At 62.8% G+C, this 57178-nt stretch carries 52 protein-coding genes and 3 tRNA genes (2 of these 55 running past the window's edge); 20 read left to right on the plus strand and 35 right to left on the minus strand.

What is annotated here, in order from left to right:
* Nucleotides 1–56: 56 nt before the first annotated feature.
* The 5 genes from K0F85_RS11580 to K0F85_RS11600 all read right to left on the minus strand — a co-directional run bounded on the left by K0F85_RS11580 (nt 57) and on the right by K0F85_RS11600 (nt 2984).
* Nucleotides 57–132: transfer RNA gene (locus K0F85_RS11580), tRNA-Ala, on the minus strand.
* Between the two features lie 133 nt (nt 133–265).
* Nucleotides 266–341: transfer RNA gene (locus K0F85_RS11585), tRNA-Glu, on the minus strand.
* A 50-nt stretch (nt 342–391) separates the two neighbouring features.
* Nucleotides 392–471, minus strand: a tRNA-Ala gene (locus K0F85_RS11590).
* A 124-nt stretch (nt 472–595) separates the two neighbouring features.
* Nucleotides 596–2002 carry a glutamate--tRNA ligase gene (gltX, locus tag K0F85_RS11595; RefSeq protein WP_219116187.1) on the minus strand — a complete coding sequence of 469 codons (1407 nt, stop codon included), beginning with the start codon at nt 2000–2002 and terminating at the stop codon, nt 596–598.
* 70 nt (nt 2003–2072) lie between these two features.
* A complete protein-coding gene (locus K0F85_RS11600; protein WP_219116188.1) occupies nt 2073–2984 on the minus strand; it encodes a LysR family transcriptional regulator in 912 nt (303 codons plus the stop codon).
* A 102-nt stretch (nt 2985–3086) separates the two neighbouring features.
* Between K0F85_RS11600 and lysA the strand changes: the two genes are divergently transcribed.
* Complete coding sequence (gene lysA, locus K0F85_RS11605) at nt 3087–4325, plus strand: diaminopimelate decarboxylase (protein WP_219116189.1); 1239 nt, start codon at nt 3087–3089, stop codon at nt 4323–4325.
* Between the two features lie 63 nt (nt 4326–4388).
* Nucleotides 4389–5951 carry a phospholipase D family protein gene (locus K0F85_RS11610; RefSeq protein ID WP_219116190.1) on the plus strand — a complete coding sequence of 521 codons (1563 nt, stop codon included), beginning with the start codon at nt 4389–4391 and terminating at the stop codon, nt 5949–5951.
* Nucleotides 5952–5958: 7 nt separating this feature from the next.
* Here K0F85_RS11610 and K0F85_RS11615 read toward each other — a convergent pair whose 3' ends face one another.
* From K0F85_RS11615 to apbC, 3 genes are all read right to left on the minus strand, one after another.
* Complete coding sequence (locus K0F85_RS11615; protein WP_219116191.1) at nt 5959–7653, minus strand: alkaline phosphatase family protein; 1695 nt, start codon at nt 7651–7653, stop codon at nt 5959–5961.
* A 139-nt stretch (nt 7654–7792) separates the two neighbouring features.
* On the minus strand, nt 7793–8200 hold the full coding sequence (locus K0F85_RS11620; RefSeq protein WP_219116192.1) for a DUF4399 domain-containing protein: 408 nt from the start codon (nt 8198–8200) through the stop codon (nt 7793–7795).
* 232 nt (nt 8201–8432) lie between these two features.
* Nucleotides 8433–9521: an iron-sulfur cluster carrier protein ApbC gene (gene apbC, locus K0F85_RS11625; protein ID WP_219116193.1), complete on the minus strand. Its 1089-nt coding sequence runs from the start codon at nt 9519–9521 to the stop codon at nt 8433–8435.
* A 160-nt stretch (nt 9522–9681) separates the two neighbouring features.
* On the opposite strand from apbC, the gene metG reads away from it, so the two are divergent.
* The 5 genes from metG to panC all read left to right on the plus strand — a co-directional run bounded on the left by metG (nt 9682) and on the right by panC (nt 14497).
* Nucleotides 9682–11838: a methionine--tRNA ligase gene (gene metG / locus K0F85_RS11630; RefSeq protein WP_219116194.1), complete on the plus strand. Its 2157-nt coding sequence runs from the start codon at nt 9682–9684 to the stop codon at nt 11836–11838.
* Between the two features lie 18 nt (nt 11839–11856).
* Nucleotides 11857–12336, plus strand: coding sequence for a GNAT family N-acetyltransferase (locus K0F85_RS11635; RefSeq protein WP_219116386.1), 480 nt, complete (start codon nt 11857–11859; stop codon nt 12334–12336).
* Nucleotides 12337–12444: 108 nt separating this feature from the next.
* Entirely contained in the window at nt 12445–12654 is a 210-nt protein-coding gene (locus K0F85_RS11640) for a DUF3460 family protein (RefSeq protein WP_034778041.1), read from the plus strand.
* 16 nt (nt 12655–12670) lie between these two features.
* Entirely contained in the window at nt 12671–13603 is a 933-nt protein-coding gene (locus tag K0F85_RS11645) for a ScpA family protein (RefSeq protein ID WP_219116195.1), read from the plus strand.
* A gap of 54 nt (nt 13604–13657) precedes the next feature.
* Nucleotides 13658–14497, plus strand: a complete 840-nt coding sequence (panC, locus tag K0F85_RS11650) for a pantoate--beta-alanine ligase (protein ID WP_219116196.1) — start codon at nt 13658–13660, stop codon at nt 14495–14497.
* A 39-nt stretch (nt 14498–14536) separates the two neighbouring features.
* Here panC and K0F85_RS11655 read toward each other — a convergent pair whose 3' ends face one another.
* The 15 genes from K0F85_RS11655 to flhD form a co-directional block, all read right to left on the minus strand.
* Complete coding sequence (locus K0F85_RS11655) at nt 14537–14983, minus strand: hypothetical protein (RefSeq protein WP_219116197.1); 447 nt, start codon at nt 14981–14983, stop codon at nt 14537–14539.
* Nucleotides 14984–15272: 289 nt separating this feature from the next.
* Nucleotides 15273–15671, minus strand: coding sequence for a chemotaxis response regulator CheY (gene cheY, locus K0F85_RS11660; protein ID WP_010396677.1), 399 nt, complete (start codon nt 15669–15671; stop codon nt 15273–15275).
* Between the two features lie 147 nt (nt 15672–15818).
* Nucleotides 15819–16889 carry a chemotaxis response regulator protein-glutamate methylesterase gene (locus K0F85_RS11665; protein ID WP_219116198.1) on the minus strand — a complete coding sequence of 357 codons (1071 nt, stop codon included), beginning with the start codon at nt 16887–16889 and terminating at the stop codon, nt 15819–15821.
* Between the two features lie 166 nt (nt 16890–17055).
* A complete protein-coding gene (gene cheD / locus K0F85_RS11670; protein WP_034758343.1) occupies nt 17056–17664 on the minus strand; it encodes a chemoreceptor glutamine deamidase CheD in 609 nt (202 codons plus the stop codon).
* A gap of 9 nt (nt 17665–17673) precedes the next feature.
* Entirely contained in the window at nt 17674–18546 is an 873-nt protein-coding gene (locus tag K0F85_RS11675) for a CheR family methyltransferase (protein WP_219116199.1), read from the minus strand.
* Between the two features lie 71 nt (nt 18547–18617).
* A complete protein-coding gene (locus K0F85_RS11680; RefSeq protein ID WP_219116200.1) occupies nt 18618–20330 on the minus strand; it encodes a methyl-accepting chemotaxis protein in 1713 nt (570 codons plus the stop codon).
* 190 nt (nt 20331–20520) lie between these two features.
* Nucleotides 20521–21027 (minus strand): chemotaxis protein CheW, encoded by a 507-nt coding sequence (locus K0F85_RS11685; RefSeq protein WP_034758356.1) that lies wholly within the window; start codon nt 21025–21027, stop codon nt 20521–20523.
* Nucleotides 21028–21058: 31 nt separating this feature from the next.
* The gene (gene cheA, locus K0F85_RS11690; protein WP_219116201.1) at nt 21059–23251 is read right to left on the minus strand and encodes a chemotaxis protein CheA; all 2193 of its coding nucleotides are present in this window, start codon (nt 23249–23251) and stop codon (nt 21059–21061) included.
* A gap of 43 nt (nt 23252–23294) precedes the next feature.
* Complete coding sequence (locus tag K0F85_RS11695) at nt 23295–23660, minus strand: response regulator (protein ID WP_219116202.1); 366 nt, start codon at nt 23658–23660, stop codon at nt 23295–23297.
* Nucleotides 23661–23743: 83 nt separating this feature from the next.
* Nucleotides 23744–24292 carry a chemotaxis protein gene (locus K0F85_RS11700; RefSeq protein WP_077401991.1) on the minus strand — a complete coding sequence of 183 codons (549 nt, stop codon included), beginning with the start codon at nt 24290–24292 and terminating at the stop codon, nt 23744–23746.
* A 46-nt stretch (nt 24293–24338) separates the two neighbouring features.
* Nucleotides 24339–25316 (minus strand): flagellar motor protein MotB, encoded by a 978-nt coding sequence (gene motB / locus K0F85_RS11705; RefSeq protein WP_219116203.1) that lies wholly within the window; start codon nt 25314–25316, stop codon nt 24339–24341.
* Between the two features lie 58 nt (nt 25317–25374).
* The gene (motA, locus tag K0F85_RS11710; protein ID WP_141172489.1) at nt 25375–26235 is read right to left on the minus strand and encodes a flagellar motor stator protein MotA; all 861 of its coding nucleotides are present in this window, start codon (nt 26233–26235) and stop codon (nt 25375–25377) included.
* A gap of 219 nt (nt 26236–26454) precedes the next feature.
* Nucleotides 26455–27216, minus strand: a complete 762-nt coding sequence (locus K0F85_RS11715) for a cyclopropane-fatty-acyl-phospholipid synthase family protein (protein ID WP_219116204.1) — start codon at nt 27214–27216, stop codon at nt 26455–26457.
* A 110-nt stretch (nt 27217–27326) separates the two neighbouring features.
* On the minus strand, nt 27327–27890 hold the full coding sequence (gene flhC / locus K0F85_RS11720; protein ID WP_219116205.1) for a flagellar transcriptional regulator FlhC: 564 nt from the start codon (nt 27888–27890) through the stop codon (nt 27327–27329).
* Nucleotides 27891–27929: 39 nt separating this feature from the next.
* Entirely contained in the window at nt 27930–28247 is a 318-nt protein-coding gene (gene flhD / locus K0F85_RS11725; RefSeq protein WP_034758381.1) for a flagellar transcriptional regulator FlhD, read from the minus strand.
* Nucleotides 28248–28851: 604 nt separating this feature from the next.
* On the opposite strand from flhD, the gene kynU reads away from it, so the two are divergent.
* From kynU to K0F85_RS11750, 5 genes are all read left to right on the plus strand, one after another.
* Nucleotides 28852–30102, plus strand: coding sequence for a kynureninase (gene kynU, locus K0F85_RS11730; RefSeq protein WP_219116206.1), 1251 nt, complete (start codon nt 28852–28854; stop codon nt 30100–30102).
* 8 nt (nt 30103–30110) lie between these two features.
* The gene (gene kynA / locus K0F85_RS11735; RefSeq protein WP_219116207.1) at nt 30111–30998 is read left to right on the plus strand and encodes a tryptophan 2,3-dioxygenase; all 888 of its coding nucleotides are present in this window, start codon (nt 30111–30113) and stop codon (nt 30996–30998) included.
* A 17-nt stretch (nt 30999–31015) separates the two neighbouring features.
* Complete coding sequence (locus K0F85_RS11740) at nt 31016–31561, plus strand: alpha/beta hydrolase (RefSeq protein WP_219116208.1); 546 nt, start codon at nt 31016–31018, stop codon at nt 31559–31561.
* A 96-nt stretch (nt 31562–31657) separates the two neighbouring features.
* Nucleotides 31658–33712: a toxin-antitoxin system YwqK family antitoxin gene (locus K0F85_RS11745; protein ID WP_219116209.1), complete on the plus strand. Its 2055-nt coding sequence runs from the start codon at nt 31658–31660 to the stop codon at nt 33710–33712.
* Nucleotides 33713–33714: 2 nt separating this feature from the next.
* A complete protein-coding gene (locus tag K0F85_RS11750; protein WP_219116210.1) occupies nt 33715–34740 on the plus strand; it encodes a hypothetical protein in 1026 nt (341 codons plus the stop codon).
* Between the two features lie 2 nt (nt 34741–34742).
* Here K0F85_RS11750 and K0F85_RS11755 read toward each other — a convergent pair whose 3' ends face one another.
* On the minus strand, nt 34743–35780 hold the full coding sequence (locus K0F85_RS11755) for a hypothetical protein (protein ID WP_219116211.1): 1038 nt from the start codon (nt 35778–35780) through the stop codon (nt 34743–34745).
* Nucleotides 35781–35914: 134 nt separating this feature from the next.
* Between K0F85_RS11755 and K0F85_RS11760 the strand changes: the two genes are divergently transcribed.
* Complete coding sequence (locus tag K0F85_RS11760; RefSeq protein WP_219116212.1) at nt 35915–36655, plus strand: alpha/beta fold hydrolase; 741 nt, start codon at nt 35915–35917, stop codon at nt 36653–36655.
* Here K0F85_RS11760 and K0F85_RS11765 read toward each other — a convergent pair.
* The 3 genes from K0F85_RS11765 to K0F85_RS11775 form a co-directional block, all read right to left on the minus strand.
* Nucleotides 36632–36997, minus strand: coding sequence for a hypothetical protein (locus K0F85_RS11765; protein WP_219116213.1), 366 nt, complete (start codon nt 36995–36997; stop codon nt 36632–36634). The two genes, K0F85_RS11760 and K0F85_RS11765, sit on opposite strands and share 24 nt — an antisense overlap.
* A gap of 73 nt (nt 36998–37070) precedes the next feature.
* Complete coding sequence (gene htpG / locus K0F85_RS11770) at nt 37071–38984, minus strand: molecular chaperone HtpG (RefSeq protein WP_219116214.1); 1914 nt, start codon at nt 38982–38984, stop codon at nt 37071–37073.
* A 90-nt stretch (nt 38985–39074) separates the two neighbouring features.
* The gene (locus K0F85_RS11775; protein ID WP_257572703.1) at nt 39075–40493 is read right to left on the minus strand and encodes a PLP-dependent aminotransferase family protein; all 1419 of its coding nucleotides are present in this window, start codon (nt 40491–40493) and stop codon (nt 39075–39077) included.
* A gap of 140 nt (nt 40494–40633) precedes the next feature.
* On the opposite strand from K0F85_RS11775, the gene K0F85_RS11780 reads away from it, so the two are divergent.
* The 3 genes from K0F85_RS11780 (at nt 40634) to K0F85_RS11790 (ending at nt 44563) form a co-directional block, all read left to right on the plus strand.
* On the plus strand, nt 40634–41545 hold the full coding sequence (locus tag K0F85_RS11780) for a DMT family transporter (RefSeq protein ID WP_219116215.1): 912 nt from the start codon (nt 40634–40636) through the stop codon (nt 41543–41545).
* Between the two features lie 176 nt (nt 41546–41721).
* Complete coding sequence (locus K0F85_RS11785) at nt 41722–42915, plus strand: PLP-dependent aminotransferase family protein (protein ID WP_219116216.1); 1194 nt, start codon at nt 41722–41724, stop codon at nt 42913–42915.
* 289 nt (nt 42916–43204) lie between these two features.
* A complete protein-coding gene (locus tag K0F85_RS11790; RefSeq protein WP_219116217.1) occupies nt 43205–44563 on the plus strand; it encodes a diguanylate cyclase in 1359 nt (452 codons plus the stop codon).
* A gap of 12 nt (nt 44564–44575) precedes the next feature.
* Here the strand turns inward: K0F85_RS11790 and K0F85_RS11795 are convergent, their stop codons facing one another.
* From K0F85_RS11795 to K0F85_RS11810, 4 genes are all read right to left on the minus strand, one after another.
* Complete coding sequence (locus tag K0F85_RS11795) at nt 44576–46156, minus strand: FGGY-family carbohydrate kinase (protein ID WP_219116218.1); 1581 nt, start codon at nt 46154–46156, stop codon at nt 44576–44578.
* A gap of 3 nt (nt 46157–46159) precedes the next feature.
* Nucleotides 46160–46399 (minus strand): hypothetical protein, encoded by a 240-nt coding sequence (locus K0F85_RS11800; protein WP_219116219.1) that lies wholly within the window; start codon nt 46397–46399, stop codon nt 46160–46162.
* A 122-nt stretch (nt 46400–46521) separates the two neighbouring features.
* A complete protein-coding gene (locus tag K0F85_RS11805; RefSeq protein WP_257572704.1) occupies nt 46522–48102 on the minus strand; it encodes a glycerol-3-phosphate dehydrogenase/oxidase in 1581 nt (526 codons plus the stop codon).
* Nucleotides 48099–49709: an FAD-binding oxidoreductase gene (locus K0F85_RS11810; RefSeq protein ID WP_219116220.1), complete on the minus strand. Its 1611-nt coding sequence runs from the start codon at nt 49707–49709 to the stop codon at nt 48099–48101. The genes K0F85_RS11805 and K0F85_RS11810 overlap by 4 nt, the downstream gene beginning before the upstream one ends.
* A 154-nt stretch (nt 49710–49863) precedes the next feature.
* On the opposite strand from K0F85_RS11810, the gene K0F85_RS11815 reads away from it, so the two are divergent.
* The 3 genes from K0F85_RS11815 (at nt 49864) to K0F85_RS11825 (ending at nt 52750) form a co-directional block, all read left to right on the plus strand.
* Nucleotides 49864–50940, plus strand: coding sequence for an AraC family transcriptional regulator (locus K0F85_RS11815; RefSeq protein ID WP_219116221.1), 1077 nt, complete (start codon nt 49864–49866; stop codon nt 50938–50940).
* A gap of 92 nt (nt 50941–51032) precedes the next feature.
* Nucleotides 51033–51815, plus strand: a complete 783-nt coding sequence (locus tag K0F85_RS11820) for a 3-hydroxybutyrate dehydrogenase (protein ID WP_219116222.1) — start codon at nt 51033–51035, stop codon at nt 51813–51815.
* Between the two features lie 62 nt (nt 51816–51877).
* A complete protein-coding gene (locus K0F85_RS11825; RefSeq protein ID WP_219116223.1) occupies nt 51878–52750 on the plus strand; it encodes a DUF2071 domain-containing protein in 873 nt (290 codons plus the stop codon).
* On the opposite strand, the gene K0F85_RS11830 is transcribed toward K0F85_RS11825, so the two are convergent.
* The 4 genes from K0F85_RS11830 to K0F85_RS11845 all read right to left on the minus strand — a co-directional run.
* The gene (locus K0F85_RS11830) at nt 52698–54302 is read right to left on the minus strand and encodes a PAS domain-containing methyl-accepting chemotaxis protein (protein WP_219116224.1); all 1605 of its coding nucleotides are present in this window, start codon (nt 54300–54302) and stop codon (nt 52698–52700) included. The two genes, K0F85_RS11825 and K0F85_RS11830, sit on opposite strands and share 53 nt — an antisense overlap.
* 145 nt (nt 54303–54447) lie before the next feature.
* Entirely contained in the window at nt 54448–55713 is a 1266-nt protein-coding gene (locus K0F85_RS11835; protein ID WP_219116225.1) for an HD-GYP domain-containing protein, read from the minus strand.
* Nucleotides 55714–56164: 451 nt separating this feature from the next.
* Nucleotides 56165–56755, minus strand: coding sequence for a hypothetical protein (locus tag K0F85_RS11840; RefSeq protein WP_219116226.1), 591 nt, complete (start codon nt 56753–56755; stop codon nt 56165–56167).
* A gap of 61 nt (nt 56756–56816) precedes the next feature.
* On the minus strand, nt 56817–57178 hold the 3' portion of the coding sequence (locus K0F85_RS11845; RefSeq protein ID WP_219116227.1) for a helix-turn-helix domain-containing protein. 4 nt of this gene lie beyond the right edge of the window; 362 of the gene's 366 nt are visible here — the last part of the coding sequence; its start codon lies off the right edge, out of view — the gene reads right to left on this strand; it ends in the stop codon at nt 56817–56819.
* On the plus strand, nt 57142–57178 hold the 5' portion of the coding sequence (locus K0F85_RS11850; RefSeq protein WP_219116228.1) for a glutathione S-transferase C-terminal domain-containing protein. Its footprint extends 527 nt past the window's final position; 37 of the gene's 564 nt are visible here — the first part of the coding sequence; its start codon is at nt 57142–57144; the stop codon falls past the right edge of the window. The two genes, K0F85_RS11845 and K0F85_RS11850, sit on opposite strands and share 41 nt — an antisense overlap.

Here is a 57178-nt window from a genome sequence, read left to right on the forward strand (position 1 = left end):
CAAACAACATCTGCACCACTTCAACGACTAACAAAACCTGATGACGATTTTGCTGCTGGTGGAGGTAAGCGGGATCGAACCGCTGACCTCTTGCATGCCATGCAAGCGCTCTCCCAGCTGAGCTATACCCCCCGGGCGCAGAAATAATAAAAGCCGCACTTGGCGACTTTGTTCCACTACTTGCTTTCCATCCAGATTCCGCTTTTTACGGGCCTGAACTTACAACAATCAGTACAAACAACTGCCACTACTATACCACAAAACCTGGCGTCCCCAAGGGGATTCGAACCCCTGTACTCACCGTGAAAGGGTGATGTCCTAGGCCTCTAGACGATGGGGACCTCGGTACGACATTTTACTTCTACAGTTTGCCAATTTACTTCTGCGCTGTTGGTGGAGGTAAGCGGGATCGAACCGCTGACCTCTTGCATGCCATGCAAGCNAGCGCTCTCCCAGCTGAGCTATACCCCCGTTGGTGCAGAAACAAGAGTATAGCAAAGAAGTTTCACTCTGCAAATACCCTTTTTCGTCTATGAGCAACTTTTCATAGGGGCGGTTTCTGCACTGCATTTACACGTTCAATTCCGCGCAGCGATTACAGCCACTTTGCCAGGCGCGCCAGCACGGTATCGCGGCCAAAAATCACCACCACCTGGTCGATGGCCGGCGTCTGCAACTGCCCCGTCAAAATCAAACGCAAAGGCATGGCCAGCAGCGGCATCTTGATGGTGTTGGCAGCCAGCACTTCCTTGATCATGGCGGCCACGGCTTCCTTGCTCCACTCCACCGTGGCGATACGCTCGGCAAACTGTGCCAGCACGGGCTTGATGGCATCCGTGATGTGCTGCGCCACCAGCTCCGCTTCCGGCTGCGGCGCGCGGAAGAACAGCATCGAAGCGCTGGCCAATTCATTGACCGTGTTGGCGCGTTCTTTCATCATGCCCAGCACTTGCGCCAGGTCCGGCGCGCCTTCGAAGACGGCGCCGGCGGCCAGCATTTGCGGGCGGGCCAGGTCGGCCAGGCGGGTGTTGTCGGCCTGCTTGATATAGTGGTTGTTCAGCCAGGCCAGTTTTTCATTGTTGAACTGGGCCGCCGATTTCGACAGGTGATTCAGATTGAACCACTCGCAGAACTGCTCGGTCGAGAACACTTCATCGTCGCCATGGCTCCAGCCCAGGCGCGCCAGGTAGTTCAGCATCGCTTCTGGCAAAAAGCCCTGCGCCGGGTAATCCATCACGCTGACGGCGCCGTGGCGCTTCGACAGCTTTTCGCCATCCGCACCCAAAATCATCGGCAGGTGGCCGTACAGCGGCAGCGGTGCGCCGATGGCGCGCAGGATATTGATCTGGCGCGGAGTGTTGTTGACATGGTCGTCGCCGCGGATCACGTGGGTAATCTGCATGTCCCAGTCATCGACGGCCACGCAGAAGTTATACGTCGGCGTGCCGTCCGGACGGGCGATCACCAGGTCGTCCAGCTCGCGGTTGGAAATCGTGATCGTGCCCTTGACGACGTCGTCCCACGTCACGTCGCCGTCGAGCGGGTTCTTGAAGCGCACGACGGGCTTGCGGTCGGCAGGAATGGCCGGCAGGGTCTTGCCCGGTTCCGGGCGCCAGGTGCCGTCGTAGCGTGGCTTTTCGCCGGCGGCGCGCATGCGCTCGCGCATCGCTTCGACTTCTTCCGGCGAGGAATAGCAATGGTAAGCCGTACCCTCTGCCAGCATCTGCGCCACCACTTCGCGGTAGCGGTCCATGCGCTGCATCTGGTAGAACGGGCCTTCGTCGTGGTCCAGGCCCAGCCACTTCATGCCTTCGATGATGGCTTGCACGGCTTCCGGCGTGGAACGCTCCACGTCCGTGTCTTCGATGCGCAGCACGAAGGTGCCGCCGAAGTGGCGGGCATACGCCCAGCTGTATAAAGCGGTGCGGGCGCCGCCCAGGTGCAGATAGCCGGTCGGGCTGGGGGCGAAACGGGTGCGGACGGGAGTAGCTATTGTGGTCATCGAGGTAATCAGGCTTGAATAAGTAAAACGCCATTTTACTCTGTTGACCGCCGCCGCTCCACAAGCGCCGTCATAGCTGCAGCAAGCGCCTTTTCACCTCGTCCGCCTGCGCATGCAGCGCCTGCTCGAACAGGGCGACCAGTTGCGACAAAGGCCGGTGCAAGGGCTTGACCAGATTCACCGTGAACGGCAAGGACACGCCGAAACGGCGGATCTGCAAGCCCTGCCCCGCGTAGTCCAGCGCCGTCAACGGATTGACGATGGCCAGACCCACGCCTTCGCGCACCATGGCGCAGACGGAGGCGGCGCTGTGCGTGTCGAGCGCCATGCGCCGTTCCACGCCGGCCTGCGCGAAGATGGCATCGATCTGCTGGCGGTAGGGATCGACGGCGGCCAGGCTGATGAAAGGCTGGCCCGCGAAATCCGCCGGCTGCAGCACGGCCTTGCTGGCGAGCGCATGGCCGTCCGGCAGCACGCACACTTCATCGACAGACATCAGGGTGTCAAGCACGGTGCCCGGCGGCGCATTGCCCACTTCCGTCAGGCCGATATCGTGGCGCTGCGCCGACAGCCACTCTTCCAGCAGCGGCGACTCCTGCGGCGTGATACTGATGCTCACGTTCGGAAAGTCGGCGACGAAGCGCTTGCACGCCTGCGGCAGCAGCGACTGGGAAAACACGGGCAGGCAGGCGATCGACAACTGCCCCTGGTCGAACTGGCGCAAGGCCGCCGCCGTGCTGACGATGCGCTCCAGGCCGAAATACGCGCGCTGCACTTCCTCGAACAGCTGCAGCGCCTGGGCCGTCGGGCGCAGACGCCCCCGCTCGCGCTCAAACAGGGTCAAGCCCGTCAAATGCTCAAGGCGCGCCAGCTCGCGGCTGACGGTGGGCTGCGAGGTGTGCAGCATGGCGGCGGCCGCCGTCACGCTACCCGTCGTCATGATGGCGCGGAAGACCTCGATATGGCGCAAAGAGATAGTCATGGTCATATCATAAATGAATAAGGTTGGCTTAAATAGATATTTTATAGTCGAGGCACAATTGGCCATCATGCAGTCATTCCCTCATTCCGCCGAAAGCACACGATGCAGCCCGTCAACGACCAGACCCTCGCCCAACTCGCCCAGGAACACGGCACCCCCCTGTGGGTATATGACGCGGCCACCATCCGCGCGCGCGTGGCCCAACTGGCACAGTTCGACACCGTGCGCTTCGCGCAAAAAGCCAATTCGAACATCCATCTGCTCACCCTGATGCGCGAAGCGGGCGTGCACGTGGACGCCGTCTCGCTGGGCGAGATCGAACGCGCGCTGCAGGCAGGCTTTACGCCGGCGCAAACGCATGGCGCGGCCGGCGTGGTGTTCACCTGCGACCTGTTCGACCGTGCCACCCTGGCGCGCGTGGCGGCGGCGAAGATCGAAGTCAATTGCGGCTCCGTCGACATGCTGCGCCAGTTGGGCCCTGTGTCGCCCGGCCACCGCGTCTGGCTGCGCATCAATCCCGGCTATGGCCATGGCCACAGCAACAAGACCAATACGGGCGGTGAAAACAGCAAGCACGGCATCTGGCACGAAGAACTGCCAGAGGCGCTGGCCGTCATCCGCGCACATGGACTGCACCTCGTGGGCCTGCACATGCACATCGGCTCGGGCGTCGACTACAGCCACCTGGAAACCGTCTGCGGCACCATGGTCGACCTGGTGAAAAACATGGGCCACGACCTGGAAGCCATTTCCGCGGGCGGCGGCTTGTCCGTGCCCTATCGCGAGGGCGAGCAGCCCGTCGACACGAACCACTACTTCCAGCTGTGGGATGCGGCGCGCAAGCAGATCGAAGCGCACCTGGGCCACGCCGTGCATCTGGAAATCGAACCTGGCCGCTTCCTCGTGGCCGACGCGGGCCTGCTGGTGGCCGAAGTGCGCGCCACCAAGCAAATGGGCGGCAAGCACTTCACCTTGTTAGATACGGGCTTCAATGAACTGATGCGCCCCGCCATGTACGGCAGCTACCATGCAATGTCGGTCATCGCGCATGACGGCCGAACTCTCGATGTGCAGCGCGCCACCGTGGTCGGCGGCCCCCTGTGCGAATCGGGCGACGTCTTTACACAGCGCGACGGCGGCGTGGTGGAAACCCGCTTGCTACCGGCAGCGCAAGTGGGCGACTACGTGGTCTTCGAAGGCGCCGGCGCGTATGGCGCGTCGATGTCGTCGAACTACAACAGCCGCCCGCATGCGGCGGAATACCTGGTCGATGGAGCGCAGTCCCGTTTGATCCGCCGCCGCCAGACGGTGGCCGAGTTGATCGCGCTGGAACAGCTGTAAAACCTCGCCAGCGTGCGGGCATGCGCATCTGCTAACATCGAGGCAACTCGATGAAAGCCCGCCATGCCCGCCACCACCCTTGCCCGCCGCAGCACCAGCTTGCTGCTGCCCCTGCTGCTGTCCGCCGTCCTTGCCGGCTGCGCCGCACTGCCGACGCTGGAAGGCCGCACCTCCTCCAGCGTCATCACCGATACAGCGGACACCCGGCTGGCCACGGCCATTGCGCCCCTGGTGGCGCAGCATCCCGGCATGTCCGGCATCTATCCGCTGGTCGACGGGCGCGACGCCTTTGCCGCGCGCGCCCTGCTGGCCGCCGCCGCCGAGCGCAGCCTCGACGTGCAGTACTACATCTGGCACAAGGACATCACGGGCACCCTGCTGTTCGACGCCCTGCGCCAGGCGGCCGAACGGGGCGTGCGCGTGCGCCTGCTGCTCGACGATAACAACACGGCGGGCCTGGACCAGACCCTGACCATGCTGGGCAAGCAGCAGAATCTGGAAATCCGCCTGTTCAATCCCTTCGTGCCCCGCGCGCCGCGCGCGCTGGCCTTTGCCACGGATTTTTCCCGCCTCAACCGGCGCATGCACAACAAATCGTTCACGGCCGATAACCGGGCCACCATCGTTGGCGGACGCAATGTGGGTGATGAATACTTTGGCGCGGCCGGCGACGTGCTGTTTGCCGACCTTGACGTGCTGGCCATCGGCCCCGTCGTCGACAAGGTCTCGCAGGATTTCGACCGTTACTGGAACAGCGCCTCGGCCTACCCGGCCCGGCTGCTGCTGACCAGTCCAGTCGACGGCGACGCGGCCAGCATCGCCGCCGAGGCGCAGCGCCTGGACGATGCCAAGGCGGCCGGGCAATACGTGCAGGCACTGCGCACCTCGCCGTTCGTCAGACAGATGATGGAACGCACCCTGCCGTTCGAATGGGCGCGCACGCGCATGGTCAGCGACGACCCGGCAAAAGTGCTGGACAAGGCCAGGCCAGGCACGGGCGTGGCGGAAAACCTGCAAAACCTGCTGGGCGTGCCGGAAAAGGAAGTGGACCTGGTGTCGCCGTATTTCGTGCCCGGCAAAGCGGGCACGCAGGCCTTTGCGGCGCTGGCCAGAAAAGGCGTGGGCGTGCGCATACTGACGAATGCGCTGGAAGCGACCGACGTGGCGGCCGTGCATGCTGGCTATGCGAAGTGGCGCAAGCCACTGCTGGAAGCGGGCGTGCTGCTGTATGAATCACGCCGCTCATGGGAACGGGGCGATGCGCGCGAACAGCCGGGCAGCTTCGGCAGCTCCGCCTCGAGCCTGCATGCAAAGACCTTTGCGGTCGACGACCGGCGCATCTTCGTCGGCTCCTTCAATTTCGACCCGCGCTCGATCGAATTGAACACGGAAATGGGCCTCGTCATCGACAGCCCCGTGCTGGCCAGCCAGCTGGGACGAGCCATGCGCACCACCATCGCGCAGCGCGCCTACCAGGTGCTGCTGGGCGACGACGGTGCGCTGTACTGGCTCGCCCGCGACGCCAGCGGCACCACCACGCGCTACGACACGGAACCGGGCACCAGCGTGTGGAAGCGCATGGGAGTGGCGATTTTGTCGGTGCTGCCGATCGACTGGTTGCTGTAAGGAGCGCTTAGCGCACCACCTCCGTCAACACCCGCCCTTCCGACGCCGATGGCTGGCGTATGCGCAGCAAATGGGCAAGCGTAGGCGCGATATCGACCACTTCCGCATACTGTCCATACGCGCCTGGCTTGATCCAGCGGGGGCCGAAGACCATCAGCGGCACGTTGGTGTCATATGTGTATGGCGTGCCGTGCGAGGTGCCACCAACGCCCTTGCCGAAGTACCAGGCCGGCTTCGTCACCAGCATCAGGTCGCCCGAGAGCTGGCGGTTCCAGGCGCGGCGCATCAGGGTGTCCATGCGCGTGGCGACGGCTCCCGTTTCCATCTGCGTGCGCGTATAGACTTGCGCCAGGCCGTCCTGCTGCAGCAGGAAGCGGGCCGCCGCGTCTTCCAGGGCGGCACGCTGGATGCCACTCTTTTCTGCCAGCGCGTAATCGAGGTAGATATTCGGCAGCGATGACGTCGTCACCAGCTTGTCCACGCCCAGGGTCGTGGCCAGGTGCTGATTCAAGGCGTCGACCAGTTTGGCGCCGTCGATGCGCTTGGCGGAGAAGCCGCGCGTTTCAGCGAATTCCGGCACGTTGGCAAAACCATGGTCGGCCGTCAGCACCACCAGCACATTGTCCATGCCGACTTTTTTATCCAGGTCGGCAAAGAAGCCAGCCAGCATGCGGTCCAGGCGCTGCAGGTGGTCGTGCGACATCTTGCTTTCCGGGCCGTAGGCATGGTTCACATAGTCGTGCGCGGACAGGCTCACGCCCAGGATGTCGGGCACGCCGGCCGGATTGTGGCCCAGGTTTTCGCCATCGATGGCGGCGCGCGCGAATTCCAGGGTCAGTTCATCGAGGAAGGGGCCGGCCTTCAGGCGGCTGTAGTACTCGCCATCGAGCTTGCCGCTATCGCTGTAATAGGCGAACGGGAAGGTGTTGCGCGTGCCCGGCTTGGCCGGCACCAGATCATCACGGGCGTCGCGCGCATAGGCAGAATCGGCCAGCAGCGGCGTCCAGCTCTTGCCGTAATAGCGGTCCTGCGGCTTGCTGGCCTGGTAGCGCTGCACCCATTGCGGATGCTGCTGCATATAATAGGTGCTGCTGGCGAAGTTGCCGGTCTTTTCCATGTACATATAGGCCGTGCCCGTTCTCCCCGCCAGCAGGATGGCGCCCCGGTCCTTGCCCGACACGGTGACGACCTTGGCCTTGTCGCCCGTGGAATAGCGCAGCTCGTCTCCCAGGGTGCTCACGCGCAGCTTGGTCGGCGCCGTTCCATCGTCCGGCTTCGTCTCTTCGCCGATGTAATGGAAATTGCCATCCTCGGTGCAATAGACGGATTTTTTCGTGACGGGATCGATCCAGTTATTGCCGATCACGCCATGCTGGTAGGGGTAAGTGCCCGACAGCACGGCCGAGTGGCCGATGGCGGTCACCGTGATGCCATGTGCCTGGTGCGCATCGCTGAACCACGCGCCCTGTTCCAGCAGGCGGCGCAAACCGCCCTGGCCAAACTGCTCGCGGTAGCGCGTCACCTGCTCTTGCGGCAAACCATCGACCACCAGTACCACCACCAGCTTCGGCTGCGCCGCAGTGGCAGCAGCAGCAGCAGCAGTAGAAACCGCCTTGGCAGCATGCGCCTGGCATGCCGCCACGCTGGCCGCCAGCAACAAGGCCTGCGCCAGTTGCCGGGAAAGGGAGAAATTCTTGCTCATATGCACTCATCCAAAGTTAGGCCACCGGGCAGCATACGCAAACTATATGACGCAATCATGACAGGAAGCACGACCATGAAAAAGGCCGGGCACCATTGCTGGAACCCGGCCTGATGCCGACATGAATCAATATGCGCGACTATTTGACAGTCACCTTGATGCTTTTGCTCAGTTCCGGCCCATACGACTGGTGCGCGCCATTGGCGAACTGCATGGTCAAGGTGTACTGGCCCGGCGGCAAGGTGACGTCCGTTTCCGTCTGTCCTTTGCCGAAATGCAAATGCTTGTCATCCATCGGTATCATCTCGCCCGCCTTCATCGGCCCCATATTGATGAGCAGATGATGGTGACCCGTCTTCGCCGTCATGTCGCCGGCCGGCTTGACGTCCATGCCGTTGACGGCAAATTTCACCTTGAACGGACTGGTCACCGTCGCGCCATCAACAGGCTCGACAAATGATACGGCTTGGGCGTAGGCGCTGGCGGCCAGCAGGCTGCCAACAACCACGGCTGCGGCTTGGCGCAGGAATACAGTGTTCAGGTGCATGATGTCTCCTCTTGTTTAATAACAACACGGACTGCATGAAAACATATTCCTGCTGACATTGGCGCCGGGGAGCAGTTAACCCCATGGATAAATCCAACAGTGCCACGGTGGCCTTGAAAACCGTAGCGAGCAAGCTCAATGTCGGGTTGAGTAACGCAACCGTACTTTAGTACGGTGAGTAACGCCGACCCGAAAGTGAGCTGCGCTGTAGGTTTACAAGGCCGCCCAGCCGCTAGTCGTTCTTGATGACGATCGACGGGAACTTGCTCGTCATATCCTTCGCCTTTTCCGCCACCTTGATGGCGATGGTGCGGGCGATCTGCTTGTAGATCACGGCGACGGGGCCATCGGGCTCGGCCATCACGGTCGGCGTGCCCGAATCCGTCTGCTGGCGAATCGCCATGGTCAGTGGCAAGGCGCCAAGGAATTCCACGCCAAAGTCGGCGCACATCTTCGCACCGCCACCGGCGCCGAAGATTTCTTCCGCATGGCCGCAATTCGAGCAGATGTGCGTGCTCATGTTTTCTACTACGCCCAGGATGGGGATGCCGACTTTCTCGAACATTTTGAGACCCTTGCGCGCATCCAGCAGCGCGATGTCCTGCGGCGTCGTGACGATCACGGCGCCCGTGACAGGCACTTTCTGCGACAGGGTCAATTGTATGTCGCCCGTGCCTGGCGGCATGTCGACGATCAGGTAATCGAGGTCGCGCCAGTTGGTCTGGTCGAGCAATTGCTGCAAGGCTTGCGTGACCATCGGGCCGCGCCACACCATCGGTTCGTCCGGATCGATCATGAAGCCGATCGACGACACTTGCAGGCCGTGGTTTTCCATCGGCTCCATGCTCTTGCCATCGAGGGTCTTCGGCTGGCCGCTGATGCCCAGCATCATCGGCTGCGACGGGCCATAGATATCGGCGTCGAGCATGCCGACGGTGGCGCCTTCGGCCGCCAGGGCCAGGGCCAGGTTGACGGCCGTGGTCGATTTACCCACGCCGCCCTTGCCGGAAGCCACCGCAATGATGTTTTTCACATTGCTCATCGGCTTCAAGCCGCGCTGCACCGTGTGGGAAATGATTTTCGACGAGACGCCCACACTGACATTACCCACGCCCGGCAGCACGCGCAGGGCGGCCAGCACGGATGTGCGGATCAGGTCGATCTGGCTTTTGGCGGGGTAGCCCAGTTCGATGTCGAGCGAAATATCAGCGCCATCGACCTTCAGATTCTTGACGGTTTTGCTGGAAACAAAATCTTTATGTGTATTTGGATCAATAACCTGGGCCAGCGCGGCCTTGACGTCTTCTACAGTGATGCTCATGTAAATCTCCATGTGTACTACCTATATGCAATACGCGCAGTCTAGCGCAAAATCACCATGCGCGATAAAGACAAAAGCATCACTTGCCAGCGCCGCATCTGCTCATATTGCCTTTCCGCTGTTAAAATGTCCTATTATCCATCCCAAAAGTGCATCAATCATGACTCGCAAGCTGTTCGTCACCACTGCCCTGCCTTACGCAAACGCCGCTTTCCACATTGGCCACATCATGGAATACATCCAGGCCGATATCTGGGTCCGGTTCCAGCGAATGCAACGCGATGGCGCAGCCGCGCGTGAAGTGCACTTTGTGGGCGCCGACGATACGCATGGCACGCCCATCATGATCGCCGCCGAAAAGGAAGGCATCACGCCGCAGCAATTCGTCGCCAACATCGCCGCCGGCCGCGCCCAGTACCTCGATGGCTTCCATATCGCCTTCGATAACTGGTATTCGACCGATTCGCCGGAAAACGTCGATCTGTCGCAATCGATCTATCGCAAATTGCGCGATACGGGCCTGATTGTCACGAAAACCGTCGACCGCTTCTTCGACCCGGTCAAGGGAATGTTCCTCGCCGACCGCAACATCAAGGGCGAATGCCCGAAATGCGGCGCGAAGAACCAATATGGCGACAATTGCGAAGTATGCGGCGCCGCCTACCAGCCAACCGACCTGGTCAACCCGTTCTCGGTCTTCACCAACGCGACACCCGTGATGAAGCCGTCGGAACAGTATTTCTTCAAGCTGTCCGACCCGCGCTGCTTCGAATTCCTGAAAAGCTGGCTGAATACGCCAGGCCGCTTGCAGCCGGAAATGGTCAACAAGGTCAGCGAATGGCTGGGCGAGGCGGGCGAAAAGCTGGCCGACTGGGATATCTCGCGCGATGCGCCCTACTTCGGCATCCCGATTCCCGATGCGCCGGGCAAGTTCTTCTATGTGTGGATGGATGCGCCCGTCGGCTACCTGGCCAGCCTGAAAAACTATTGCGACAAGCAGGGCCTCGATTTCGACGCCTTGCTGAACGATCCTGCCACGGAACAAATTCACTTCATCGGCAAGGACATCGTTTCCTTCCATTTGCTGTTCTGGCCCGCCATGCTGAAATTTGCCGGCCACCCGGTGATCGACAAACTGAAAGTCAATGTGCACGGCTTCCTGACGGTCAACAATGAAAAAATGTCGAAGTCGCGCGGCACGGGCATTTCGCCGCTGCGCTACCTGGACCTGGGCATGAACCCGGAATGGCTGCGCTACTACATCGCCTTCAAGCTGAACTCGAAAGTGGAAGACCTGGACTTCAACGGCGACGACTTCGTGGCCCGCGTAAACAGCGACCTGATCGGCAAATACGTAAACATCGCCAGCCGCTGCGCCGGCTTCATCGCCAAGCGCTTCGACGGCAAGCTGGCATCAGTGCTGTCGGAAGGCGCGCAAAGCTGGATCAACCGCGCGCTGACGGTGGACGTCAACGGCGTCATCGTCGAGCGCCAGGCCAGCATCGCCGCGCACTTTGAAAACCGTGAATTCGGCAAGGCCTTGCGCGAGATCATGGAAATCGCCGACATCACCAACCAGTATGTCGATGAAAACAAGCCGTGGATCCTGGCCAAGGATGCGGACAAGACGGCTGAGCTGCACGACGTGTGCACCACGGCACTGATCCTGTTCCGCCAGTTGACGATACTGCTGTCGCCCGTCCTGCCGGGCGTGGCGAAGAACGTGGCCTCGTTCCTCAACGATGCCGAGTTCAGCTGGGCAGATACGCAAGTATTCGGCGACGCCGTCTCGAACAGCATGCTGGGCCGCACCATCGGCGCCTACAGCCATTTGATGACGCGCATGGATGCCAAGATGATCGAAGCGCTGTTCGATGCACCGCAAGCGGCCGCCGCCATTGCCGCACCAGCGCCTGACGCCGCCAATGACGGTGCCGCCCCCGCCACGACGGCAGCCGCCATCGAGGAACTGGCGCCGGAAATCAAGATCGACGACTTCCTCAAGGTCGACCTGCGCATTGCGAAAATCGTCAACTGCGAACTGGTCGATGGCTCCGACAAGCTGCTGCGCCTGACCCTGGACGCGGGCGAAGGCCGCTTGCGCAATGTCTTCTCCGGCATCCGCTCGGCTTACCAGCCGGAAGAGCTGATCGGCAAGCTGACGGTGCTGGTGGCCAATCTGGCGCCACGCAAGATGAAGTTCGGTATTTCGGAAGGCATGGTCATGGCCGCCTCCGCCGCCGATGAAAAGGCGAATCCGGGCATCTACATCCTGAACCCGTGGCCGGGCGCCGAGCCTGGCATGCGCATCCGTTAAGGGCGACAGGGATCGATGATGAATATCGTGGTGCGCGAAGCAACAAATGCCGATGCACAACTAATGGCCGAGCTGACCCGCGCCGCGTGGGCCGGCAAGGTTGCCGCGTCGTCCAGTGGACACCACGAAACGGCGCAGCAGGTGGAAGCCCAGCTGCGCCACGGCGGCGGCTTCGTGTTGCTGATCGACGACATTCCAGCCGGTTCGCTGCGCTGGATGCCGCTCGACAGCGACCCCGCCATCTGGAAGATTTCACGCATGGGCGTGCTGCCCGCCTACCGGGGCAACCACGTCTCGCAGCACTTGCTGGAAGCCATCATTCATCACGGCCTGTCGTGCCAGGCAGAGGAATTGCGCCTGGCCGTGCGGCGCGACCAGCGCAAGCTGATCGATTTTTATGCGGCCTTCGAATTCGACCTGGCCGAAGAACTGGAATATTCGCACGCCAACCCCGCCGAACCGGCGCCGATGGTGATGCGACGATTGTTGCGTTATTGATTTTTAGCAATTTCGCCCCCGCATTTGCCGATACAACAACCCGCCAAGCGGCACGGCGCGGTAAAATACGGCCGGCTGACCTTACCGATAAGACACTCAGAAGAGAATATGAAACTGCCTGCAAAACACAACAACTACGTATCCGACCATACCTTGTTCATCGCCGAACTGAAGGCCAAGAATCCTGGCATGGAAGCGGGCCAGCAAGCGGGCCGCGCCCTGCTGTGGGACAAGCCGGCCGTCAGCATCGATGAGCAGGAGCGCCAGCTGGCGTCGGCCGTCAAGCAACAGGCTTACGTTTACCAGAACAAGAACTAAGTCTGGTACCGGCACGATGTTGCCTGAGGAGTCTGCAGTCACGCCTGAAGCCGGCGCTTCCGGTGCCGGCGCAGTCATCGCGTCGCCCGAAGTTGCCGCTGATGGCGACGGTAGCGGCGACGCTGCAGCATCTGCCACCGCAGTGACGGACGCGGCGCCCGCCGCCGACCCGCTGGGCATCGCCCGCCTGTATGGCGAGCCGATGCTGCGCATGCCGACGGATTTGTACATTCCGCCGGATGCGCTGGAAATCTTCCTCGAAGCCTTCGAAGGCCCGCTCGACTTGCTGCTCTACCTGATCCGCAAGCAAAACTTCAACATTCTCGATATTCCGATGGCGCAGGTGACCCTGCAATATCTGAAATATGTCGACCAGATCCGCGTGCGTAATCTGGAATTGGCCGCCGAGTACTTGTTGATGGCGGCCATGCTGATCGAGATCAAGTCGCGCATGCTCTTGCCTTCACGCAAAAGCGACGTCGAGGAAGATGGCGGCGACCCACGGGCTGAACTGGTGCGCCGCCTGCTCGAGTACGAGCAGATCAAGCTGGCCGCCTACGACCTGAACGCCATCCCCCAGTTCGAGCGCGATTTCGTGCGCACGCAGATTTTCATCGAGCAAAGCCTGACGCCCACCTGGCCCGACGTGGAGCCGGTGGACTTGCAGCAGGCCTGGCTCGACGTGCTGAAACGGGCGAAGCTGACCCAGCATCACCGCATCAGCCGCCAGGAACTGTCCGTGCGCGAGCACATGTCGAGCATCCTGCGCCACTTGCAATCGTCGCGCTTTGTCGAGTTCAGCGAGCTGTTCGACATTGCCGGCGGCGTGCCCGTGGTGGTGGTCAACTTCGTGGCCCTGCTGGAACTGGCCAAGGAAACCCTGATCGAAATCACGCAGGCAGAACCGTTTGCCCCCATCTACGTCCGGCTGGCCTATTCGCCCGCCTGATCCCCTCCCTTTGTCACTGACCACCGTACAACGGGGTTTTAGCGAAAGCAATCCATGAAAATTATTTCCGACATCGAAGAATTGCGCGACCAGCTCAGCGGACAGCTGCGCACGGCGTTCGTCCCCACCATGGGCAACCTGCATGAAGGCCATCTGTCGCTGATGCGCCTGGCGCGCAAGCATGGCGATCCCGTCGTCGCCTCGATCTTCGTGAACCGCCTGCAATTCGGGCCGAACGAAGACTTCGAGAAATATCCGCGCACCATGGCGGCCGACATCGCCAAGCTGGAAAAAGAAGGCGTGTACGTGCTGTTCGCGCCGACGGAAAAGGAACTGTATCCGGAACCGCAGGAATACCGCGTGCGCCCGCCCGATGACCTCGGCAATACCCTGGAAGGGGAATTTCGCCCCGGCTTCTTCGAAGGCGTGTGCACGGTGGTCACCAAGCTGTTTTCCTGCGTGGGGCCCAGAGTGGCTGTGTTCGGCAAGAAGGATTACCAGCAACTGATGATCATCCGCAACATGGCGCGCCAGTTCGCGCTGCCGACGGAAATCATCGCCGCCGAAACGTACCGCGCCGACGATGGCCTGGCCTTGTCTTCGCGCAATATGTATCTGTCGGAAAGCGAACGCGCGGAAGCGCCGGAACTGTACAAGGGCCTCACTTTCGTGGCCGAGGAAGTGCGCAAGGGCAATCTGGCCGTGGCTGAACTGGAACAGGCAGCGATGCGGCTGCTCGACGGCCGTGGCTGGAAATCGGACTACATCGCCGTGCGCAAGCGCGCCAACCTGCAGGCACCCAACGCCGCCGAAGTGGCCGCCGGCGAGCCGCTGGTGGTGCTGGCCGCCGCCAAGCTGGGCCAGACTCGCCTGATCGACAACCTGGAAATTTAAACGCAATCACAGCGGGGCCATTCGGCCCCGTTTCTCCGCCTACTTCTCCATTCCTACCAGCCTGAGTTCGGCAAACAGCGGCCTGTTGCTGCCGCGTGCCGCTTGCAACATGTCATAGCTGGCCGCGTCGAGCACGATTTCCTCTCCCGCCCACAGCTTGCGCTGGCTTGCAGGCAGCCTCAGGCTGCGCAGCATGGTCCGCGCCTGCGTCGGGTCGGCTGCCAGCAGGCGGATCGCGTGTGCTGGGCGCTGCGTGCCCGTGAGTACCGGCAAGCCGCCCTGCGGGCCCTGCTGGCTCAGGCTGACATAGTCATGGCCGCCCACGCGGTGCAAATAGGCATGCCGGCCATCCTCTTCAGCAGGCAACTGCGCGGCCGGCTCCTGCATTTCGACGGACGCGACAGGCTCAAGATGTTCAAGGCTCACGCCACAGGCCGCCAACAGGGCCGTGCTCAGGGCGAAAAATAATACGGGTGTGCGGCGCATCGTGCGCTCCTTCTTGTCGGGGTCGGGGACAAAGGTGGAATACTGCAGCGATGATGGGCCAAATTATTTGACGTGTAAAGTTAACTTTGGGAAATATTTAATTCTGCTTCGCAACTGGGCGCACTGCATCGATAGGACACAGTATCGCCCCGGGAGAGCACGTTGCGCGCCGGGTCTGTGGCCACAGTCCCGGCGCGGGAATGGGGGGCTGCTCTGAGGCACTTGTGGATGAAAAAAACGCTGCCGGTTTGCACGGGCAGCGTTTTTCTTGATAACGGTCAAACCGGGATCAGGCGCCGGCTTTTTCCAGCTTCTCGAAAATCTTGTTCAGCTTTTCATCGAGGGTCGCGGCCGTGAACGGCTTGACGACATAACCGCTGGCGCCAGCCTGGGCAGCGGCGATGATGTTCTCTTTTTTCGCTTCGGCGGTCACCATCAGCACGGGCAGCTTGGCCAGTGCGGGATCGGCGCGGATATGCTGCAGCATCGTCAGGCCATCCATGTTTGGCATGTTCCAGTCCGAGACGACGAAATCGTAGGATTCCGCGCGCAGCTTGGCCAGGCCCATCACGCCGTCTTCCGCCTCATCGACGTTGGCATAACCCAGTTCCTTCAACAGATTCCGGACAATGCGGCGCATCGTCGAAAAATCGTCAACGACTAAAAATTTCATCTTTGGATCAGCCATGAATAACTCCGTTGTTTCTGTAGCGGTTTGTTAATAATATCGACATGAATGCCGACATTATGGTCGACACTACGGCAGCAAGTTGTAGGATAGCATTTTCGTTGCTTTTAGGCGAACAAACTTGCCTCCGATCATATAAAACGTGGCTTACACGCGCAAAGCACGCATGCCGTGTGCAGCCAGGTGTCCCAGCACCATGCCAGGCAGCGCCGTCAAAGCGCCCACTTCATGCGTAGCACCGACGGCGATCGCCTCGCGCGGCATGCCAAACACCACGCAACTGGCTTCATCCTGTGCAAAATTATACGCTCCTGCGGCCTTCATCTCCAACATGCCTTGTGCGCCATCCTTGCCCATGCCAGTGAGGATCACGCCGACGGCATTTTTACCGGCCGATTGCGCGGCCGAACGGAACAGCACATCGACCGACGGGCGGTGGCGGTTGACCGGTTCGCCCTGGTCGATCTTGGTCATGTAGTTGGCGCCGCTACGCGTCAGGGTCAGGTGCGAATGGCCGGGCGCGATGTAGGCGTGACCCGGCAGCACGCGTTCGCCGCCTGCCGCTTCCTGCACCGATATCTTGCACAGCGAATCGAGGCGGCGCGCAAACGAGCGCGTAAAGCCTTCCGGCATGTGCTGCGTGATCAGAATGCCGGGGCAATCGGATGGCATCTGCATGAGGAATTCGCGGATCGCTTCCGTGCCGCCCGTCGACGCTCCGACGATGATCAGCTTTTCGCTCGACGTCAGGGGACTGCGCAGCGCTGGCAGCGGCGTAGCCACCTTGTCGCCGGCCGATGGCAAGGTGCGCGCGCGGATGCGGGCCTTGGAGGCAGCGCGGATCTTGTCGGCGATCATGTCGGTATACTCGCGCATGCCGCTCTGGATGGAAATCTTCGGCTTGGTGACGAAATCGACGGCCCCCAGCTCCAGCGCGCGCATGGTGATTTCCGAACCGCGCTCGGTCAGCGACGACACCATCAGCACCGGCATGGGGCGCAAACGCATCAGCTTTTCCAGGAAATCCAGGCCATCCATCTTCGGCATCTCGACGTCGAGCGTCAGCACGTCAGGGTTGGTCTGCTTGATCATCTCGCGCGCTACCAGCGGATCGGGTGCCGCACCGACTACTTCCATGTCGGGCTGGCTGTTGACGATTTCCGTCATGACGCTGCGGATCAGCGCCGAATCATCCACGATCAATACCTTGATCTTCATAAAATATCCTTCCAGGCCTTGCGGCCCTTATTCTAAATCGGTAAAAACGCCAGACAAAACCGTAGCGAGCGGCACTGATTTGCGGCTAAGAAGCGCAACCGTGCCGAAGCACGGTGAGCATCGCAGGCCGCAAAGCACGACGCGCAGCAGGTTTGGTCTGGCATTACTAGAACAGCTCGACCTCGCCGCCGACTGGCGCGACCTTGAGGCGGCTTGCGTAATCGAGTTCGCGCCGCACCAGGGTGTCGTTATGCGTCTGCATCAGCTTTTTCACCAGCACCTTGCCGCTGCGCGGGAAAAAATACACCTTGCGCGGGTGGATGTCGTTGAGGTCTTCGGCCACCACGCGCATCTTCTCCGCCTTCAGGTAATTGATGACGAAAGCAGCATTGCGTTCGCCCACGTTGATCGCCGTGAAGCCGCGCAGCACGGCGCCGCCGCCGAACACTTTCGCTTCCATGTTCTCGCGCCGCGCGCCGGCCTTCAGCAAATCGTTGATCAGGATCTCCATGGCGTAGGTGCCATAACGCATCGACGCGGAAATCGGGCTATTCGGATCGCTGCCGCCATCGGGCAGCATGAAGTGGTTCATGCCGCCCAGGCCCGTGACGCGGTCGCGGATGCAGGCCGAGACGCAGGAGCCGAGCACGGTGACGATCAGCATGTCCTTGTTGGTAAAGTAATACTCACCAGGCAAGATCTTGGCGGCGTCACAATTGAACGTCCTGTCGTAATAGACGTTAGTGGCGAATTGCTCTTTGGATTCCAGGCTCATATTTCACTCTCATGTACGATGCGACGGTGCCTTGGGCGCGGCGCCCCGAGGCTGATCGAGCTCATAGACTGTTTTACCGCGCAGCTTCAATGAATCCGACACGTACAGAAAATTCTCCGAATGCCCGGCAAACAGCAGGGCATCTGGCTTCATCAATGGCACAAAGCGCGACAGGATCTTGCGCTGCGTCGCCTTGTCAAAATAAATCATCACGTTGCGGCAAAAGATGACGTCGAACTGCCCTGTCAATGGCCAGCTGTCGGCCAGCAGGTTGAGCGGCTTGAAGGTGATCATCTGGCGCAGTTCCGGGCGCACCCGCACCTGCCCTTCGCGGTCGCCCTTGCCGCGCAAGAAAAAGCGCCGCGCACGGTCGGCCGGCATCTTGTCGAGCCGGTCCAGGTTGTAGACGCCATTGGCGGCCGTGGCCAGCACATTCGTGTCGATATCCGTGGCAATGATGGTGACCGGCGGCGTGAGCGTGTTGAACGCTTCGCAAGCCGTCATGGCGATCGAATACGGCTCCTCGCCGGTGGAACTGGCCGAACACCAGATGGTGATCGGCCCGCTCAGTTTTTTCACATGCTCGGCCAGCAGCGGAAAGTGATGCGCCTCACGGAAGAACGACGTCAGGTTGGTCGTCAGCGCATTCGTGAACGCTTCCCACTCGTCGCCCATGCGCCCGGCTTCCAGGTCGTCCAGGTAGCGGACGAACGAGGAGATGCCAGTCGCGCGCAGGCGCCTGGCCAGGCGGCTGTAGACCATCTCCTGCTTGCTGTCGGCCAGCGCGATGCCGGCCCGCTTGTAAATCATGGCGCGGACCCGTTCGAAGTCCTTGCCGGTGAAATCAAATTCCTTGACCGAATCCGTTTTAGTTTGCGGCATTTTGTTTTTACCTCTCTATGACTACTCTGACCAATGCCTTTGCAAGTATAACTAGCGGGACCGGGTTGGCGTCAGAACTCTTCCCAATCGTCGCCGCCGGCCGCCGCCAGCTTTTTCGCGGGCGGTGGCGTGCCGGCTTGCGCCGTCTTTGCCAACCGCCGTGTATTTGCCACTACGCCAGGTGCCGGCCGTGCCGCCGCTGGCACCGGCACGGGCGCGGTCACCTGCGCTGCGCTCTCGCCGTCCAGCTTGAAGATGCTGACGGCGTCGGCCAGCTTCTGCGCCTGCTCCTGCATGCTTTCGGCCGCCGCCGCCGCTTCCTCGACCAGCGCCGCATTTTGCTGCGTCATCTGGTCCATCTGCGCGATGGCCTGGTTCACTTCCTCGATGCCATGGCTTTGTTCCTGCGTTGCCGCCGTGATCTCGCCCATGATGTCGGCCACCTGCCGGATCGACGTGACGATCAGGCCCATGGTCTGCCCCGCCTCGTCCACCAGGCGGCTGCCGGCATCGACCTTGTCGACCGAATCGCCGATCAGGCCCTTGATCTCTTTCGCCGCGCCAGCGGAGCGTTGGGCCAGATTGCGCACTTCCGACGCCACCACCGCAAAACCGCGTCCCTGTTCGCCTGCGCGCGCCGCTTCAACGGCTGCATTCAAGGCCAGGATATTCGTCTGGAACGCAATGCCGTCGATGACGCCGATAATATCGACGATCTTGCGCGAACTGTCCTTGATCGACCCCATGGTATCGACCACTTGCGCCACCACCTTGCCGCCCTGCTCCGCCACCGACGACGCCGACACGGCCAGCTGGTTGGCCTGGCGCGCGTTGTCCGCGTTCTGCTTCACGGTCGACGTCAGCTCTTCCATCGACGATGCCGTCTCTTCGAGCGAACTGGCCTGCGTTTCCGTGCGCGCCGACAGGTCCGCATTGCCGCTGGCGATCTCGCGCGACGCCACGGTAATGGTGTCCGTCCCATTGCGCACATCGCTGACCGTCTGCACCAGGCTTTCGTTCATGTCCTTGAGCGCCTGCTGCAGCGCGCTCGTTTCATCCTTGCCTTCGACCACCACGCACGACGTCAGCTCGCCGGCCGCGACCTTCTGCGCCACCGCCAGGGCGCCGGACAATGGCACCGTGATCGAGCGCGTGATGAAGATGGCGCACCAGGCACCGATCGCCACCGCCGCGCCGCCCAGGATGAACAGTATCGTCATCAGGCGCGCATCGGCCGCCAGCGAGTCGTCCATGAAGCTTTGCTGCGCCACGCGCTGCAAGTCGAGCAGCTTGTTGATATCGGCCAGGGTCGTCTTGTTCAACGGGTCGATGCGGGTGGCGATCACCTTCGCCGCGCCCTCGCTGTTAAATGCCAGCACCTGCCCCATCGCTTCCTTGAAGGCGGCATCAACTTCGCCGTCGACCCTGGCGATGTTGGCCAGCAGCGCCTTCTCGCCGTCGGACAGGCCCAGGCCGGCCAGCTTGCCGCGCGCGCCGTCGTACAGCTTGCGCTGCGCGCGCACCTTGCCCTCTTCCGCCTGCATCAGGCCCACATCGCCCTGCAGGCCGATATTGCGCATGGCGATACCGGTTTCCAGCATCGCGCTTTTCATCAGCGACGCCTGCGTATTCTTTTCGCTTGCCAGTGCCAGGCCCGTGAGCAACTGGGCCTTGTTACGGTAATTCAGGGCATTCGCCGAAACGATCACCACCACCAGGATGGCGAGGATGCTGCCAAAACCTATCCCCAGCCGGGTGCCTATCTTGAAATCGCGCAAACTCATTACAGTCTCCAATATTTATGTGAACGGCGCCCGTTCAACCGGACGGCGCCGTGTTGTGGCCTGGTCTCTGTCGGACCTTGCAGCCTGCCGGCGCGCCTCTAAGCAATACTGCCCGCGCCGGTACATGCATATCTGTAGTGATTCTTTGCGTGCCAAAACGGCGGCGCACCGGGCGCCGCCTTGCTGCCGCTTACGCTGCCAGCTTGTCGATCAGGCCCATCTCGCTGCTCGACATCAGCTTGTCGATGTCGACCAGGATCAGCATGCGCTCGTCGATGGTGCCCAGGCCGATCATGTAGTCGGTCGAGAAGGCCGTCCCCATTTCCGGCGCCGGTTTCACCTGCTCCGGCGTCAGGGTGGTGACGTCGGAAACGCTGTCGACCACCATGCCGACGATGCGACCGCCGATGTTCAGGATGATCACTACCGTGAACTGGTCGTACACGGGCGTGCCCAGGTTGAACTTGATACGCATGTCGACCACGGGAATGATGATGCCGCGCAGGTTGATCACACCCTTGATGAATTCAGGCGCGTTGGCGATGCGGGTGACCGCTTCGTAGCCACGGATTTCCTGGACCTTCAGGATATCGATGCCGTACTCTTCGGAGCCCAGGGTAAAGGCCAGGAATTCACGGCCGGCGATGTCCTTGCCGTCGCCCGCATTGCTTCCGGATGTTTGTTGAGTATCTGACATGGTGCGTTTTCCTATCTTTTATCTATCGGTATTACGAAAAAATGGACTCGTCGGCCAGCTGGCGAGAGGAACGGATCAGGGCGGCGACATCGAGAATCAGCGACACGCCGCCATCTCCCAGGATGGTGGCGCCGGAAATGCCCACCACCTTGCGGTAATTCGATTCGAGGTTTTTCACCACGACCTGCTGCTGTCCCACCAGGTCGTCGACAAACAGGGCAGCCTTGCGTCCTTCCGTCTCGAGGATCACGCAGATGCCTTCCGAGGGGCTGGTAAAACGCGGCGCGATGTCGAACATCTGATACAGCGGGATCAACGGCAGGTATTCGCCGCGCACTTTCACCACCTGCCCCTTACCGCTGATGTCCTTGATATCCTCAACGGCTGGCTGCAGCGATTCGATGACAAAGCCCAGAGGTAAAATATACACCTCATCGCCGACGCGGATAGACATGCCGTCCAGGATGGCCAGGGTCAGCGGCAGCGAAATGGAAATCGTCGTGCCGAAACCCTTCGCCGAACGGATGTCGACGACGCCGCCCATGGCGCTGATATTGCGCTTGACGACATCCATGCCCACGCCGCGGCCCGACACGTCGGTGACCGCTTCGGCGGTAGAAAAACCTGGCGCGAAGATCAGTTGCCACACGTCGGCGTCGCTCATCGTCTCGGACACGTCCAGGCCCTGCTGCGCGGCCTTGGCCAGGATACGCTCGCGGTTCAGTCCCGCACCGTCATCGGATACTTCGATGATGATGTTGCCGCCCTGATGGCTGGCCGAGAGGAACAAACGGCCAGCCTCGGTCTTGCCGGCGGCCACGCGGGCGGCCGGCATTTCCACGCCATGGTCGATACTGTTGCGCACCAGGTGCGTGAGAGGATCGACGATGCGCTCGATGAGGCCCTTGTCCAGTTCAGTGGCGGCGCCATTCGTGATGAAATCGACTTTCTTGCCCAGCTTCGTCGCCAGGTCGCGCACCATGCGCGGGAAGCGCGAGAAAACGAAATCCATCGGCATCATGCGGATCGACATCACCGCTTCCTGCAAGTCGCGCGTATTGCGCGTCAGGTGGCTGACGCTGTCGAGCAGTTTTTCATGCAGCATCGGGTCGAGCGCGCTGGCGCGCTGCTCGATCATCGCCTGCGTGATCACCAGCTCGCCCACCAGGTTGATCAGCTGGTCGACTTTCTCGATCGAGACGCGGATCGACGACGACTCGGCACCGGCCTTGTCGCCCTCTTTCTTGGCCGGTTTCTTTTCCTGCTCCGCTTCGGCCACGGCGCTCGCCACGGCCGGCATGGCGGCAGCGCTGGCGTTGCCCGCCTTGGCTGCATCGGCGCGAATTTGTTCGAGGGGCTGGAAAAAACCATAGCCCTGTTCGGCGTCGCTCTGCACGCCGGCGGCGGCGCGGATATCCTCGATCGGCTGGAAGAAGCCATAACCGGGATCCGCCGCGCCAGGCGCGCCTGGCAGCGGCTCGAAGAAACCATAGCCCTGGGCTTTTTCCTGCGCCGCGCGGGCCGCTTCGGCTTCGCCTGGCGCCAGTGGCGGCGCCTGCGTGATCACCATGTCATCCGGATTGAGCACGAACGAGCAGATGGCCAGGATGTCGTCCAGGCTTTCATGCGTCGTCACTTCCAGCACCTTGCGCGCATCGGGCAGGCTGGACACGGCGACATCGCCCAGCAAGCCCAGTTCGGCCGCCAGCGCCTCGACTTCGCGCTCTTCCATCTTCGGCAGCTCCAGGCGGTAGCGCTGGCCGCCGGCATGGCTGACGGCTTCTTTTTCCGCCGTATGGAAGGCCGGCGCGACGGGCGTGAGCGCGGCCACGGGCACGTCCTGCGAGAACGACTGCAGCATCATGCGCACATTGGCCACGGCATCCTGGTCAACGGCGCTGCCCAGGCGGTGGCCGTCGAGCTGCATCTTAAGGATGTCCTTGGCCGCCAAAAAGGCGTCGACGTGTTCCGCCGTCAGGGCCATCTGCCCCTGGCGAATGCGGTCGAGCAACGACTCGAGGATGTGCGTTACCTCGCTCATGTCGCTCAAGCCGAACGTCGATGCGCCGCCCTTGATCGAATGGGCGGTGCGAAAAATGGCATTCAGGTCTTCGGCGTCGGGCGCCGCAATATCAACGGCCAGCAGCAGCCGTTCTTTTTCAGCCAGCAGTTCTTCGGCCTCATCGAAAAAGACCTGAAAAAACTGGCTAATATCGATGGTCATAGGGTGACTCCGTCAATTGCATCGTTGTGCTGCGCGGCTGGCATCAGCCGATCACCTTCTTGACCACCTCGATCAGGCGTTGCGGATCGAAGGGCTTGACCAGCCAGCCATTGGCGCCGGCGGCACGACCCTTCGATTTCATCTCGTCCGACGACTCGGTCGTCAGCATCAGGATAGGCACCTTCTGATAGGTTGGCAGTTCGCGCAGCAGCTTGATCAGCTCCAGGCCATCCATGCGCGGCATGTTCTGGTCCGTCAATACCAGGTCCACGCTTTGCAGCTTGGCTTTTTCCAGTCCGTCCTGGCCATCGACGGCCTCCACCACCTGATAACCGGCGGCCTTCAGACTGAACGCCACCATCTGGCGCAATGAGCTGGAATCGTCCACTGCAAGTATCGTTTTGGCCATCTTTGCTCCCACTTATTCCGGGCATCCTGCCCGAGTATTTGATTAATCAATCCATGCAACCACAAGCGTTCCGCACTGGCATGCTAGAACAGCTCGATGTCGCCACTTTCCAAATGCTGCTGACTGACAGCCTTGCGCAGCACGCTGCGCAACTCCAGGCTTTGAATCGCCAGCGCCATGCTGACCCTCCCCAGCAAGGCGACAATTTCTTCATTGTCGCTCTCCGGCAACATCTCCGCGCCATGCGAGCCCAGGGTACCGAGGAACTCGCGCAAGCCAGTCACGCGCTTCAAGGTGCGCTCGATCAACTGGCTGGTCATGTCCTGGAACTGCAGGCTGGTGATGGCGGCATTCACATACCCCCCCACCTCATCCTGCAACGCCAGCAGTTTTTCCCGCTGCTGCTCGGCCGGAATACCGCCGTCGAGCAACAGGGCGATGGTATCTTGCTGCGCAGCGACGGCCGCATGTATCGCCATGAAATTGAAGGACAACTTCTCGATCGCCTCTTCCAGCAAGATGCCGGTCTGCACCAGGTCGGTTTCCACCTCCGTCAAGTGCTTGCGGCCATGGTCCGACACGCCAGACAGCAGGCGTTTTACATGCGAGCCAAGTATTTTCTTTCTTGTCATAAAGGTCTCATTGTTTCAATACACCACGCGTTGACAGCCTTGCGTGTTATTTTTTCGCCGCTACCGGGCTGGGGGCAGGCGCCGCTGCGGGCGGCGCTCCGGCCACCAGGCCTGAAGCAACAGCGGCGGAAGCGGCATCGGTCACAGGCAACTCGATCGCCGCCCCATCGCGCAGGACATTTTCTTCCGTGCGTTTGTTCATGACGATGATGCTGATGCGCCGGTTGATCGGATTGAAGGGATCGAGCTTGTCCAGGTGAGCGGCCGAGCCCAGGCCCACCACGCGCAAAACTTTTTCTTCCTTCATGCCACCAATCACCAGTTCGCGCCGCGACGCATTCGCGCGGTCGGCCGACAATTCCCAGTTGCTGTAGCCGGCATCACTCATATAGGGTGTCGAATCCGTATGGCCGGACAGGCCGATGCGGTTGGGCACTTCATTGAGCACGGAGCCGATGGCATGCAGGATTTCCTTGGTGTACGGTTGCAGATTCGCATTGGCGAGCGCAAACATCGGACGGTTTTGCTCGTCGACGATCTGGATGCGCAAGCCTTCGCTGGTAATATCGAGCAGCAACTGGTTCTTGTATTTTTTCAGCAGGGGGTTGGCGTCGATGGTCGCTTCGATGCGTGCCTTGAGCGCCTGCAGGCGCTTGCCTTCCTCGCGTTCGAGCGCAGCCTTGGCGGAATTGAGGTCGAAGGACTTGCGCTGCTGCTCTTCCTGCGCCTTGCGTACCTGCCCATCCTGGCGCGACAGGTCCTGGCCGCCGCCCTGGATCACGGAATTGCTTTCACCGCTGCCGGAACCGCCTGCCATGGCCACTTTCAGGGGCGTCTTGAAGAATTCGGAAATGCCGTTCAAGTCGCCCTTCGAAGTCGAGCCCAGCAGCCACATCAGCAGGAAAAAGGCCATCATGGCCGTGACAAAGTCGGCGTAGGCAATTTTCCATGCCCCGCCATGGTGTCCGCCAGCCGTCTTCTTGATACGCTTGACGATAATCGGGCGCATGCCTTCATCGGCCATGGCGTTCCCCTTCCGTGTGCTGCAAATGAATCATGGTATCCAGGCGTATATTCACTGCTTACTTCGTTTTCGATTTCTTGATGTGGTCTTCCAGCTCATTGAACGTCGGACGCTCGGTCGAGAACAGGACCTTGCGGCCGAACTCCACGGCCAGCGCCGGCGCATAGCCGTTCAGGCTGGCAAGCAGGGTCACTTTCACGCACTGGAACATCTTGCTCGACTCTTCCAGCTTCTGCTCCAGCAGGCTGGCCAGAGGACCGACGAAACCGTAGGCCAGCAAGATGCCGAGGAAGGTGCCGACCAGCGCGTGCGCGATCAGCATGCCCAGCTCTGCCGGCGGTATGCCCACCGACTCCATCGTATGCACCACGCCCATCACGGCGGCGACGATACCGAAAGCGGGCAAGCCGTCGCCCACCTTGGCGATCACGTGGGCCGGCACGGCGCCTTCGTGATGGTGCGTCTCGATTTCGTTATCCATCAGGTTCTCGATCTGGAAGGCATCCATATTGCCCGACACCATCAGGCGCAGGTAATCGGTCATGAATTCGACGATATGGTGGTCCGCCAGCACGGCCGGATACTTGGAAAACAGCGGGCTTTCTTCGGGCTTGTCGATATCGCCTTCGATCGACATCAAGCCTTCCTTGCGCACTTTGCTGAGCACTTCGAACAACAGCGACATCAGTTCCATGTACAGATCTTTGGTGTAGCGCGATCCCTTGAACAGGCTGGGCAAGGCGGCGATGGTCGCCTTGATGGCCTTGTTATTGTTACCAACAAGGAAGGCGCCCAGGGCGGCGCCGCCGATCATCAGCAACTCCAGCGGCTGGAACAGCGCCGCCAGATGGCCGCCTGCCAGCGCAAAGCCGCCAAAGACCGAGGCGCAGACGATGATGTATCCGATTATGACTAACAAGTGCCCTGACTCCCAATAATGGCCGGGACTGTGCGCCCGGCATGTTCAAACCTGTTCCTGCCTTCTAGCGGCTGCGCCGCCGACGACGACAGCGGCAAAAAAAGCAACCGGAAGTTAATTGAAATGTGCTGCTTTTCAATGCAATTCCGGGAAAATTCCGTGTGGAACTACAATAACGTGAGATTGCCCCACGGGCAAGCAAATAACGCTGACAATTGCTTAAAAGCACCATATGTAAAGCAAAGGGCCGCCCTCTGTGGCGGCGATGGTCTTATCGGGCTCGCGTGCCGCAATCTGGAATTCGTAACTAAGAAGCATGCTACCGGGCAACATTTCCTTTTCCGCCTTGCTCCACAGGGCTGCCATCGCCGCCGGCGACAGGTAGGCAAACACCGCATCGTAGCGGCCAAAGTCGAGCCCTTCGTAATCGCCGCGCAGGAAACGCGCGCGGCTCCCGGCCAGCCCTGCGCGCAAGCGGCTTGCCAGCCACGGCAGCGGCGCCAGCTCGATGCCGGAAAAATGCCCATCGGGCCGGCGCCGCGCCAGGTCCAGCACCAGCCCGCCCAGCCCGCTGCCGATATCGACCAGGCGCACGCCGGGACGGTCCGCGACCAGCTCGGCCACCGCCTGCCAAACCTTCGGCCCCGACGGGTAAAACGGCACTTGCGTGCGGAACGTGGACCAGTACAGGCTCAGCAGGAAAACAAAGGCCGCCAGGAACACGACCGGTGGCAAATCGAGCAGGCTGGCCGCCACCAAGGCGGGCGCAAACAGCAGGCCGATGGCGCACCACCAGCGCGCCAGTCCCGCGCGCCACGTGATGAGCGCCGCCAGCACGCCCTGCACCAGCGCCACGGCCGGCAGCGACATGGCCACGCCGGCACGCGCCAGACCATATACCAATAGCAACATCAGGGGAAAGGCCAGCACCTGGATCAGGATGGCCTTGAGCGCAGGCGCGCGCAGGATTTGTTGCAGCATGGGGGTAGTCAAGGGTAGAAAACGCCAGTGTAAGCGAAAGCCCCATGAAAAAACCGGAGTCCGGTCTGGCGACCGCTCCGGCTTTCACTAAGGCTCTATTTGAGGCAGTATCAGGCGACAACAACCGGCGGCGCGGCGGCGGCCGCTTCATCGCGCGCTTTCTTGGTCTTGCCGGCACGCGAAGGCATGTGGCACAGGCCGCACACATAATCGGCGTTCAGGTCGAGGCAGTTGACGACAAACTTGCCGCCGCACTTGCCACAGGGCGCCATGTCCAGCATCTTGCTGCTGAAAAAGCGCACCAGGGTCCAGGCCCGCGTCAGCGACAGCAGCGGCTCTTCACCTGCCTCTGGCGGCATCTGCTCCAGATACAGCTTATACGCCTTCATCACGGCTTCGATGCCGGTGGCGCCGGCGTGGTCAACGAGGAATTTGTGGATATTGATGAACAGCGAGGAATGGATATTCGGTTGCCAGGTGATGAACCAGTCGGTGGAAAACGGCAGCATGCCCTTGGGCGGCGAGACGCCTTTCAATTCCTTGTACAGGTTCAGCAGTCGTTCGCGCGAGAGCGACACTTCCGTCTCCAGCAGTTGCAAACGGGCACCCAGCTGTATCAATTCGATGGCTAACTGGATTTCCTGCGCTTCCGATACGACACTTTTCTTGGCCATGCTGCTTGCTCCGCGACTGACGAGTACTGATTTAAAAGCTTAGGCGATTTCTTCGACACCCTGGCCGGCCATCAGGATCGCGGCGTGCGATTGGGCCAGCGAGCGATCTTTATTGTAGTTCGTCAACATACCCAGGATGGCGCTGTCGTCGAAGCGGAAGCGGGCCAGCATCATGTTGCCGCCAGCGAGCTTCAGGATCTGCGCGTTGCTCATGCCTTCGATCAATTCGGCGATTTCGGCGGCTATGCCCAAACGGAAGATGGCCGTTACCTTGTCCGCACGAATCATTTGCTGGGCCAGCATCAGGTAGCTCAGGTTAGCGTCGCGAATCTCAGCCATCATATCGTTAGCAGTCATTTCCATCTCCTCAATCCGTTGAATTCAGCTGGCGTTATGTGTTGCCAGTGAGATACATTCTGCAGGAGCAACATCAAATGCAACAGAGGTGTAGCGCTGTATTTTTGGTCGGGAAATAGAGGGTACGGCCGTAGGTGTTTGTCTGACAAACACCGCTCGACCATGGTCGCACGCCTGTGAGGGCGCGGATTCTTGAGATGCGCAAAGAGCCAGATTTGCCTGACTTCCCGCTTGAAATGAAATCACTTTCTTACAACAACTTGATCAGAATCAAGCCTGTTACCTAGGATAACGGCAGTTGTTGCGGGAACTTTAGGCTTATTTTTAAAAATATTTAAAAAATATTGACGCTTGCCTGACCGATTACCGCCCTTCCTGTATTCATTGACGGCGGCGAATCGCAGAACTTTAGCGATTATTGAAAATATTTTTAAAAATCGTGATTTTTTTCGTTGACGCCCGGCAGGGAGGTACTTTCCATCCCCCGCCCGACGCGGAAACTCCGCTTTCTGGCGGGGATTTGCTACACTGCCAGCTTCCGCACAATACTTTAGACCTCAAGCAATATTGTGCAATTAAGACAAGTATCGACATGAAAGCCACCATGATTTCCCGACAAGACTGCAGCGCGCGCGACCTCGACGATCCCCTGGCCCCCCTGCGCCAGCAATTCGACTTGCCATCAGGCGCAATTTACCTCGACGGCAATTCCCTGGGCGCACGGCCGAAAGCGGCCCTGGCCCGTGCCCAGCACGTCATCACGGCCGAATGGGGTGCGGACCTGATCCGCAGCTGGAACACGGCCGGCTGGTTCGACCTGCCCAAGCGCCTGGGCGACCGACTGGCCCCGCTGCTGGGCGCCGGCAAGGGCGAGGTCGTGATCACCGACACCACCTCCGTCAACCTGTTCAAGGCCCTGGCCGCCGCCCTGCAGATGCAGGCCAGCGATCCTGCACATGCCGCGCGGCGTATCATCGTCAGCGAACGCAGCAACTTCCCCACTGACCTGTACATGGCGCAAGGCCTGACCGCCTGGCTCGACCGCGGCTACCAGTTGCGCCTGGTCGACAGCCCCGAGGAACTGGCGCAAGCCATCGCTGGCGATTGCGCCGTCGCCATGCTCACGCACGTAAACTACCGCACCGGCTACCAGCACGACATGGCCGCCATCAGCAGCCATTGCCACGCACAGGGCGCGCTGGCGCTGTGGGACCTGGCCCATTCGGCCGGCGCCGTGCCGCTGGACCTGAACGGCGCCGGCGCCGACCTGGCCGTCGGCTGCACCTATAAATACCTGAACGGCGGCCCTGGCTCGCCCGCCTTCATCTGGGTGCCGGAAAAACACCAGGCGCGCTTCCGCCAGCCTTTGTCCGGCTGGTGGGGCCACGCCACGCCGTTCGCCATGGACCCGGGCTACACCCCGGCCGATGGCATCGCCCGCGCCCTATGCGGCACGCAGCCGATCGTCTCGCTGGCCCTGGTCGAGTGCGGCCTGGATATCTTTGCGCAAACGAGCATGGAAGCCATCCGCCGCAAGTCGCTGGCCCTGACCGATTTGTTCATCGCGCTGGTGGAACAGCGCTGCGCCAGTCATCCGCTGGGCCTCGTCACGCCGCGCGAGCATGCGCGACGCGGCAGCCAGGTCAGCTTCACGCACCCGTATGGCTATGCCGTGATGCAGGCGCTGATCGCGCGCGGCGTCATCGGCGACTACCGCGAACCGGCCATCATGCGCTTCGGCTTCACGCCCATGTACACGAGCTTTGCCGACGTGTGGGATGCCGTGGAAATCCTGCGCGACATACTCGACACCCAAGCCTACGACATCGCCGCCAAGCGCGATGCGGTCACCTGAACCCTCCCATGAGCGACGACAAGACTATGAACCAGGAAAACACCAGCGGCTGCCCCATGCATGCCGGCGGCCAGGATGCGCAGTGGCATGGCGCGCAGATGGATTTCAGCGAATCTATGAGCTACGGCAACTACCTGGCGCTGGACCGCATCCTGACGGCCCAGCATCCGCTGTCGCCGAACCACAACGAAATGCTGTTCATCGTGCAGCACCAGACCAGCGAATTGTGGATGAAGCTGATGCTGCACGAAATGCACGCCGTACGCGCCAAGCTGCAAAGCGGCGAACTGGCGCCCGCTTTTAAAATGCTGGCCCGCGTGGCGCGCATCATGGACCAGCTGGTGCATGCCTGGGACGTGCTGGCCACCATGACGCCGCCCGAATACACGGCAATCCGTCCCTACCTGGGCGCCTCGTCCGGCTTCCAGTCCTTCCAGTACCGCGAAATCGAATTCATCCTGGGCAACAAGAACGCGGCCCTGCTGAACGTGCACACCACGGCCCCCGACACCTACCAAGTGCTCGATGCGGCCCTGCGCACGCCATCCGTCTACGATGAAGCCATCCAGCTGCTGGCGCGCAGCGGCCTGCCCATCGCCCCCGAGCGCCTGCATGCCGACTGGACCTTGCCGACGGCCGCCGACGCCTCGGTCAAGGCGGCATGGCTGGAAGTCTACCGCGACCCGTCGAAATACTGGGCCCTGTACGAGCTGGCCGAAAAGCTGGTCGACCTGGAAACGGCCTTCCGCTTCTGGCGCTTCCGCCATGTGACGACGGTAGAGCGCATCATCGGCTTCAAGACGGGCACTGGCGGCACGGCGGGCGTGAGCTATTTGCGCAAGATGCTCGACGTGGTATTGTTCCCCGAACTCTTCGCCCTTCGCACGGAGCTCTAACCGCAAAAGGAGATTTGATGTCCGCTCTTGTCCTGACCCTGGCTGGCCTGTGGAATTCCGGGCCGCAGCATTGGCAAACCCATTGGGAGGCGCGTCACCCGCAATGGTCGCGCGTGCCGCACCGGGAATGGCAGACGCCAGACAAGGACGAGTGGGTAATGGAGCTCGACCGCGCCATCGCCGCCTGCGAGCGCCCGCCCGTGCTGGCCGCGCACAGCCTGGCCTGCACGCTGGTGGCCCACTGGGCTGCCAGCGGCTCGCCGCACAGGATCGCCGGCGCCTTCCTCGTCGCCCCCAGCGACGTCGAAGCCACCTCCTACCCCGCCGGCACGACGGGCTTTGCGCCCATGCCGCTGCAAGCCTTGCCGTTTCCCAGCCTGGTGGTGGCCAGCGGCGATGATCCCTACGTCAGCTTCGCGCGGGCGCGCGCGTTTGCCGCCGCCTGGGGCAGCGAACTGACCATGATCGGCGACGCCGGCCATATCAATGGCGACGCCGGCTACGGCCCCTGGCCGGAAGGCGAACAGCTGCTGCTGGACTTCTGCGCCGCGCACCAGGCCTGAAGCGGGGCGCGCACGATAGACCCGTATTTGCCCACAAGTAAGAACGCAGGCAGAATCGTGGCCTTTCCATTGCGGCGCCCCGGCGCCTGCCTCACGATGAAACGTCTGCTACTGCCCTTGTTGCTCTGCTCCGCCCTGGCCCAGGGTGCGCCCTTCTACGAAGGCAAGAGCCTCGCCCATCCCGCCATCAACGCCTCACAGGACAGCGGGCTCGATATCGCCTTCCTCAAGGAAAAAGATGGCGTCAACGGCTATTACTGCGAATGCACGAGCAGCAGCTCGAAAACCTTCTTGCTCGACCAGTTTGGCAATGCCGTCATCCGCTCCGTCTTCTACGCCTCGCTGGACCGGGAATCGGACAGCAGCGTGCAAACCATGCTGGTGCTGTTACGCCAGGGTGACAAGAATGGCCTGCGCGCCTACCGCTACCATCGCAGTTCCGGCAAGTACCGGCGCCTGGACGGCTTGCAGCCGGCACTGAACCGCATCGTGGCGCAAAGCAGCTCGCCCAACGCGGGCCAGGTCAAGGCGGCGCTGGCGAAACTGGCGCCGATGGACTACAGCGTCGTGCGCGGCAAGAGCGGCAATGCGGACTTCGACGCCATCGACCATACGCAAGGCGCCATCGTCGGCTACTACAGCGATGACGGCAAAACCGTGGCAGCTGGCGCCAAGGACGCCATCACCTACAAGAAAACCTTCCAGAAAAAAGGCGACCGTTTTCTCACCGCCAGCTACACGCTGTACAGCGATGCGGGCGCCGGCATCCTGCCCAATTACCGCCTGTGGCAAGTGACGTGGGAAACGGCGCCGCGGCAGTTCACGGGCAGCGAAGACGGCCCGTCCGTGATTTACAGCCTGGCCTGGGACGACGGCTCGGTGGTCGAACGGGGCCAGTACGTGAAAGGCAAGCGACAGGGCATGTGGTCACGCGAAGGCATGCATGAAGGCAGCGAAAAGGGCCATTTCGTCAACGGCCTGCGCGAGGGAATCTGGAACTTCAATTATCCAAAGCAGAGCGAGAGCGGCATGTACCGGGCCGGCAAGCGCGAAGGCCGCTGGACCGTCATCAACTATGCCGATGAAGAGGAAGTGACCGGCTTCGACACCTATGCGGACGGCCAGCTGAACGGCCCGCACGAACGCCGCATGGGCGGCAAGCTGCAAACGCGCGGCGACTACGTCAACGGCGCGCGCCACGGCGCGTGGATCACGGAAGACGGCAACGGCAGCTTTATCGACGGCTTGCGCGACGGGCCGTGGAAGCTCAGGCTCAAGGACAAAGTCACGCAAAGCGTCACTTTTGTGAAAGGCAAAAAACAGGGCGAGGCCCTCGACACGGATGCGCAAGGCGCGCTGCGTGTGCGCGACCATTACCAGGCGGGCGTGCTCGATGGCAGCCGCACGCGCTATCTGGGCCCGCCCGGCAAGGAATACGTGGTCTACACGGCAACTTACATCAACGGCCAGCTCGACGGGCGCGAACAGGCGTTCGACGACAGCGGCAAGATCCTGCGCCTCGATACGCTGTGGGACAAGGGCAAGAAGCAGGGCCTGGACGCGCGCTACTACCCGAACGGCAAGCCGGAACGCCTGGCCGTCATCGACCAGGGCAGACTCCTCACGCACCTGCGCGAATACTATGAAGACGGCCAGCTGCTCAACGACATCCACCGCTGCACCTTCAAAGAGTACAGCAGCACGCGCGACGATGTATGCGAATACCATCATATGTACTACCCTGACGGCAAGGCGCAGTATTACTACGCCTTCCAGTACGGCCAGCGCCAGGAGGGCTATTCGAACTACCCGAACGGCAAGCGCAAGGACGAACTGCTGGTCGACCGCGCCGCCGACACGTCCGTCGTCAACGCCTATTACGAAAGCGGCCAGCTCAAATGCACGGAGCCGCGCAGCGGCCACAGGACGCGCACCGTGAATGGCGAGACCATGATCAGCTATGCTTCGGCCGACCGCGATGGCGACAATATCTGCTACCACCCGAACGGCAAGGTGGCCAGCATTTTCACCTTCCGCAAGAGCGTGCTCATCGATTGCGGCAAGCGCTACGATGACACGGGCAAGCAAACCTTCCCGGGACCGGAAGGCTGCCCTCCCCCCAGGCAGGTGGACTACCCCATCGGACTGTGACCATGACGCAGGCAAGACAGCCGCAGCGCATCCAGAACCCCGAGCGCATCGATGCCGGGGCGATCCGCGCCAGCATCGCGAGCGGCCAGCAGGTGCTGGTGCAGTTCAATACCCTGGCCGAGCCGGGGCCGCTGCTGGCCGACCTCGACGCCCTGGCCGCCACCTGCGGCACAGCGCTGACCATCCGTATCTACGGCTATGACCCGAAGGTGTTCGATGCCCGCATCCTGCGCGCGCTGCCGCATGTGGCCAGCCTGTCCATCGATTGCCACCGGCAAGCCATCCATCTGGAAGCGTTGGGCGAGCTGCGCCACCTGAAGCGCCTGAGCCTGGGCGTCTACGAGCTGGCGCAAGCCGACATCCTGCAGCTGGACAATTTGCGCGGCCTCGAATACCTGAACCTGGGCGAATCGGCCAGGAACAATATCGATCTGGCGCCCCTGCGCCACTATGCGCACCTGGCCAGCCTGGTCGTCGAGGGCCACCACCAGCATATCGACACCCTGGCCAGCCTGCCGGCGCTGCATGCGCTCTCGCTGTACCGCATCAAGAACAAGGTGCCGCTCGATTTCATATCGGAGATGGCCCGCCTGGACAGGCTGCTGTTGCAGCTGGGTGGCCGCGAATCGCTTGCGCGCATCGAGGCGCCGCTGTTGAGGAAACTGGAAGTGATACGTGTGCGCGGCCTGGAAACGCTGGGCGATATCGGCCGTTTTCCCCTGCTGCAGGCGCTATGGGTGGAAGACCAGATCAAGCTGCAGCAGATCGCGCTGGGCCCCAATTCCATGCTCGAACGCCTGGACCTGCACACCTGCAAGACGCTCGACAGCCTGCCCGGCCTCGCCACCTTGCCCGCCCTGCGCCAGCTGTCAGCATCCGAGACCATGCTCGACATCGACGCGTTGCTGGCGCATGGCTTGCCCGCGTCCCTGACGCATGCGCGCCTGCGCACCGGCAGGAAAACACGTGACGACGCCATCGCCGCGCAGCTGCTGCAACTGGGCTACGAACAAGCGCGCCCTTGCTAAAATCAGCGGCTGGCCGCCAGCTTGCGCTGCCACAGCGCCACGTCGATCATCACGCCGTCCGCGCCCGTGTTGCGGATGTAGACGCGGTAGCTGCCCTGCCCCATGTCGCCATCGAGGTAGGCCGTGCGCTCGTTGCGCTGCAGCCGCGCGCCCTTGGCCAGCCGGCGGTAGCGCTCGACCACCGCATCGAAACTGGCATAGCTGCGCAGCGCCACTTCCAGGTCGCGCGGCGGGCGGCCTTCGGCCTGGTCCAGCACATTGTTCTGTTTCTTGCCCTTGAGCGTGAGCGGATAGGCAAACACGCCAGCGCCGGCCGACGTCAGCACCGTGGATTGATCGAGCAGCAGCGGCAAGAGTGCCGCTGGATAGGCAGGCGGCAGCTGGGCGCGGTTCCAGCCCGGCAGGGCCGGCTGGGCCAGCACATATTCGACGCTGGCGATCTTCTGCCCGTCGGCGCCCGCTTCCTTGTCGCCCGCGATCAGCGCCAGCATGGGCGGCAACTGCCTGGCCCAGGCCAGCAGAGGCGCCGCTTCGCCGACCAGCATGCCTTTGCGGTGGAACACCGTCAGCACCGCATTCGGATCGGGATTGCAGGCTTTCGCCAGCGGCTGCCCCTCCAGGCGGCAATGCCCATTGACCAGGCCAAAGGCGATGATGGCGCCGCGCTTGTCGAGCAGCATGGCGCCCCGTTCACGCCCCTGCTTGCGGTCATTCATCGACGCCAGCAACTGGCGGCCATCGGCCAGCGCCGTGCGCGTGGCGTCGCGCTTTTCGCTGATCGCTTCGAGCGCCTGCGCCAGCAGCAATTCATCGTCTTCCGTGTAGCTGCCGCGCGCGTAACCGAAGAAATCGAACAGCGCGGCGCGCACTTGCGGGTCTTCACTCAGGCGCGGCAAAGGGCCGCCGGCCAGCAGGGAAGACAGGCTTTTCCCAGCCGGCGCCGAGAGTGCCGCCGTGGCGCTGGCGGGCTGGGAAAGGACGCAAGCCGCTGCCAGCAGAACGCCGCCCAGGGTGCGGTAATTCGAAAAAATGATATGCATGATTCTGTCTGTCGGGGATTTGGCCGCGATTCCGGCCACGCATGACGCGCCGGCGATTCTAGCATGGCGCCAGTCTCCATGCGGTGCGCCTGGTGGACGCCGCGTGTGCCGGTGCGGCTGTTATGATGGCCGCCATGACCCTCGCGCCCCTCGCCTCACCACTGCTTGTTCTCCTGCCCGGCATGGATGGCACGGCCAGGCTATTCCAGCGTTTTGACGCCGCCTTGCGCGCGCAAAGCGCTATCGAGACCCAGGCCATCGCCTATCCGGCCGCGCCGCTGGACTATGCAGCGCTGGAAGCGTTCGTGCGCGAGCGCTTGCCGCGCGACCGTCCTTTCGTGCTGCTGGCCGAATCGTTTTCGGGACCGCTGGGCGCAGCTTTGCGCGCCCATCCGCCACCCGGCATGCGCGCGCTGATATTGTGCTGTTCGTTCGTGCGCAATCCGCGCCCGCTGCTGGCGCCGCTGCGCCACCTTCTGGAATTCGTCCCCTTTGGCACCCTGCCCGGCTTCGCCCTGCGCCAGGCGCTGCTAGCCCCCTACGCCACGCCGCAGTTGCAGGATGAACTGGCAGCGGCGCTGGCGCAAGTGCCGCCCAGCGTGCTGCGCCAGCGCATGCGGGCCGTGCTGGCGATAGCAGAAAAAGACGCCTCACCCAGCTTCGCGCGCGGCAGCCTGCCCGTGCTGTATTTGCGCGCCCGCCACGACCGCCTGGTACCGCCAGCGAACGCCTTGCAGATACTGCGGCAGGCGCCAGGCACGCAGCTGATCGCCATCGACGCGCCGCACATGCTGCTGCAAGCGGCACCGCAGGCGGCCGCAGTGGCGGTCGCCGCTTTCATCGCCGGGCTGTCAGCCGCGCAGGAATCTGCTTAAGCGCGCGCTGGCCAGCACGGCCAGCCAGCTCAAGCCGCCCGACAGCACGCTGAAGTAAATGGCCCGCAGCGGATGCTGCGGCAGCAGATACGCAAGCACGGCCGCGCCCAGCAAACCGCACAGCAGCGGCTTCAGCCTGCCGGGCGGCAGCAGCGCCAGCAGCAAATTCGTGCCCGCATACACGTAAAACACCAGCAGCAGGGCCAGGCCGCCGGCCACGCCGCGCGAGCCGAGGCTGCCGAACAGCTGCGTGTACAGGAAAAAACCCAGCCAGCTCAACACAATAAACAGCAGGCAGCCCAGCGCATGCGCGCCCAGGCCCGCCATCAAGCGATTCTTCATGGTGCCCCTTAAGAGAAAAAGCCGGCCCTTTCACGCAGAAAGGGCCGGCTTGCTGACGCTGACAACAAGGCGATTACTTCGCCGTATTCAGCAGCAACTCGTTGAGGCGTTTCACAAAACTGGCCGGGTCGGCCAGCGAGCCGCCTTCGGCCAGCATGGCCTGGTCGAACAGGATGTTGGCCCAGTCGCCGAACTTGCCGCCTTGCGCATCCTCATATTTCAGGCGCGCCACCAGCGGGTGGTTCGGGTTGATTTCCAGAATCGGCTTCGATTCCGGCGCGCTCTGGCCAGCAGCTTTGAGCATGCGCAGCAGGTTGCCCGACAATTCGTTTTCATCGGCCACCAGGCAGGCTGGCGAATCGGTCAGGCGGAACGTCACGCGCACGTCCTTGGCCTTGTCGGCCAGCACGGTCTTCATCTTGCCCACCAGGTCGGCGTACGAGGTTTCCGTTTCTTCGTGCTCTTTCTTTTCCGCTTCGTCTTCCAGTGCGCCCAGGTCCAGGCCGCCCTTGGCGACGGAAACGAGTTCCTTGCCTTCGAAGTCCTGGATAAACGACAGCATCCATTCATCGACGCGGTCCGTCAGCAGCAGCACTTCGACGCCCTTCTTGCGGAAGATTTCCAGGTGCGGGCTATTCTTGGCGGCAGCGTAATTGTCGGCCGTGACGTAGTAAATCTTGTCCTGACCTTCCTTCATGCGTGCCACGTAGTCGGCGAACGACGTGATTTGCTCGTCGCTGTCATTGGCGGTCGAGGCAAAGCGCAGCAGCTTGGCCAGGCGTTCCTTGTTGGCCGCATCTTCGCCTATGCCTTCTTTCAGCACCTGGCCGAATTCCTTCCAGAAGACGGCGTACTTGTCCTTCTTGTCCTGCTCATCTGCGTTTGCCAGTTCTTCCAGCATGCCCAGAACGCGCTTGGTCGAGCCTTCGCGGATCACCTTGACGTCGCGCGATTCCTGCAGGATTTCACGCGACACGTTCAGCGGCAGGTCGGCCGAGTCGATCACCCCGCGCACGAAGCGCAAATAGGTCGGCATCAGCTGCTCGGCATCGTCCATGATGAAGACGCGCTTGACGTACAGCTTGATGCCGCCGCGCTTGTTACGATCCCACATGTCGAACGGCGCCTTGGCCGGAATGTACAGCAGCTGCGTGTATTCGCTGCGGCCTTCCACGCGGTTATGCGTGTGGCTCAAAGGCGACTGGAAGTCGTGCGAGACGTGCTTGTAGAATTCGTCGTACTGTTCCGGCGTGATGTCGGCCTTGTTGCGGGCCCACAGGGCGCTGGCCTGGTTGACGGTTTCGAATTCGTCTTTCAGGACGGTTTCTTTTTTCTCGTCGTCCCACTCTTCCTTCTGCATCACGATCGGCAGCGAGATATGGTCCGAGTATTTGCGGATGATGGACTTGATCTTCCAGCTCGACAGCAATTCGTCCTCGCCTTCACGCAGGTGCAGTATGATGTCCGTGCCGCGCGACGGCTTGTCGATGTTCTCGATGCTGTAATCGCCTTCGCCAGCCGACTCCCAGCGCACGCCTTCAGTGGCGCCGGCGCGGCGCGTTTCGACGGTGATCTTGTCGGCGACGATGAAGCCGGAATAGAAGCCGACGCCGAACTGGCCGATCAGGGCCGCGTCCTGCTGCTGGTCGCCCGACAGCTTGCCGAAGAATTCCTTGGTGCCCGACTTGGCGATGGTGCCCAGGTGCGAGATCGCCTCGTCACGGGTCATGCCGATGCCGTTGTCGGAAATGGTGATGGTGCGCGCATCCTTGTCGAAGCTGACCTTGATCTTCAATTCGTGATCGTTGCCGTACAGGGCGTCATTATCGATCGCTTCGAAGCGCAGTTTGTCGGCCGCGTCGGACGCGTTCGAGATCAATTCGCGCAGGAAGATTTCCTTGTTCGAGTACAGGGAATGGATCATCAGGTGCAGCATTTGCTTCACTTCGGTCTGAAAACCCAGGGTTTGCTTTTCGGAGACAGCCATTTTTACCTCATAGTCTTGTGGATGGGACGGATGCTACGGAGTTGGGGATGCAACGAGCGATTTCAAGAGCCCCCGCTGAATGTCCTGAAATCAGCGCAGTGCGCGCGCGAAAAACGCCCAGATGCGCTCATCCTGCACGGTGGCCAGGTTCAGGCGCATGCGGGTCGAGGGCAGCTGGCGCGGCGAGAACAGGCTGCCAGGCGCCAGCACCAACCCCTCGGCCAGCGCCTGTTCGGCCAGGACATTCGTGTCGCAGCCCGCATCGACCCACACGAACATGCCGGCCGATGCCGGATCGAAGCGCAAGCCCGCCTGTTCGACCTTGCGGTACGTGCCCTCGCGCACCTTGTCGAGCCGCGCGCGCAGGCGCTCCACATGCTTGCGGTACAGCCCCTGCGAGAGGATTTTATACACCACGCGCTCGCCGATGTCACTGGTGGTCAAGGTGGCCAGCATCTTGCGGTCGGCCAAGCGCTGCGCCCGCTCCTTTGAGGTGGCGATGAAGCCCACGCGCAGGTTCGCCGCCAGGCTCTTGGAAAAGCCGCCCAGGTAAATCACGCGGCGCAACTGGTCCAGCGCGGCCAGGCGCGTGGCCGGCTGCACCGCGCCTCCCGGGTGCATGTCGCAATAAATGTCATCCTCGACGAGCAGGAAATCGTGCTGTTCGGCCAGGCGCAGCACCTGGAATGCCTTGGCTGCCGACAGCGACGTCGAGCTGGGGTTGTGCAGCACCGAGTTGATCACGTACAGCTTGGGACGGTGCAAGGCCGCCAGCTCGGCCAGCACGGCGATATCGGGGCCGTCACCCAGGCGCGGGATGCCGATGACGTGCATGCCCATGGCGGCAAAGGCGCCGAACATCAGCCAATACGCGGGATCGTCGACGAAAATGGTTTCGCCGGGACGGGCAAACTCGCGCGCCACCAGGTCCAGCGCCTGCATCACGCCCACCGTGGTGACGATCTGCTCGGGCGGACAGGCGATTTCCAGCCCCGCCAGTTTCAGCTGCAACTGCTGGCGCAGCGGCAGGAAACCCTGCGGCGTTCCATAAGCGAGCAGCAGGCTGCCGGGCTGGCGGCTGACGTCGCGCAAGGCGCGCGCCACCAGGTCGCCATCGAGCCACTCGGCGGGCAGCATGCCGGAGCCGGGCGCGGGGATGGCAGGCGTCTGGCGGAACATATTACGGATCAGCCACACCACATCCATCGGCTGCGCCACCGCGTCCTGCGCGCCAGCGGGCGGCGCCGGCGCGTTCAGCGGCGAACGTTCGCGCACGAAAAAGCCGGCGCCGCGCCGCGATTCGAGGTAGCCGCGCGCCACCAGCTTGTCGTAGCTGGCCACCAGCGTGGCGCACGACACGTTCAAGCTGGCGGCGCCCTGGCGGATCGAGGGCATGCGCGCGCCGCCGCGCAGCAGCTTGTCGTCGATGCGCGCCGCCAGCGAGCGCGCAATCTGGTCGATCAGGGTTTCGCCAGAGGCGCGCGACAGCAAAGGGAGTGTATTGCTCATGTGACCATTACAGTATGTGGAATTATGCGTGGAAGTGTATTTGTACTGTATTGCTATTGAGCCCTAGGATAGCAGGACGGGGCAGATACATCCACCCCGCCCTATTTATATTTACCCATGCCACCAGTACCAGGACAGCCATGCCATCGCACGCCACCACTTCCCCCAGTCACCCCTTGCGCCTCGGCGCCGACCGCAAAGGTCTGTTGCTGGGCTTGACAGCCGTCGCCCTCTTCAGCCTGACCCTGCCCTTCACGCGGCTGGCGGTGGCCGAACTCGACCCCACCTTTGTCGCCCTGGGCCGCGCCCTGGTGGCTGCCTGCCTGGCCGGCCTGTGGCTATGGCAGCAGCGCGCGCCAATGCCGCGGCGCGAACAATGGCTGCCGCTGGCGCTCGTGTCGCTGGGCTGCGTGCTGGGTTTTCCCTGGCTGACGTCGATCGCCATGCGCAGCCTGCCCGCCTCGCACGGCGCCGTGCTGGTAGGCATCCTGCCGCTGGCTACCGCCGTGTTTGCAGTGCTGCGTGGCAAGGAACGCCCTTCCCCGGGCTTCTGGCTGATGGCCCTGCTCGGCACGGCGCTGGTGGTGGCGTTCGCGCTGCGCCAGGGCGGCGGCAGCTTCCACCTGGCAGACTGGCTGATCTTTGCCGCCGTGCTGCTGGCGGCACTCGGCTATGCCGAAGGCGGACGCCTGGCGCAAGCCATGCCGGGCCAGCATGTAATTTCCTGGGCCCTGCTGCTGGCCCTGCCTTTTGTCTTGCCCGTGGTGCTGTGGAACGCCTGGCCGCAGCGCGCGCTGATGGCGCAGGCCAGCGGCGCGGCCTGGCTGGGTTTTGCGTATATTTCGGTGTTTTCCATGTTTATCGGCTTCTTTTTCTGGTACCGGGGCATGGCGCTGGGCGGCGTGGCGCGCGTGGGACAGACGCAGTTGCTGCAGCCTTTCCTCACGCTGGTGGGCGCGGCCGTGCTGCTGCACGAGCCATTGACGGGCGAAAGCCTGCTGTTTGCCGGCGCCGTGATCGCCGTGGTGGCCATCGGACGCAAGTTGAAATAGGCCGGCTTGACGCCCGTTTGCAACGCCATTGCGCGTGCGGATGGGCACAGCGGCGTGCAAGCCGTACAATACCGCAGCACCATGGCAGCGCCTATCCGGCGCCGCTTGCGCACGCACCGCCACAAGCGGGCCAACAAATCCAGCCGGCGCAGCTCGGCATCTTCCGTGAGACTCGTATGAAAATTGAAAATCCGAATCCGATCCAATGGCGCTTTGCCGAACGCGCGGAACAGCTGCAAAGCTCGTTCATCCGCGAAATCCTGAAGATCACGCAGCGTCCCGAGATCATCTCGTTTGCCGGCGGCCTGCCCTCGCCCGCCACCTTCCCCGTGGAAGAAATGAAGACCGCCTTCGACAAGGTCCTGTCCAATAATGGCAAGGTGGCCCTGCAATACGGCCCGACCGATGGCTACCTGCCGCTGCGCCAGTGGATCGCCGACTCGCTCTCCAGCAATGGCAGCAGCATCATGCCGGAACAAGTGTTGATGACCTCCGGTTCGCAGCAGGCGCTGGACTTGCTGGGCAAGGTGCTGATCGACGAAGGCAGCAAGGTCCTGGTGGAAACCCCCAGCTACCTGGGCGCACTGCAGGCATTTTCCGTCTACCGCCCCGAATTCGTTTCCGTCGATACCGATGACGAAGGTCTGGTGCCGGCGTCGATCAACCCCGTCGCCGATGGCGCGCGCCTGCTGTATGCGCTGCCGAACTTCCAGAACCCGACAGGGCGCAGCCTGTCCGTGGCGCGCCGCGTGGAACTGGTGGAAACCTGCGCCCGCCACGGCCTGCCGCTGATCGAGGATGATCCGTACGGCGCCCTCAGCTACAGCGGCGAACCGTATCCGAAGATGATCAACATGAATCCGGACGGCGTGATCTACATGGGCTCCTTCTCGAAAGTGCTCACGCCCGGCATCCGCCTCGGCTATGTGGTGGCGCCGCTGCCGCTGGTGCGCCGCCTGGAACTGGCCAAGCAGGCGGCCGACCTGCACACTTCGCAACTGACGCAGATGGTCGTGCATGAAGTCATCAAGGATGGCTTCCTGGAGCGGCATATCCCCAGCATCCGCAGCCTGTACGGCAACCAATGCCAGGCCATGCTGTCGGCGCTGGACGAGCACTTCCCGGCCGGCGTAACCTGGACCCGCCCGGAAGGCGGCATGTTCATCTGGGTCACCTTGCCAAAGCACATCGACGCCATGAAATTGCTCGATGAAGCCATCGCCAACAAGGTCGCCTTCGTGCCGGGCGCGCCGTTCTACGCGAACACGCCGGAAACACACACCCTGCGCCTGTCGTTCGTGACGGTGCCGCCGGAACGCATCCGGGAAGGCATCGCCATCCTGGGCAAACTGATCGCCGCAAAAATGTAACGCGCCTCTTCGCGCCCCGCCTGCTGCGGGGCGCGTCCCTGCTGCCCCTGCGTCAAGGGGCACGCGTCTTTTCCGCCCAAAAACCGCCTTCACGATAACAACTGCGTGTATTTATTTTTAAAAATATTATAAAAACAACACTTTCCACCTCTCGCAAGCTCGATTTTTTCACCCAAAAAATTGGCAAAGCGGTATGATTTGATCGCAGTATCCGATTTGAACCCGGTCAGCATCACCGACAGTGCAGCAAACGCTGGCAACGCAAAGTACATCGAGAAGGCCGGAAGCAATGAGTTCAGGCAGTGTGGGACATTCCCAGCGGCGCGACGCCGCCATTTTGATCGTCGACGATGCGCCGGCCAACCTTGAGCTGCTGCGCAAGCTGATGAGCGAGCAAGGTTATCAAACCTATGTCGCCACGTCCGGCGAACGGGCGCTGGCGATTGCCCAGCGCGTCCATCCCGACCTGATCCTGCTCGATGTGCTGATGCCGGACATGGACGGTATCGAGACGTGCCGCCGCCTCAAGCAGCACCCGCTGACGCAAGGCATCCCCGTCATCTTCATGAGCGCCAAGACGGAAACGGACGACGTGGTGGCCGGCTTCGACTGCGGCGCCGTCGATTACATCAGCAAGCCGCTGCGCATGGCCGAAGTGTGCGCGCGCGTGCGCGCCCAGCTGCAAATCCGCAGCAACAATGAAAACCAGCAGGAACAGGCCGAGCGCCTGCGCACCATCGTCAACAACATGGCCGAGGGCTTGCTGATCATCGAAGCCGATGGCCGCATCCAGTACACCAACCCGGCCTGCGACCAGTACCTGGGCTACCGCGAAAACGAACTGGCCGGGCGCTTCATCGGCGAGCTGCTCAGCCCCCTCGTGACGCAGGAATACCTCGATTACTTCACCATGTACGCGGCCAATCCGGAGAAGGCGCACAAGCACGGCACGCGCGAAGTGGCGGTCCGCCACCGCAACGGCGAGACGCTGAGCATGGACCTGACCCTGACGCCCATGTATTTGCGCCAGCCCCTGTATATCGGCCTGCTGCACGACATCACGCACCACAAGGAGTCGGAAGACGCCTTGCAGCGCGCCGCCTACCTCGACCCGCTGACGCAGATCGCCAACCGCCGGCATTTCGACAGTTTCCTGGAAAAGGAATGGCAGCGCGCCGTGCGCGGCGGCGGCGCCCTGTCGCTGGTGGTGCTCGACGTCGACCACTTCAAGCTATACAACGACAGCCTGGGCCACCCGGCCGGCGACAGCTGCCTGCAACAGGTGGCGCAAGCCATCGCCTCGCACGCCGCCCGCCCGGGCGATCTGGCAGCCCGCTACGGCGGCGAGGAATTCGTCCTGCTGTTCGCCGACACGGATGCCGACGCCGCCCTGCACCTGGCCACAGCCATCCGCACGCACATCGAGGCACTGCAATTGCCACACCCGCGCTCAAGCACCTCGCCGTGGATCACCGTCAGCATCGGCGTGGCGACCATCTACCCGCACCAACTGGACGACCGCGAAGCGCTGTTCGTCGCCGCCGACCGCGCCCTGTACGTGGCCAAGGAAGGGGGCCGCAACCAGGTGCGCGTCACGCAGTCGGGCAGCGCGGCCTGGGAAACGGTCAAGGCACTCGTCCTGCGCTAGCCGCTTTCAGCGTCACTTTTCAGGATAGCCGGTGATATCGGCGATTTCGCGGTACAGCGGCTGCAACCGCGCATACATTTTCTGGTACACACGCCGGTATAGCTGTTCGTAGATTTTACTGTGCTCGGGGTGCGGCTGGAATACCTTGCCCTTGCGCGTCATCGCTTGCACGGCGGCGGGGAAATCGGCATGCCAGCCCAGGCCCACGGCGACGGCGATGGCCGCGCCCAGGCCCGAACTTTCATACACGTGGGCGCGCGCGGCGGGCAAGCCGAAGATGTCCGCCGTCAGTTGCATGGCCGCGTCGCTTTGCGAACCGCCGCCCGCGATGCGCAACTCCGTGATGGCGATGCCGCTGCGCCGCTCGATGCGTTCCTTGCCTTCGCGCAGCGCATACGCGAGGCCTTCAAGGATGGCGCGGTAGATGTGCGCGCGTGTGTGCACGTCGCCAAAACCGATCATGGCGCCCTTCGCTTCCGGGCCAGGCACCTTGATGCCGGGACTCCAGTACGGCTGCAGCATCAAGCCCATGGACCCGGGCGGCACGGCTTCGACCAGGCGGTCGAACAGCGCCTCGGCAGACAAGCCCGTGCCATCTTCGGCGGCCGCCGCCCGTTCGCGGTCGCCGAACTGCTCCTTGAACCAGTTGACCATCCAGTAGCCGCGAAATATCTGCACTTCCGTACTGTAGGCGCCCGGCATGGCGGCCGGATACGGCGGAATGAAGCGCGTCACTTCCACATACTTGCGATTGGTCGTATTGATGGTGGCCGTAGTACCGTAGCTCAGGCAGGCCACATGCGGCTCGACGCAGCCGGCGCCCAGCACCTCACACGCCTTGTCGGCGGCGGCCGCCAGCAGCGGCGTGCCTTCCAGGATGCCCGTCGCCGCAGCGGCCGCCCTGGTGATGGCGCCCATGCGCGTGCCCGGGGCCACCAGCTCGGGCAGCATGGAGCGTTGAATCGCCAGCGCCTGCCATTTCCAGTCGAAGCGCCCGGCCCAGGCATGGCGCTTGTAGTCGAACGGAATGTACGCCACTTGCGACCCCGTCGAATCAATATACTTTCCGCACAGGCGGTGGTTCAAAAAACCCGACAGCAGCAGGAATTTGTGCGTGCGCCGCCAGATGTCGGGCTGGTGCGCCGCGATCCAGTTGATCTCGGCCTCGCGGCGGAAATACGCGATCGTGCCATCGAGGCGCGTGGTGCGGAAGGCGGCGCGCCACCATAGCGCCAGCGGTGGAATGTCGCGCGTGCTGCGCTGGTCCAGCCAGGTGATGGCAGGGCGCAAGGGTACGCCGTGTTCATCCACGTTGACCACCGTGCCGCGCTGCGTCGTCACCGCCACGCCCATGACCGACGATTTTTCAATGACGGTGCCGCGCCACAGTTGCTGGCACGCTTCGCACACGGCTTGCCAGTAGCCGTCGGCGTCGTGCTCGGCCCAGCCGGGGTGCTCCGAGTAATACGCTTCCAGGAACACCTGCGCCTTGGCCGCCAGATTGCCGTCCCGGTCGAACAGCAGCGCGCGCACGCTCTGCGTGCCATTATCGATGGCAAGGATATACGGGCCATCGCCCGCCAGGGAAGCCATGGCTTATGCCACGCTGGCCAGCGCGGCGCGCAGCGCTTGCAGCAGCGCCTGCGGGTCCTTGTCCGGCTGCGCGCTGAACACCGGCGCCTCCCAGTCCTGTCCCCGCACTGCCACCACGCGCAAGCGTCCCCGCGCATGCCAGGCCGGATACCAGCCCACGTCGACGATGTCGCCATTCGCGCAGGTAATTTGCAGCAGGTCTTCGCCCAGGTCGTCGAGCAGGACGTCAACGCTCTGGCGCAAGTCCAGCGGCGACAGGCTGTCGTAGGTGATGCGGGCGTCGCCCAGCGCCAGGGGCTGGCCAAACAGGATGGTCTCGATGATGCTCTCCTTGTGCTCTTTTTATCGTTGTTTTTCTCGTTGCTTCAGCCGCCCTGCGGCACGCTGTAATGGCGGCGCCACAGAATCAGGTAGCGCTGCTGTTCTTCGTCCCAGCGCGCATCGTTCCAGCCCAATTCAGACTGGCAGATGGCGCGCAGGCGCGGCATGATAGCAAGCGCGCCGCCGGCCAGTTGCAGACCGAGGCGCGTGCGCCGCAGCAGCAAGTCGTCCAGGTGCTGCACGTCTTCCCTGCGCGCACCCCAGCGCAGCTGCGCCCACAGGGTCTGCGTGCCGGGAATCGGCTCCAGTTCGCCGTCCTGCGCCGCCTCGCACAGCGCTTGCGCGGCCGCGCCATGACGCCCCAGCAGGCGTTCGCGCTGCTCGCTATCGAGCAGCAAGGCCTTGCCCGACAAGGGCGGCGTGGCGTCGAAAATCGGCAAGGGGCGCAAATCCGCCTGCCAGCCCGGCAGCAGCGGCGCGGCGCGGCGCAGGGCGTCGAGGGCGATCACGCGAAACGTCGTCAATTTGCCGCCGGCTACCGTCAGCAAGCCGTTTTCCAGCCATAGCGCATGTTCGCGCGCTTCCTTCGACGGGTCAAGCTGGCCGCTGCCGATCACCGGGCGCACGCCGGCAAACGTGGCCAGCACATCGTTCTCGCCCAGCGCCAGTTGCGGGAACTGCCAGCGCAGCGCCGCCAGCAGATAATCGAATTCGCCGCGCGTGATGGCCGGTTCCAGGTCCAGGCTGGCGCCGTGGTCGACATCGGTGGTGCCGACCAGGGTCACGCCCTCCCACGGATACGCAAACACGGGGCGGCCATCGTGCGGGTGCATCAGGCTGACGGCTTGCGCCAGCGGCAAACGCCAGGCGGGCAGCAGCAGATGGCTGCCACGCAGGGGCCGCAGTTTCGGCTTTTCGCCCACCTGGCCGCGCAAGGCGTCGGCCCAGGCGCCCGTGGCGCTGATCACCAGGCGCGCGCGCACCGCAGGCTTCGCGTCCCCGAGGCCATCGTTCAACACGGCGCCCACGACTTTGCCATCGTCGCGCAGCAGCGATGCCACGCCCAGGTAATTGACGGCCACGCCGCCATGGCGGCGCGCCTCCTGCAGCACGCGCAGCACCAGGCGCGCATCATCCGTCTTCGCGTCCTGGTACAACATGCCGCCCTGCAGGCCCTCGCGACGGAGGTGTGGCGCCAGCATGGCAAAGTCCGCCGCATCGACATAGCGTCGCGCGCGCCGGCCCGCCATCACGTCATAGATGGCCAGGCCCAGCATGAACTGGCGCCGGCCAGGTTTTCTGCCGCTGTAGTCGCCAAAGGCGAAGCCCTGCGGCTCGACCAGCCCGGCCGCATCCGCCAGCAAGGCTTGCCGCTCATGCACCGACTCGCGCGTCAGCGCAAACTGCCCCTGCTTCAGGTAGCGCAGGCCGCCGTGCACCAGTTTCGAGGAACGGCTCGACGTACCCCAGGCGAAATCGCGCTGCTCCACCAGCAGCGCCGTCAAGCCGCGCCGCGATGCTTCCAGCAAGATGCCGGCGCCCGTGATGCCGCCGCCGACGATCAGCACATCCCAGTCGCGCGCGAGGATGCCGGGCAAATCCTCCCTGCGCTGCGCTGCATTCACAATCCGCCCCCGGCCTCGGGCAGCAGTTTGCCGGGATTCATCATGCCCTGCGGGTCGAAATGGCGCAGCAGCGCGCGCATGGCGGCGATGCCCAGTTCCCCTTTTTCGACCGCCAGCCACGGCGCGTGGTCGGTGCCCACGCCATGCTGGTGGCTGATGGTGCCGCCGTTGGCGACGATGGCGGCGCTGGCCGCGTCTTTCAAAGTGCGCCAGCGTGCCATGTTTTCTTCATACGTGGGCGCCAGCCGGTAGACATACGTGGTGTAGACGCTGGCGCCCTGCGCGTACACGTGCGACAGGTGCGTGTACGCGTGCACCTGCTCGCCGTGCTGCGCCAGCGCTTTGGTGCCCGCCTGCTCCAGCGCCGCCATCATGGGCGTCACGCGGGGCCAGTCGACGGCCGTTTCCACCGTGTCGATGACATAGCCATGCTCCCAGGCGCCGTTGCGCAGGTAGACGTTGCGAAAGCGCCCCTGCTTCCACTTGTCGCCCATGTGCCGCCCCACATGCACGCCTTTGTGCCGCCGCGCCAGCGCCAGCGCGCCGCGCAGGGCCGCGCGCGCCGGTTTCGCATCGCCGCTGACGCCCACCATCAGCATGCACTTGCCTTCGCCGCAGCCGCGCAGGGCCAGGTAGCGCTGCAGCAGTCCCACCAGTTTTTTGTGCCCGGCCAGGGTCAGCATGGTTTGCGTTTCCAGCGCATTCGACAGGCGCAGCATGCACAGGGGCAGGCGCGACTGGGCCAGCGCCCGCACGGCAGCTTGCGCCTGGCCCCAGTCGGCGAAAAACACGGCGTGGAATGCTTCATGGGGCGGCAGCGGCGAGACGCGCACGGTGGCCTGCGTCAAAATGCCCAGCCGCCCTTCGGAGCCGAGCACCATTTCACGCAGGTCGATGCCGGCCGCCGAGGCGGGAAAAGTGGGGATGCTCAAGGTGCCGGCCGGCGTTTCGACTTCGCCGCCCGCGAACAGCTGCTCGATGCGGCCATAGCGCAACGATTGCTGGCCCGACGAGCGCGTGGCGATCCAGCCGCCCAGCGTCGAATATTCGAACGACTGCGGATAGTGGCCCAGGGTGTAGCCATGCGCGCGCAGCTGCGCTTCCAGGTCGGGACCATACACGCCTGCGCCGAACGTGGCCAGCTGCGCTTCGCGGTCCAGGTGGCCCAGCGCGCACAGGCGCACGAGGCTCAGCGCCAGCACGGGGCGCGGCCCCGCCGCCACCGTCAGGTGCCCGGCCACGCTGGTGCCGCCACCGTGCGGTATCACGGCCACGCACGCCTGGCGCGCATACGCGAGCAGCTGGCGCACCTGCAGCACGCTGTCGGGAAAGGCCACGCCATCGGGCACGGCACCAAGGCGGCCATGGCGCAGCTTGAACCAGTCGGGCAGGCTTTGACCGAGGGCATGGCGCACGCGCGTGGCAGGCCGGGTGTCGATCAGCGGATGCGGCGCCAGGCGCGAAACGGGCACCCGCGCGCAGGCGTCGTCGAAAGTGGCATCGAGCACGGGGCTGCCCGGCCCCAGGCGCTGGCCCAGAAAGGCCAGCGCGTCCTCGCCCAGCGCATACGTGATGCTCTCGTCTCCCCAGCCATTCCAGCGTTGCATCGACATCCCCCTCTTATTGGTCCAGCTGATTGCACCAGTTGCGCGCCACGGCGGCTTGCTATACTGTCCTTGCCTGATTTTCTTGCCAGATCAATAGCATATGCCGCCACACACGAAGGGTATTGGTTTTTCATGACAATCGCATTGTTCCATCATGACAAGTACTGATCGCCACCACGCGGAAGGCAGGGTCGCTGGCGCCTATCTGCAGCCGCTGCTGGAAGCGGCCGGCGCGCACGGCATCGCAACGGCCAGCCTGGCGCAGGCCGCTGGCGTGGCGCCGCACAGCCTGGAAGCGTGCGTGGCCAGCCTGGCCGCGCGCGACTACGTGCGCCTGCTCGATGCGGGCGCGCAGCTGGCGGGCGACGCGCATTTCGGCCTGCACGTGGGCCAGCGCGTGCGCATGGGAACCTACAGCGCGTATGGCTTGATACTGCTCAGTTGCAAGAATGTGGGCCAGGCGCTGGAACAGACGGCCCGCTATGAGCGGCTGGCGCACGACCTGGGCCGCTCGACCCTGCAGCGCGATGGCGCCGTCGCGCATTACCGCTGGGCCAGCAACTACCCGGGCGCCAGCCGGCACCTGGTCGACAGCGTCTTTGCCGGCATTCGCGTCTGCGGCGACTGGCTGGCGGGCATGCCGCTGCCGCCGGCCCGGCTGGCGTTCAGCCATGATGGCGGCGGCGACCTGCTGCGTCACGCCACGCATCGCGACGAATACGTGCGCGTGCTGGGCAGCCTGCCCGCCTTTGGTGCGGACGCCAACACGGCCACCTTCGACGCGCAATTGCTGGACTGGCCTGTGCCGAACGCCGACGTCAGCCTCTACCCCGTGCTGTGCCAGCATGCCGAACAGTTGCTGGCGCAGCGCCAGGCCGCAGCGGAAAGCGGCGGCGCCATCGAAGCACAGGTCCACGCGGCCATCGTGGCGGGCTTGCGCCAGGGTTCGGCACGGCTGGCCAGCGTCGCCGCCACGCTGGCCGTCACGCCGCGCACCTTGCAGCGCAAGCTGGCCGACGCGGGCACCAGCTTCCAGTGCCTGCTGGACCAGGCCAGATACGGCCTGGCGCGCGATTATCTGCGCGCGCCGGATTTGTCGCTGGTCGACATCGCCTTCCTGCTCGGCTACCAGGAACAGAGCGCGTTCAACCACGCGTTCCGCGTATGGGCGGGTACCAATCCCGGCGCCTGGCGCCTGCAGCAATTGCAGGCACGGCCAGCCGGTTTGTAGGCGTGCGCGGGCCATGCCTGGCGCATTTTCTGGCTATACTGGCATAGTCTGACTTCCCACGATCACTCCAACCCGCAATGCAAAGGATTAATATGCAACTCAAAGACAAAGTCGCACTGATTACCGGCGCCGCCAGTGGCATCGGCAAGGAAATGGCTATTGAATACGCGAAACAGGGCGCCAAGGTGGTCATCGCCGACCTGGCCCTGGAAGCGGCCAGCAAGACGGCCGAAGAAATCAAGCAATCGGGTGGCCAGGCGTTTGCCGTCGCCATGGATGTCTCCAGCGAAGCGCAAGTCGACCAGGGCGTGGCGGATGCCGTGGCCCACTTCGGCGGCATCGATATCCTGATCAGCAACGCGGGCATCCAGATCATCAGCCCCGTCGTCGACTACCCGTTCGATCAATGGAAAAAGATGCTGGCCATCCACATGGACGGCGCCTTCCTCACCACGCGCGCCTGCATGCGCGAAATGATCAAGGCCGGTCGCGGCGGCGCCATCATCTACATGGGTTCCGTGCACTCGCACGAAGGTTCGCCGTTCAAGAGCGCCTACGTCGCCGCCAAGCACGGCTTGCTGGGCCTGGCCAAAGTGGTGGCCAAGGAAGGCGCAAAAGATGGCATCCGCGCCAACGTCATCTGCCCCGGCTTTGTACGCACGCCGCTGGTCGACAAGCAAATCCCCGAACAGGCGGCCCAGCTGAACATCAGCGAAGAAGACGTGATCAAGAAAGTGATGCTGAAAGACACCATCGACGGCGAATTCACCACCACGCAGGACGTGGCGCAAACAGCCATCTTCCTCGCAGCGTTCCCATCGAACGCCCTGAGCGGACAATCCATCGTGGTGAGCCACGGCTGGCACATGCAATAAGTAGGCAACGCATTCGGCAGGCGGCGCCATCCGCCTGCATCACCGCATCTGAAAGTTCCCAATTGCAAGACAACACTTACCGCCACCCGTGCGCGGGCTGGCCGGGGCGCCTGTTTGCCGCGCTCGCCAATTGCACGCATTTCGCCAACGTGCGCCAGGCCGTGCTATCACGCCTGCCTTTCCTGACCCTGCACAGCGACGTGCGCGACGTCGTCTACGTGAGCTGGCTGGTCGATGCCGCCGCCGCGCAGAAATTATTGCCTCCCGGTGTGACCTTGTGGCAGCGCGGCGGCAAGACGCCGTTTACCGTACTGACCTACCGCCACGGGCATTTCGGCCCGGCCCTGCTCGGCCCCTTGCGCCGGCTGCTGCCCTCTCCCCTGCAAAGCAACTGGCGCTTGTACCTGGACCATACGCCGCCGGGAGCACCGGACGGGCCTTGCGTGTATTTTTTGAAAAACATCATGGATAGCTTGCCCCATGCGCTCGGTACCCGCCTGTTCAGCGATATATTGCCGACACACCTGGCCGCCGGCATGACGCTGGACGTGACGGCCACGCAAGCCCGCTGCACCATTGCAGGCGGCGCCGGCAGCGCCCCCGCGCTGGAGGTGCAGGCCGATATCACGGCCAACCAAGGCCTCGATACGCATTGGCAGCAACTGTTCGGCAACTGGCACGATGCCGTTGCCTTCCTGGCCTGCCAGGATGCGGCCATCGCGCACGTGCCGCGTAACGAGCAGCTGGTCTTCGGCGAAATCGATCTGCCCGTTGATCTGGATCAAGTGCTAGCGCTGACAGCCTTGCGCAGCGACTGCAGCTTGCTGGGGCAGCTGCCGCCCGTTTCAACGCCGTTTGCCTTTCTCGTGCCCAAGGTTGCCTTCAAGGCGCTGTCAGAGCGCCTGCTGTCGCCCGGCGCCGCCGTTCCAGCTTGAACAGGGCCATGGCTTGCTCCAGCTGCAAGGTCTGGTCTTGCAGCGACGCCGAGGCGGCCGCCGATTCTTCTACCAGCGCCGCGTTCTGCTGCGTGACTTCATCCATCTGCGTGACCGCCATGTTGACCTGGCCGATGCCGTGGCTTTGCTCGCGCGAAGCCGAGGCGATCTCTTCCATGATGCCGTGCACGCCCTGCACGGCGCCCAGCATCTCGGCACTGCTGGCGCCCGCCTGCTGCGCCAGCTTCGCGCCCGCCTGCACCTGCGCCAAAGAGGCCGTGATCAATTGCTTGATTTCCGTGGCGGCCGCCGCGCTGCGCTGGGCCAGGCTGCGCACTTCGCCTGCCACCACGGCAAATCCCCGCCCCTGGTCGCCGGCACGCGCCGCTTCGACAGCCGCGTTCAGGGCCAGGATATTCGTCTGAAAGGCAATGCCCTCGATGATGCCGGTAATGTCGCCGATCTTCTTCGATGAAGCGTTAATTTCAGTCATCATGGTGACCATCTGGCCGACTATCTCCCCGCCGCGCCCCGCCAGGCCATGCACCTTGCCCGCCATATCGCTGGCTTGCACGGCGTTGCCGCTGTTTTGCTGCACCGTCGCCGCCAGTTGCTCCATACTCGATGCCGTCTGCTGCAGGGCCGATGCCTGCGCTTCCGTGCGACCCGACAAATCCATATTGCCGGCGGCGATTTCCTGGCTGGCCATGCTGATGCGCAGGAAATTGCCGCGTACATCGCCGACGATGGAATGCAGGTTCACGCGCAACTGGCGCAAGGAACGCAGCAGCTGCCCCATCTCGTCGCGCCGCGTGGTGTCGAGCTCGCCCGTCAGGTCGCCGCCCGCCATCACGTCGCATGCCTGGCGCGCCTGCTGCAGCGGCCGCAGCACCACCTTGTGCAGGGTATGCCAGAAATACACAGCCAGACACAAGGCGGCCACGGACAGGCCCGTCAGCCAGTCGTGGGCAGCAGCCGGCAACAAGCCCGTATCCCAGGCCAGCTGCAACAGCAAGAGCAGCACCAGCGCTCCCAGGTTCCAGGCGATGCGTCGGCCGATGGCCATGTCGCGCACGCTCGCCAGCCTGGCCAGCCAGCCCGTGCGCACGGCGGCGCCCTGGCTGAGGGCGATACCGTCGGCCTGGCCCGCCTTGATGCGGGCATACAGGGCCGACGCCTGCGCCACCTGCTGGCGCGTGGGCTTGGTGCGCACGGACATGTAACCGACGGCCACGCCATCTTCCACCACCGGCGTCACGTTCGCCAGCACCCAGTAATAATCGCCATTCTTGCAGCGGTTTTTCACCATGCCGCTCCACGAGCGCCCCGAGCGGATGGTGGCCCAGAAATCGGCAAACGCTTCGACCGGCATGTCCGGATGGCGCAAGATGTTTTGCGGCGCGCCGATCAATTCTTCCGCACTGTAACCGCTGACGGCGATGAAATACGGGTTCGCATACGTGATATTGCCTTGCAAGTCGGTAGTCGAGACGATGGTCTCGGTATCGCTCAGTGTGATCTCGGTATCGCTGACGGGAAGATTGAGTCGCATGGTCACATCCTCAGAAGTAGCCCGTACGATGACGGGTATGCAGACAAGGAACGGTTGCCAGCCAGGAAAGCGGAAACGGCAATGACATCTTTATTTTAATATTTTATTATTAACAAAATTTACTTTATTACGAGCGTGACCGCCGTCATGCCATGGCAGGCTCGCCGGCCCAGTAACGGTCGACGTCCTGCAAGCGCCACTGGGCTGCGCTTTCCGTGGAAACAATACGCTCCTGGCAACCCGGTGCGGCAAGGTCGATGACGGTCGGGGCGATGCAGGTGCCGGCGCGGATGGAAAAAAACACGCGCACGGTAGGCGAGGTCAGCGGCTTGCCAGGCACCTGTCCCACCACCACGGCCAGGCGTTCCGATTGCAGCCGCACCAGGGTGCCCAGCGGATAGATGCCCAGGCATTTGACGAAGGCGGCAAATAGTTGCGCGTCCAGATGCCCGCCGCGCCAAGCTGCCATGCGGCGCAGCGACTCGGCCGGACACCAGCCCTGCTTGTACGGCCGGTTCGAGGTGATCGCGTCATACACATCGCAGATGGCGCCCATGCGCGCAAACAGGCTGATTTCCTCGCCACATAAACCCTTGGGATAGCCGCTGCCATCGAGTTTTTCATGGTGGTGCAGGCACACGTCGAGCGCCACCGGATCGATCTCGCCCACTTCCTGCAACATGCGGTGGCCGGCGACCGGATGCGCGCGCACGGAAGCAAACTCCGCTTCGCTCAGGCTGCCAGGCTTGTTGAGGATGGCCAATGGCACGGCCATCTTGCCGATATCGTGCAGCAATCCCGCCAGTCCGGCCGAGCGCACCTGCTCGGGTGCCAGGCCCAGCTCCCTGGCCAGCGCCGTCATCAACGCGCACACGGCCACCGAATGCATATACGTGTAGTTGTCGGCGGTTTTCAGGCGCGCCAGGCCGATCAGCACGTCGCCGCCGCGCTGCACCGAGGCAGCGATATCGTCGACCAGTTCATAAGCTTGCGCTGCAGACAGGGCCTTGCCCATGCGCACCTCGTCGAACATCGTCTGCACGGCCTGGCGCGAGCGTTTGATCAGGCGCCGGGCGTGTGCCAGTTCCTCGTCGCGCGAACGGGGCGGGTCAGCCTCGGCGCCGGCGCCAGTATCGGCTACGGCTACGGCTGCGGCTGCGGGCTTGGCATCGGCGACTGGCGGCTCCACAGCAAGGGACGCGAAGCATGCCGGTGCCGGTGCCGCCAGCGCCAGGCCGCGCGCCGTGTCGATCCACACTTCGCAAAGGCGCGCCGTGCGGATACGCGCCAGGTCAGCCGGCGAGTCAAGCAAAAATGAACGCGTCCAGAACGGGGTATCGAGCCAGGAACGGCCCAGGCGTTCGACATACATTCCCAGCACCAGTTCGCTACTCGATATTTTTTTCAGCAAGACAGTTCTCCAGACATTCAGATCGCAGCATTTATTTGCGCATTATCAATATCATACGCCGAAATATAACGATTAAACCGAATAAATTACTTTTACTGGCCAAATCACAACAAATACAAGAATAGTCACCAATTCTATCATTTATACTATGATAAAATATTAAATCAATAAATATATCAATTAAACCATATTGACTTCGGTGGATGGCATGTATCCTGCCAACGACTCACGGGCAACTAGACGGGCAAAAGGGGCAGGAAAGAAAGTACGCCAGCGCCATGGCAGAACAGCTCAGGCGTCCGGGACAGGTGCTGGCGCTATGGGAAAGAGAAGTGTCTGCCTGCCGCCCGCGCCGCTCGGGCGGACGCGCGGCGGGACCTGGGCAGGGATGCGGGGATGCGGCCGCTGGCGCGCGGCAGCTGGGTGTGCGAGCGGTGTGGCGGCCTGCGGCTTAGCGCGGCACGTAGCGCCAGCCGGCGCTTTCCAGCATGAAGGTCAGTTCCGTCTTGATGCCTTCAGGACGGCTCGGCATGCTCAGCATTGCGTCGCACGCCACGTAGCCCGTCGAGCGCCTGACTTCGCACTCGTTCATGGCCGTGACTTGCATGGTGCTCTGCGCATCCTGCATCTGCGCATCCTTGGCCAGTTCAGGATTGCGTGCCACTTCTTCCTTGGCCCACGCTCGGACCATGGCTTGCGCCTCGGCCGGCGACGGTCCCGCGAACTTGGCGCGTTTGCGTTCGACGCCGACCCAGGTGTCGCCCTCTTTACGCAAGGGCAATACATTAAAGCCATCGCGCATGCCGGCGCTCATGCGCACCAGGCACACCACTTCTCCTGGCACTTCCAGCGAATCCTGGCAACCCTGCAGGCTGGTGACCTTGATGGCGAACGGCATGCTCGATTGCGTCCTGGCTTGTGTCTTGGCCACGCCCGCCTGCACGGCGGCGTGGATTTGTTCGAGTGTCGGCATGGTGCTCGCCTGGGCCGGCAAGGCGGCGAACAGGACGGCGGCGGTCAGGGCGAAGAAAGTCAGGCGCATGGGTATCGAGAGTAGTGAGCTAAGGCCGGCAGTCTAGCACTTTGCATAAAAACAGCTGTTTCTATACAGACATCTGCCCGGCATCGGGCGCGAGAAATACGCCACCCGCGTCTGCCTGCCCGCGCAAACGCAGGCCGATGCCGCGCAGCATCTCCACCAGGCCCTGCAGGCGCAGGCCCTCGTCCGTCAAGCGGTACTCGACCTTGACGGGCACTTCCGCGTAGACGGTGCGCGTCAGCAAGCCCGCCTCTTCCAGCGCGCGCAAGTCCAGGGTCAGCATGCGCTGCGAGATATTCGGCACGGCGCGGCGAATGTCGCTGAAGCGCTTCGGTCCGACCATCAGATAGCTGAGCAGCACTATGCGCCAGCGCCCGCCCAGCAAACGCATGGCCTCTTCTACTGCACAGCCGGAGACATTCTGTT

Origin of the sequence: Janthinobacterium sp. UMAB-56 (assembly GCF_900095265.1) — a bacterium.
Lineage (GTDB): Bacteria > Pseudomonadota > Gammaproteobacteria > Burkholderiales > Burkholderiaceae_D > Janthinobacterium.

Excerpts from the sequence above, each read along its gene's own strand:
- gltX (WP_219116187.1), bottom strand. The coding sequence starts at position 2,002 with ATGACCACAATAGCTACTCCCGTCCGCACCCGTTTCGCCCCCAGCCCG.
- K0F85_RS11600 (WP_219116188.1), bottom strand. The coding sequence starts at position 2,984 with ATGACTATCTCTTTGCGCCATATCGAGGTCTTCCGCGCCATCATGACG.
- lysA (WP_219116189.1), top strand. The coding sequence starts at position 3,087 with ATGCAGCCCGTCAACGACCAGACCCTCGCCCAACTCGCCCAGGAACAC.
- K0F85_RS11610 (WP_219116190.1), top strand. The coding sequence starts at position 4,389 with ATGCCCGCCACCACCCTTGCCCGCCGCAGCACCAGCTTGCTGCTGCCC.
- K0F85_RS11615 (WP_219116191.1), bottom strand. The coding sequence starts at position 7,653 with ATGAGCAAGAATTTCTCCCTTTCCCGGCAACTGGCGCAGGCCTTGTTG.
- K0F85_RS11620 (WP_219116192.1), bottom strand. The coding sequence starts at position 8,200 with ATGCACCTGAACACTGTATTCCTGCGCCAAGCCGCAGCCGTGGTTGTT.
- apbC (WP_219116193.1), bottom strand. The coding sequence starts at position 9,521 with ATGAGCATCACTGTAGAAGACGTCAAGGCCGCGCTGGCCCAGGTTATT.
- metG (WP_219116194.1), top strand. The coding sequence starts at position 9,682 with ATGACTCGCAAGCTGTTCGTCACCACTGCCCTGCCTTACGCAAACGCC.
- K0F85_RS11635 (WP_219116386.1), top strand. The coding sequence starts at position 11,857 with ATGAATATCGTGGTGCGCGAAGCAACAAATGCCGATGCACAACTAATG.
- K0F85_RS11640 (WP_034778041.1), top strand. The coding sequence starts at position 12,445 with ATGAAACTGCCTGCAAAACACAACAACTACGTATCCGACCATACCTTG.
- K0F85_RS11645 (WP_219116195.1), top strand. The coding sequence starts at position 12,671 with ATGTTGCCTGAGGAGTCTGCAGTCACGCCTGAAGCCGGCGCTTCCGGT.
- panC (WP_219116196.1), top strand. The coding sequence starts at position 13,658 with ATGAAAATTATTTCCGACATCGAAGAATTGCGCGACCAGCTCAGCGGA.
- K0F85_RS11655 (WP_219116197.1), bottom strand. The coding sequence starts at position 14,983 with ATGCGCCGCACACCCGTATTATTTTTCGCCCTGAGCACGGCCCTGTTG.
- cheY (WP_010396677.1), bottom strand. The coding sequence starts at position 15,671 with ATGGCTGATCCAAAGATGAAATTTTTAGTCGTTGACGATTTTTCGACG.
- K0F85_RS11665 (WP_219116198.1), bottom strand. The coding sequence starts at position 16,889 with ATGAAGATCAAGGTATTGATCGTGGATGATTCGGCGCTGATCCGCAGC.
- cheD (WP_034758343.1), bottom strand. The coding sequence starts at position 17,664 with ATGAGCCTGGAATCCAAAGAGCAATTCGCCACTAACGTCTATTACGAC.
- K0F85_RS11675 (WP_219116199.1), bottom strand. The coding sequence starts at position 18,546 with ATGCCGCAAACTAAAACGGATTCGGTCAAGGAATTTGATTTCACCGGC.
- K0F85_RS11680 (WP_219116200.1), bottom strand. The coding sequence starts at position 20,330 with ATGAGTTTGCGCGATTTCAAGATAGGCACCCGGCTGGGGATAGGTTTT.
- K0F85_RS11685 (WP_034758356.1), bottom strand. The coding sequence starts at position 21,027 with ATGTCAGATACTCAACAAACATCCGGAAGCAATGCGGGCGACGGCAAG.
- cheA (WP_219116201.1), bottom strand. The coding sequence starts at position 23,251 with ATGACCATCGATATTAGCCAGTTTTTTCAGGTCTTTTTCGATGAGGCC.
- K0F85_RS11695 (WP_219116202.1), bottom strand. The coding sequence starts at position 23,660 with ATGGCCAAAACGATACTTGCAGTGGACGATTCCAGCTCATTGCGCCAG.
- K0F85_RS11700 (WP_077401991.1), bottom strand. The coding sequence starts at position 24,292 with ATGACAAGAAAGAAAATACTTGGCTCGCATGTAAAACGCCTGCTGTCT.
- motB (WP_219116203.1), bottom strand. The coding sequence starts at position 25,316 with ATGGCCGATGAAGGCATGCGCCCGATTATCGTCAAGCGTATCAAGAAG.
- K0F85_RS11715 (WP_219116204.1), bottom strand. The coding sequence starts at position 27,216 with ATGCTGCAACAAATCCTGCGCGCGCCTGCGCTCAAGGCCATCCTGATC.
- flhC (WP_219116205.1), bottom strand. The coding sequence starts at position 27,890 with ATGGCCAAGAAAAGTGTCGTATCGGAAGCGCAGGAAATCCAGTTAGCC.
- flhD (WP_034758381.1), bottom strand. The coding sequence starts at position 28,247 with ATGACTGCTAACGATATGATGGCTGAGATTCGCGACGCTAACCTGAGC.
- kynU (WP_219116206.1), top strand. The coding sequence starts at position 28,852 with ATGATTTCCCGACAAGACTGCAGCGCGCGCGACCTCGACGATCCCCTG.
- kynA (WP_219116207.1), top strand. The coding sequence starts at position 30,111 with ATGAGCGACGACAAGACTATGAACCAGGAAAACACCAGCGGCTGCCCC.
- K0F85_RS11740 (WP_219116208.1), top strand. The coding sequence starts at position 31,016 with ATGTCCGCTCTTGTCCTGACCCTGGCTGGCCTGTGGAATTCCGGGCCG.
- K0F85_RS11745 (WP_219116209.1), top strand. The coding sequence starts at position 31,658 with ATGAAACGTCTGCTACTGCCCTTGTTGCTCTGCTCCGCCCTGGCCCAG.
- K0F85_RS11750 (WP_219116210.1), top strand. The coding sequence starts at position 33,715 with ATGACGCAGGCAAGACAGCCGCAGCGCATCCAGAACCCCGAGCGCATC.
- K0F85_RS11755 (WP_219116211.1), bottom strand. The coding sequence starts at position 35,780 with ATGCATATCATTTTTTCGAATTACCGCACCCTGGGCGGCGTTCTGCTG.
- K0F85_RS11760 (WP_219116212.1), top strand. The coding sequence starts at position 35,915 with ATGACCCTCGCGCCCCTCGCCTCACCACTGCTTGTTCTCCTGCCCGGC.
- K0F85_RS11765 (WP_219116213.1), bottom strand. The coding sequence starts at position 36,997 with ATGAAGAATCGCTTGATGGCGGGCCTGGGCGCGCATGCGCTGGGCTGC.
- htpG (WP_219116214.1), bottom strand. The coding sequence starts at position 38,984 with ATGGCTGTCTCCGAAAAGCAAACCCTGGGTTTTCAGACCGAAGTGAAG.
- K0F85_RS11775 (WP_257572703.1), bottom strand. The coding sequence starts at position 40,493 with ATGAGCAATACACTCCCTTTGCTGTCGCGCGCCTCTGGCGAAACCCTG.
- K0F85_RS11780 (WP_219116215.1), top strand. The coding sequence starts at position 40,634 with ATGCCATCGCACGCCACCACTTCCCCCAGTCACCCCTTGCGCCTCGGC.
- K0F85_RS11785 (WP_219116216.1), top strand. The coding sequence starts at position 41,722 with ATGAAAATTGAAAATCCGAATCCGATCCAATGGCGCTTTGCCGAACGC.
- K0F85_RS11790 (WP_219116217.1), top strand. The coding sequence starts at position 43,205 with ATGAGTTCAGGCAGTGTGGGACATTCCCAGCGGCGCGACGCCGCCATT.
- K0F85_RS11795 (WP_219116218.1), bottom strand. The coding sequence starts at position 46,156 with ATGGCTTCCCTGGCGGGCGATGGCCCGTATATCCTTGCCATCGATAAT.
- K0F85_RS11810 (WP_219116220.1), bottom strand. The coding sequence starts at position 49,709 with ATGCAACGCTGGAATGGCTGGGGAGACGAGAGCATCACGTATGCGCTG.
- K0F85_RS11815 (WP_219116221.1), top strand. The coding sequence starts at position 49,864 with ATGACAAGTACTGATCGCCACCACGCGGAAGGCAGGGTCGCTGGCGCC.
- K0F85_RS11820 (WP_219116222.1), top strand. The coding sequence starts at position 51,033 with ATGCAACTCAAAGACAAAGTCGCACTGATTACCGGCGCCGCCAGTGGC.
- K0F85_RS11830 (WP_219116224.1), bottom strand. The coding sequence starts at position 54,302 with ATGCGACTCAATCTTCCCGTCAGCGATACCGAGATCACACTGAGCGAT.
- K0F85_RS11840 (WP_219116226.1), bottom strand. The coding sequence starts at position 56,755 with ATGCGCCTGACTTTCTTCGCCCTGACCGCCGCCGTCCTGTTCGCCGCC.